40 protein-coding genes and 1 tRNA gene are annotated in these 48,444 nt (G+C 65.1%); 25 read left to right on the forward strand and 16 right to left on the reverse strand.

Features of this window, described 5'->3' with window-relative positions:
- Positions 1 to 259: 259 nt before the first annotated feature.
- Positions 260 to 1,675: a dihydrolipoyl dehydrogenase family protein gene (locus ACX80Z_RS14850; protein ID WP_459316404.1), complete on the forward strand. Its 1,416-nt coding sequence runs from the start codon at positions 260 to 262 to the stop codon at positions 1,673 to 1,675.
- Here the strand turns inward: ACX80Z_RS14850 and ACX80Z_RS14855 are convergent.
- The 5 genes from ACX80Z_RS14855 to upp all read right to left on the reverse strand — a co-directional run bounded on the left by ACX80Z_RS14855 (position 1,672) and on the right by upp (position 9,898).
- Positions 1,672 to 2,196 (reverse strand): SixA phosphatase family protein, encoded by a 525-nt coding sequence (locus ACX80Z_RS14855; protein ID WP_019482339.1) that lies wholly within the window; start codon positions 2,194 to 2,196, stop codon positions 1,672 to 1,674. The two genes, ACX80Z_RS14850 and ACX80Z_RS14855, sit on opposite strands and share 4 nt — an antisense overlap.
- A 364-nt stretch (positions 2,197 to 2,560) precedes the next feature.
- A complete protein-coding gene (locus tag ACX80Z_RS14860; protein ID WP_459316405.1) occupies positions 2,561 to 5,176 on the reverse strand; it encodes a helix-turn-helix transcriptional regulator in 2,616 nt (871 codons plus the stop codon).
- On the reverse strand, positions 5,173 to 7,629 hold the full coding sequence (locus tag ACX80Z_RS14865; RefSeq protein WP_459316406.1) for a helix-turn-helix transcriptional regulator: 2,457 nt from the start codon (positions 7,627 to 7,629) through the stop codon (positions 5,173 to 5,175). Before ACX80Z_RS14865 ends, ACX80Z_RS14860 begins: the two co-directional genes overlap by 4 nt.
- 275 nt (positions 7,630 to 7,904) lie before the next feature.
- Positions 7,905 to 8,744 carry a winged helix-turn-helix domain-containing protein gene (locus ACX80Z_RS14870; RefSeq protein WP_019482336.1) on the reverse strand — a complete coding sequence of 280 codons (840 nt, stop codon included), beginning with the start codon at positions 8,742 to 8,744 and terminating at the stop codon, positions 7,905 to 7,907.
- A 518-nt stretch (positions 8,745 to 9,262) separates the two neighbouring features.
- The gene (gene upp, locus ACX80Z_RS14875; protein WP_459316407.1) at positions 9,263 to 9,898 is read right to left on the reverse strand and encodes a uracil phosphoribosyltransferase; all 636 of its coding nucleotides are present in this window, start codon (positions 9,896 to 9,898) and stop codon (positions 9,263 to 9,265) included.
- A 23-nt stretch (positions 9,899 to 9,921) separates the two neighbouring features.
- Here upp and tadA point away from each other — a divergent pair, with 23 nt between their 5' ends.
- The 3 genes from tadA to ACX80Z_RS14890 all read left to right on the forward strand — a co-directional run bounded on the left by tadA (position 9,922) and on the right by ACX80Z_RS14890 (position 11,134).
- Entirely contained in the window at positions 9,922 to 10,407 is a 486-nt protein-coding gene (tadA, locus tag ACX80Z_RS14880) for a tRNA adenosine(34) deaminase TadA (RefSeq protein ID WP_019482334.1), read from the forward strand.
- Between the two features lie 113 nt (positions 10,408 to 10,520).
- Positions 10,521 to 11,006, forward strand: a complete 486-nt coding sequence (locus tag ACX80Z_RS14885) for a pyridoxamine 5'-phosphate oxidase family protein (protein WP_459316408.1) — start codon at positions 10,521 to 10,523, stop codon at positions 11,004 to 11,006.
- A gap of 43 nt (positions 11,007 to 11,049) precedes the next feature.
- Positions 11,050 to 11,134 (forward strand) — tRNA-Ser (locus ACX80Z_RS14890).
- A gap of 92 nt (positions 11,135 to 11,226) precedes the next feature.
- Here the strand turns inward: ACX80Z_RS14890 and ACX80Z_RS14895 are convergent.
- Positions 11,227 to 11,667, reverse strand: coding sequence for an arsenate-mycothiol transferase ArsC (locus ACX80Z_RS14895; protein ID WP_459316409.1), 441 nt, complete (start codon positions 11,665 to 11,667; stop codon positions 11,227 to 11,229).
- A 58-nt stretch (positions 11,668 to 11,725) separates the two neighbouring features.
- On the reverse strand, positions 11,726 to 12,163 hold the full coding sequence (locus ACX80Z_RS14900) for a DUF3253 domain-containing protein (RefSeq protein ID WP_459316410.1): 438 nt from the start codon (positions 12,161 to 12,163) through the stop codon (positions 11,726 to 11,728).
- Positions 12,164 to 12,217: 54 nt separating this feature from the next.
- Here ACX80Z_RS14900 and rlmH point away from each other — a divergent pair, with 54 nt between their 5' ends.
- From rlmH to ACX80Z_RS14920, 4 genes are all read left to right on the forward strand, one after another.
- Positions 12,218 to 12,670, forward strand: a complete 453-nt coding sequence (gene rlmH, locus ACX80Z_RS14905) for a 23S rRNA (pseudouridine(1915)-N(3))-methyltransferase RlmH (RefSeq protein ID WP_019482330.1) — start codon at positions 12,218 to 12,220, stop codon at positions 12,668 to 12,670.
- A gap of 108 nt (positions 12,671 to 12,778) precedes the next feature.
- The gene (locus ACX80Z_RS14910) at positions 12,779 to 13,393 is read left to right on the forward strand and encodes a hypothetical protein (protein ID WP_459316411.1); all 615 of its coding nucleotides are present in this window, start codon (positions 12,779 to 12,781) and stop codon (positions 13,391 to 13,393) included.
- A gap of 98 nt (positions 13,394 to 13,491) precedes the next feature.
- Complete coding sequence (locus ACX80Z_RS14915; RefSeq protein WP_459316412.1) at positions 13,492 to 14,229, forward strand: YcnI family copper-binding membrane protein; 738 nt, start codon at positions 13,492 to 13,494, stop codon at positions 14,227 to 14,229.
- Positions 14,230 to 14,314: 85 nt separating this feature from the next.
- Positions 14,315 to 14,989 (forward strand): DUF4232 domain-containing protein, encoded by a 675-nt coding sequence (locus ACX80Z_RS14920; RefSeq protein WP_459316413.1) that lies wholly within the window; start codon positions 14,315 to 14,317, stop codon positions 14,987 to 14,989.
- Between the two features lie 24 nt (positions 14,990 to 15,013).
- Here ACX80Z_RS14920 and ACX80Z_RS14925 read toward each other — a convergent pair whose 3' ends face one another.
- Positions 15,014 to 15,508 carry a hypothetical protein gene (locus ACX80Z_RS14925; protein WP_459316414.1) on the reverse strand — a complete coding sequence of 165 codons (495 nt, stop codon included), beginning with the start codon at positions 15,506 to 15,508 and terminating at the stop codon, positions 15,014 to 15,016.
- Between the two features lie 148 nt (positions 15,509 to 15,656).
- Here ACX80Z_RS14925 and ACX80Z_RS14930 point away from each other — a divergent pair, with 148 nt between their 5' ends.
- The 6 genes from ACX80Z_RS14930 to ACX80Z_RS14955 are packed head-to-tail and all read left to right on the forward strand — an operon-like array spanning position 15,657 to position 26,032.
- Positions 15,657 to 20,492 carry an ATP-dependent helicase gene (locus ACX80Z_RS14930; protein WP_459316430.1) on the forward strand — a complete coding sequence of 1,612 codons (4,836 nt, stop codon included), beginning with the start codon at positions 15,657 to 15,659 and terminating at the stop codon, positions 20,490 to 20,492.
- On the forward strand, positions 20,485 to 21,291 hold the full coding sequence (locus ACX80Z_RS14935; protein ID WP_459316415.1) for an Fpg/Nei family DNA glycosylase: 807 nt from the start codon (positions 20,485 to 20,487) through the stop codon (positions 21,289 to 21,291). Before ACX80Z_RS14930 ends, ACX80Z_RS14935 begins: the two co-directional genes overlap by 8 nt.
- Before the next feature lie 28 nt (positions 21,292 to 21,319).
- Complete coding sequence (locus ACX80Z_RS14940; RefSeq protein ID WP_459316416.1) at positions 21,320 to 23,263, forward strand: DUF6541 family protein; 1,944 nt, start codon at positions 21,320 to 21,322, stop codon at positions 23,261 to 23,263.
- Between the two features lie 19 nt (positions 23,264 to 23,282).
- Positions 23,283 to 24,191, forward strand: coding sequence for an RluA family pseudouridine synthase (locus ACX80Z_RS14945; protein ID WP_019482322.1), 909 nt, complete (start codon positions 23,283 to 23,285; stop codon positions 24,189 to 24,191).
- A gap of 52 nt (positions 24,192 to 24,243) precedes the next feature.
- Positions 24,244 to 24,891, forward strand: coding sequence for a DedA family protein (locus tag ACX80Z_RS14950; protein WP_019482321.1), 648 nt, complete (start codon positions 24,244 to 24,246; stop codon positions 24,889 to 24,891).
- Positions 24,842 to 26,032, forward strand: a complete 1,191-nt coding sequence (locus ACX80Z_RS14955) for a hypothetical protein (protein ID WP_459316417.1) — start codon at positions 24,842 to 24,844, stop codon at positions 26,030 to 26,032. The genes ACX80Z_RS14950 and ACX80Z_RS14955 overlap by 50 nt, the downstream gene beginning before the upstream one ends.
- Here the strand turns inward: ACX80Z_RS14955 and ACX80Z_RS14960 are convergent.
- The 3 genes from ACX80Z_RS14960 to ACX80Z_RS14970 all read right to left on the reverse strand — a co-directional run bounded on the left by ACX80Z_RS14960 (position 25,974) and on the right by ACX80Z_RS14970 (position 28,587).
- Positions 25,974 to 26,279, reverse strand: a complete 306-nt coding sequence (locus ACX80Z_RS14960) for a hypothetical protein (RefSeq protein WP_083850855.1) — start codon at positions 26,277 to 26,279, stop codon at positions 25,974 to 25,976. The genes ACX80Z_RS14955 and ACX80Z_RS14960 overlap by 59 nt on opposite strands.
- 335 nt (positions 26,280 to 26,614) lie before the next feature.
- Positions 26,615 to 27,778 (reverse strand): acyl-CoA dehydrogenase family protein, encoded by a 1,164-nt coding sequence (locus ACX80Z_RS14965; protein WP_459316418.1) that lies wholly within the window; start codon positions 27,776 to 27,778, stop codon positions 26,615 to 26,617.
- A gap of 32 nt (positions 27,779 to 27,810) precedes the next feature.
- Entirely contained in the window at positions 27,811 to 28,587 is a 777-nt protein-coding gene (locus tag ACX80Z_RS14970) for a 3-hydroxyacyl-CoA dehydrogenase (protein ID WP_019482317.1), read from the reverse strand.
- Positions 28,588 to 28,756: 169 nt separating this feature from the next.
- Here ACX80Z_RS14970 and ACX80Z_RS14975 point away from each other — a divergent pair, with 169 nt between their 5' ends.
- Positions 28,757 to 29,902, forward strand: coding sequence for a glycoside hydrolase family 76 protein (locus ACX80Z_RS14975; protein WP_459316419.1), 1,146 nt, complete (start codon positions 28,757 to 28,759; stop codon positions 29,900 to 29,902).
- Here the strand turns inward: ACX80Z_RS14975 and ACX80Z_RS14980 are convergent.
- From ACX80Z_RS14980 to ACX80Z_RS14995, 4 genes are all read right to left on the reverse strand, one after another.
- Positions 29,854 to 30,921: an ABC transporter ATP-binding protein gene (locus tag ACX80Z_RS14980; protein WP_019482315.1), complete on the reverse strand. Its 1,068-nt coding sequence runs from the start codon at positions 30,919 to 30,921 to the stop codon at positions 29,854 to 29,856. The two genes, ACX80Z_RS14975 and ACX80Z_RS14980, sit on opposite strands and share 49 nt — an antisense overlap.
- Positions 30,918 to 32,510: an ABC transporter permease gene (locus ACX80Z_RS14985; RefSeq protein ID WP_459316420.1), complete on the reverse strand. Its 1,593-nt coding sequence runs from the start codon at positions 32,508 to 32,510 to the stop codon at positions 30,918 to 30,920. The genes ACX80Z_RS14980 and ACX80Z_RS14985 overlap by 4 nt, the downstream gene beginning before the upstream one ends.
- A gap of 26 nt (positions 32,511 to 32,536) precedes the next feature.
- Positions 32,537 to 33,592 carry an iron ABC transporter substrate-binding protein gene (locus ACX80Z_RS14990; protein WP_024475952.1) on the reverse strand — a complete coding sequence of 352 codons (1,056 nt, stop codon included), beginning with the start codon at positions 33,590 to 33,592 and terminating at the stop codon, positions 32,537 to 32,539.
- A 112-nt stretch (positions 33,593 to 33,704) separates the two neighbouring features.
- Positions 33,705 to 34,295, reverse strand: coding sequence for a YdeI/OmpD-associated family protein (locus tag ACX80Z_RS14995; RefSeq protein WP_024475951.1), 591 nt, complete (start codon positions 34,293 to 34,295; stop codon positions 33,705 to 33,707).
- Positions 34,296 to 34,360: 65 nt separating this feature from the next.
- Here ACX80Z_RS14995 and ACX80Z_RS15000 point away from each other — a divergent pair, with 65 nt between their 5' ends.
- From ACX80Z_RS15000 to ACX80Z_RS15025, 6 genes are all read left to right on the forward strand, one after another.
- A complete protein-coding gene (locus tag ACX80Z_RS15000) occupies positions 34,361 to 35,017 on the forward strand; it encodes a VOC family protein (protein ID WP_459316421.1) in 657 nt (218 codons plus the stop codon).
- A gap of 127 nt (positions 35,018 to 35,144) precedes the next feature.
- A complete protein-coding gene (locus tag ACX80Z_RS15005; RefSeq protein WP_019482310.1) occupies positions 35,145 to 35,684 on the forward strand; it encodes an NUDIX hydrolase family protein in 540 nt (179 codons plus the stop codon).
- A gap of 3 nt (positions 35,685 to 35,687) precedes the next feature.
- Entirely contained in the window at positions 35,688 to 36,539 is an 852-nt protein-coding gene (locus tag ACX80Z_RS15010) for a DUF6707 family protein (protein WP_459316422.1), read from the forward strand.
- A 40-nt stretch (positions 36,540 to 36,579) separates the two neighbouring features.
- On the forward strand, positions 36,580 to 37,395 hold the full coding sequence (locus tag ACX80Z_RS15015) for an SRPBCC family protein (protein WP_459316423.1): 816 nt from the start codon (positions 36,580 to 36,582) through the stop codon (positions 37,393 to 37,395).
- A 19-nt stretch (positions 37,396 to 37,414) separates the two neighbouring features.
- Complete coding sequence (tgt, locus tag ACX80Z_RS15020; RefSeq protein ID WP_459316424.1) at positions 37,415 to 38,659, forward strand: tRNA guanosine(34) transglycosylase Tgt; 1,245 nt, start codon at positions 37,415 to 37,417, stop codon at positions 38,657 to 38,659.
- A gap of 274 nt (positions 38,660 to 38,933) precedes the next feature.
- The gene (locus tag ACX80Z_RS15025; protein WP_459316425.1) at positions 38,934 to 39,890 is read left to right on the forward strand and encodes a type IV toxin-antitoxin system AbiEi family antitoxin domain-containing protein; all 957 of its coding nucleotides are present in this window, start codon (positions 38,934 to 38,936) and stop codon (positions 39,888 to 39,890) included.
- A 75-nt stretch (positions 39,891 to 39,965) separates the two neighbouring features.
- Here the strand turns inward: ACX80Z_RS15025 and ACX80Z_RS15030 are convergent, their stop codons facing one another.
- On the reverse strand, positions 39,966 to 40,679 hold the full coding sequence (locus ACX80Z_RS15030; protein WP_024475947.1) for a queuosine precursor transporter: 714 nt from the start codon (positions 40,677 to 40,679) through the stop codon (positions 39,966 to 39,968).
- 144 nt (positions 40,680 to 40,823) lie between these two features.
- On the opposite strand from ACX80Z_RS15030, the gene thiD reads away from it, so the two are divergent.
- The 4 genes from thiD to ACX80Z_RS15050 all read left to right on the forward strand — a co-directional run bounded on the left by thiD (position 40,824) and on the right by ACX80Z_RS15050 (position 48,317).
- On the forward strand, positions 40,824 to 41,648 hold the full coding sequence (thiD, locus tag ACX80Z_RS15035) for a bifunctional hydroxymethylpyrimidine kinase/phosphomethylpyrimidine kinase (protein WP_459316426.1): 825 nt from the start codon (positions 40,824 to 40,826) through the stop codon (positions 41,646 to 41,648).
- Positions 41,645 to 43,126: a polysaccharide pyruvyl transferase family protein gene (locus ACX80Z_RS15040; protein ID WP_459316427.1), complete on the forward strand. Its 1,482-nt coding sequence runs from the start codon at positions 41,645 to 41,647 to the stop codon at positions 43,124 to 43,126. Before thiD ends, ACX80Z_RS15040 begins: the two co-directional genes overlap by 4 nt.
- A gap of 9 nt (positions 43,127 to 43,135) precedes the next feature.
- The gene (locus ACX80Z_RS15045) at positions 43,136 to 44,125 is read left to right on the forward strand and encodes a glycosyltransferase family 2 protein (protein ID WP_459316428.1); all 990 of its coding nucleotides are present in this window, start codon (positions 43,136 to 43,138) and stop codon (positions 44,123 to 44,125) included.
- A gap of 298 nt (positions 44,126 to 44,423) precedes the next feature.
- Positions 44,424 to 48,317 carry a S8 family serine peptidase gene (locus ACX80Z_RS15050; protein WP_459316429.1) on the forward strand — a complete coding sequence of 1,298 codons (3,894 nt, stop codon included), beginning with the start codon at positions 44,424 to 44,426 and terminating at the stop codon, positions 48,315 to 48,317.
- Positions 48,318 to 48,444 lie beyond the last annotated feature (127 nt).

Genomic DNA, 48,444 nt, shown 5'->3' on the forward strand with positions numbered 1-48,444 from the left:
GGGCTCATACTCAGGCCCCTAAAGTGTCGCCGATGTCCCGACTCACCGGCGGGTATCAACTGTCGCCCATGTCGCGACTCATGTGTCGCCTATGTCCTGAACCTAGACACCTTCGCGCGCACAGTGTTACCAGCAAGAAAGAAAACACCCCCGGCTTAGGCCGGGGGTGTTTTCTTTTGCCCAGGCTTTTGTGTGCCGGCTTATGGATAACTGCCAGGCAAAGGTTGCCCCGGCGCATCGGCAGTGAAAAGCTCAAGGCATGAACGACTCCAGGGATTTTGACGTAATTGTGATCGGTGCTGGCGCTGTCGGCGAGAATGTGGCTGATCGCGTGGTGCGGGCGGGACTCTCAGCGGCGCTGGTCGAGGCTGAGTTGGTCGGCGGCGAATGCTCCTACTGGGCCTGCATGCCGTCCAAGGCCTTACTGCGCCCCGGCACGGCCCTAAAGGCCGCCTCGGCGGTGGCCGGCTCCCGGGAAGCAGTCACCGGCTCCCTCGACACAGGGCAGGTGCTGGATCGTCGCACCAAATTCACATCCAACTGGGACGATTCGTCGCAGGCCGACTGGGTGAAGGACAGCGGAATCACCCTGGTCCGCGGCACAGCACGCCTCACGGGTGAGCGTTCGGTCGAGGTGCATCACGACGACGACGTCACCCCCCTGACCGCCCGGGTTGCAGTGGTACTGGCAACCGGCTCCACGCCCACCATCCCACCGGTCGACGGTCTGGACACGGTCGAGTTCTGGGGAACCCGCGAAGCCACCTCGACCCCCCAGATCCCCACGTCCCTCGCCGTCCTTGGTGGCGGTGTCGCTGGCACCGAACTGGCACAAGCCTTCGCCCGGCTCGGCTCGGCGGTGACGATCATTGCCCGCAGCGGCCTCCTCGCCAATTACCCCGCCCCGGCCAGCAAACTGGTGCGTCTGGGGCTCGAGAGTGACGGCATCGACATCAGGACTGACACTGCAACCGAATCGGTGAGGCAGCAGGACAACGGCTCGGTGACCGTACACCTTGAAGGTGGCGAGACAGTGACCGCCGAGAAGCTACTGGTATCCACCGGTCGGTCCCCTGCCCTGGCCGGTCTCGGTCTGGAGGATTTCGGTCTTGACCCGAAGAAGCTCGTCATCGACCCGTCGGGCCGGGTACAGGGGGTCGACTGGCTGTATGCCGTCGGCGACGCCGCGGGCAAGGTCCTGCTGACCCACCAGGGTAAATACGAGGCAAGGATCACCGGTTCGGCGATCGCCGCCCGTGCGGCTGGCACCCTCAAGGACGCCGTCGAGGACTGGAGCGCCTACGCCGCCTCCGCTGATCAGTACGCTGTCCCGCAGGTGGTCTTCACGGACCCCGAAATCGCGATGGCGGGGCGAACCCTGGAGCAGGCGCAGGACGCGGGCCTCAACGTCAGCGAGACATCGCTGGAGATTGCGGTGGCCGGGTCCGCGCTCCACGCCGACAACTATCAGGGGTGGGCGCAGATGGTGGTGGACGAGGATCGTAAAGTCCTGGTCGGGATGACCTTCGCTGGCCCGGACGTCGCTGAATTACTGCATGCCGCGACCATTGCGATCGCTGGGGAAGTCCCACTGGACCGGTTGTGGCACGCTGTGCCGGCCTACCCGACCATCAGCGAAGTCTGGCTACGCCTTCTTGAGAAGTACGGCCTCTAGGCCCGCTGCACCACGAAGTTGGTCATCACGGCGTCCCGGCCATCCAGCTCCGCCCAGCGTCGGTCGTGCTGCAGGACTGACAGGCCCGACGTCGGGTAGTGGGTCGCCATGTCCATCACCGCTTCCTCGTCCGAATCCACCGAGGCCAGCCGCATGGCGAGTTCCTGGACTCCGGGCAGATGGCTGATCACCAGGAGGCTGGTGACCGTCTCGGGAACGTGGTTGATCAACGCCAGGATCGCTGCCGCAGACGCCGAGTACAGCCGGTCCTCGAGTTTGGGGGTCGGCGCCTTATCACCGAGCTCCTTACAGACCCAGGTGCAGGTCTGCCGCGTGCGCAGGGCGGACGAGCACAGAATAAGGTCCGGGACGGAGTCGTTTTCCACCATCCAGAGCCCGGGTAGCGGTGCATCACGGTGCCCGCGGGTGCTGAGCGGACGCTCAAAGTCTTCGACGTTGCGGGGCCAATCCGATTTGGCGTGCCGCAGCAGCATGAGCCGTTTGAGGTGGTGAGATGCCATGGCCTGAAGTCTATGGTGTTTCCCCGCCAGGGTGACGCACCTCGGATCGCCACTTCCAGGGATCCAACAGAAAGAGCGGCTTCCCGGCTCTCGCCCCGGGAAGCCGCTCCGATCTGTGGGTCAGCGGTCGGTGTTCCGCTTCGGTCGATGCTACCCTCCACACTGGCGGAGGCAGAGGCGGCGAGGTTCGTTGGGGAGTCCCTCCGCCGCCTCCGGCTCTAAGCTTCAGTGCTGGTGTTTGCACCGACCTGGGAATTTCTTCCCTGTAATCAACATAGGCTGCGAACCGCTCACCATCACTACGCAGGTACTACCCGACTTTGTGAAGACGCTACGTAGTTTTCTACTTTTTCTGGATTCGCCGCTACGGTGAACGCTTTCCGATGTCCTTCCGGGAGGACAATCCCAGCTTCGTGAGGACGCTTTCCACGTGCCCGTCGACCGTCCTGATCGACACTCCGTATTGCTTGGCGATCTGCTTGGCGGTCTTCCCGGCAGCGACGTCAGCGGCGATGGTTGCCTCACGCGGGGTGAGGCGGGTGGCGTGACGCAGCGACGCCAGCTGGGGGTGTAGCCGCTGAAGTTCGGGGTCGAGCCGGGCGAGCAGCTTCGAGGCACTACGCACCACCTTGCTGTTCGATCCCGGTGACTGGGTCAACAGGACCCCCAGACAGACCGGAACCAACAGGTCCTGCCCCCGGTCGAGGCAAAACTCTGCTGCGTCAACCAGCTCGCTCACGCTTCCGGAGGCGAGCGCGGTCAGCACTGTGTGAAGGCTTTGGGCGCGCGGATCAGAAAGTCCAGCGGTACGTTCGATGCCGACGTCGACGGCGTCATCGGCGCCGGTCTGCACCCGCAGGACACTCAGCTCGGCGCGAATCTGCGGATTTGCTGCCTCAACCGGGATCAGTCCGCGCTGACGCGTTGAGGCGCTGGCCGGAGGCTCACCCACCACGGCCATGTAGGCTTCGGCGAGCATCCGGCGTTCGGGCGGTCCGAGGTGAGTAAGCCTCCGGTACTCCCCCACGAAATCGTTCAGACTCGGATCGCCGATAAGCCACGCCGTATAGGTAGCAAGAGCGGCGGCGAGGGGCCTGAACTGCTTGATGTCGCGTGCCCGGAGAACCACAACAGCTGTCCTGAAGTGCGCGAGCGCGGTCAGGGGCCGTCCCCTCCGGAGCGCTGTCAGCCCCTCAACCAGCTCCCAAAACCCGGTGAACCGCTTGATCCAGGGAGCCCGGCGGGCCGTCACCTTGGTTTGGAGTGCCGCCAGCTCATTCCAGAAGCCGCCTCCGGCCAGCAGGAACATCAGCCGGGTCACGATGTATCCGCCATGGTTGCGCAGGTGCTCATGATCGAACACCAGGTCCAGCGCGAGGTCCAGTTCTGCTGCTGCGCCCAGGAGGTCGCCGCGCCGGTAGAGCAGCTCACCCGAGACGAGATGCCAGCAAAGCGCTTCCCGGGGATCCTGCGGCACCCCGGTTGCTTCGACCACCGGGTTCTTGGGGATGATTCCGGCGGTGAGCTGCTGCAGCTCGCGGCCCAGCCGCACGATCAGGGTGCTTTCGTAGGCCTTGCCCGCCGGGCCAGTCGCTGTGTGACGCCGGATCGCCTCGGAGAGTGCTGATGCTCCCAACCCCGTGGCGAGATTAATTTGAAAGATGAAGTGGATCACCGAGGTCAGGACGTCGGATCCGGGATCACTGAGAACGAGCCGTCGGAGGCGGGCCAGGGCGAGGTCGGTTCGGCCGTTATAGAACTCCGTGCGTGCACGCTGCACCTCTGCAGCTGCAAAGACACCGGAGTGGTCCGCTGCAACATCGGACGGTAGCCGGCGGAGCAGGAGTTCCGCCGTGTCTGGCTGGTCGAGGCGGTTCGCCATCGTGGCAGCGGTCAGCACCTCATGGTCGTCGACGGTGACCCCGACTGACAGTTTCCACAGCACCCGGTGGATGATGCCCGGGGTGTTCGTGAGGTCGGTGAGGTGCTCGTGGACGTTCTCCCAGAGCCGTCGGGACCGGAAAGGTTCAACCTGGTGCCGGATAGCTGCGCCGAGGATGGGCGGCGCCGCGCGCAGCCAGATCGTCCCGGCATCCTCTTCCCTGGAGAGCGCACCCTCCAGCAACAAGGCGTTGACCGGGTCCACCCCCCAAAAGTGGACCGCCACCTCGACCGGTATCTGGTGGGCGAGCGCAACAGTCAGGAGAACGTCGGTTTCCTCCGGAGCATAATCGGCGATCAGACTGAAAATGCGCTCGGCCATCCGGTCGGTCAGGCTGAGTTCACGCGGCAGGATCCAGACGCCGTCGCGCAATTGGATCAGGTCCTTCAGTTCGCCGTCCCGGGTCACCATTTCCAGCAGGACCGGACTCCCACCGATGACATCGCAGACCAGGGTGCTGGACAACATCGGGAGGGTGGCTCCCAGGATGGAATCGAAGTACTCCCTGACGTCGGCGGCGGTCAGCACCGGGATGTGAACCTCCTCGATAAAACCGTCAGCAAGGACGAGTTCCAGGTCCAGGGGTACCTTGCTGCGGGGGCCGCTCCGGATAAGCAAGCCGACCGAGGGCGACTCGGCGAGCCTGGTCAACAGGGCGATACTCGCCGAATCGAGGTGCTCCGGTCCACGCACCACCACAACACAGCTCCGCCCCCCAGTCAGTCGCTGGATCCGATCGCGAACCGCGGAGAGGACGTCCAGCTCCGACTCGAAGTCGATGTCCGGAGAATCCTGGAGCAAGGGTGCCAGCGGAGCGTACGGAACATCCGAAAACGACTCCGTTCCCTGCACGCTGACCGTATAGAAGGGATCGGCGGACGCAAGAATGCGCGTGAGGAGAAAGTCCCCGCCGAAAACTGTCGACGTCGTGAGGAGCAGCCCCCCAGAGCGGGCGGTGACGAGTTCCCGTCCCGCGGCGTGGAGTACCTCGTCGAGGATGCTCCGTGTCAGCTTGCCGGCGGGGGACACCCTCTTCACGCACCGCCCGATTCGGCGGCGCCATCCGGTAACTGAAGCACGAGCCGCAACTGCTCGCGGGTGGAGACACCCAGTTTGCGGTAGGCGTTTTGAAGGTGGCGTTCGGCTGTGCGCGGTGAAATGCCAAGGACTGCGGCGATCTCCGAGTTCTTGCTGCGGGACATCGCGAGATCAACCACCTGACGCTCTCGGCGGGTCAGCATCGAGGTGTCCTCAGGCATGGTGGGGCGGGAATCCGAACCAGGCACCAGTACCTGCGCAGCCCGCTGGACCTCGGGTTGTTTGATCCTGCCAGCAGCCCGGGAGGCGAGAGTGGCGGCCACGGCCGACAGTCCGAGGTTTCCGTGGCGGGCGGCGGCCTGCGCTGCCCGGACGAGGGTAGCTGGATCACCGGCCAGCAGGCCTTCGGCGAGGAGCCCCAACTGCCGAGCCAGTGGGCCCGACGTGTTTCGGGCGCACCGTTCGAGGCGCTTGAGGTCCAGTTCGTTGAAATGGTCAGCGAGGGCAGCCTCCGTGTCGCCTTCCCCCTGCAAGAGCACCAGGGAACCCAGCGCGAACAGCTGCAGCCCAAACAGGCCGGTGAGCTTCCTGTCCCCCGCCAATTCCTGCAACCCGGTGGCCGGTGAACGGCCTGAGCCTTGCAGGGCGAACAGGTCCGCCGACCGTTGGATAAACCAGGCGAACAGGTCAGCGGGACGCGCCGCACTACGATCTCCGGCGATGACGCCGTCCCGCGACTCTCGGGAGATCAGGCGTGGGAGCGACAAGGTCGACTGTTCGCCAAACAACAAGCGGCCTGGCCGTCGCAGTACGTGCTGGGAGAGCATGTCAGTGAGCACCCGCCACTCGCCGTTGAGGAACAGCACCCGGTAGTGGGCGGTTTCACCAAGTTCACGCACGACGGCGGACCGGACGCTCCCAGCAACGAGCCCGCATTCGATGGTCATGAGTCGTGCCCGCGCCGAGTCTCCGCACGCGGCATAGGCCTCCGCGGCCAGCATTGTGACCAGGTAGCGGGCGTCCGAACCCGAAGGAAAACTGTTCGCGCGGAAGACGTATAACAGGGCGGGGTAGTTGCCGGTCCGCCGGTGAATCAGCAGCTGCCGCAGCGGGTCCTCGGTCAGCTGCTCCGGGTCCTCATCCCAGGCCACATCATCGGCTGCGAAGACAGACCGGACCAGCTGGCTGATTGCCGCGTCATCGACGGCTGGTGCGGTCGACGCCTCCGGCGCGTCGGCCTGACCATCCAGGGCACGCCGGCCCTCCTCCACCTGCCCGAGGAACCAGTGGGCTTCCGCTTGCACCCGGGCCGAGAGTTCAGTCTTCCGTTTCACGGCGGAAACCAGATCGAGGGCGATGCGGGGAGAATAGGCGCGCATCGCGTCGTCGGCGGCGTTCAGGAGGGCCGTGTCATTGACCTCGATTCCGCGTTGGAGCGCCCACACAATGTTCGCGCCCGGTGGGCGCACCCCTCGGAGGGCCATCCCGGGCTCCACGATTTCGGTCCAGATCTGACGGCTTCTGGTGTCCCCCAGAGTCTGCCGCAGAATGTGGGCCAGCCCTTTGCTATGCAGCCAGTAGGTGTTTCCGCCGTCCCGGGCGTCCACCATGCCTTCGCGCTGCAGGTGTTCGAGTGCCCGCATATCGCAGTGGCGTGCCAGCACATCAATGTGGACTGATCCGGCCGCAGCAAGTACTTCCAATGCGGCGCGTTCATCGGCGTTGAGCCGCGATTGCAGCACCGCCAGGCCGCTGCGCAATGAGCTACTGGTGAAGGGCTCGGCGTAGTGGGCGGTGGTGCGCCAGAGTCCGTCGATGTGTGCAATGTTGCCGTTCTCGCGACCATGCGCGGCGAGCATGGTCAGAATCCTTGCATTGCCTCTGGAATGGGCGTGCAGCGAGTTAACAACCGACGTCGAGACCTCGCCCCCGAGGAAGCGCTCGATAACCTCCCTACCCTCGGCAACCGATAGCGAGGAAAGGGTGAGGGCTGCCATGGTGCGGCTGTTGACGGCCGCGCGAAGTTCGGGGGTGTCCTCGACCCGGTTGCAGGACACCAGGAGGGTTACCGAGGGCATTTCCAGCAGCATGGTGCACATGGCCCTGCTCTGCGGGTCGAGGAAATCGAAATTGTCGATCATGAGGATCACCGGGCGTTCAACGGCCAGCTTCCTCAGCCGCTGGGCGAGCTGGGCGAACATCACGGCCGGATGTGGGACCGTGCCTGGACGGACCCTGACCAGGTCTGCGAGCGCCAGGTATGCGGTCTTGGTGCCTCGGGGGGTTCCGCGGAGGCGCACAATGGTTCGGTCGGACTCAAGCGACCGGGCAGCGATCTTCAGGGACTCCGTTTTTCCGGAACCGAATTGGCCTTCGACGACCACCGACACTCCGCGACGAAGCAGCACCTCCAGTTGCGAAAGCAACTGGCCGCGGGTTCTGTCCCCAGTCATACCTATCCCCAATGTGGCGAGTGTGGAAATGGGAACTGGCAACTACTACCGCCTCGTCACACACCATCCCGAACACCCGCCAGGGCGCAGGGAATCGTATAGTCTTCCGCTTCTGCAGCCACTGGTTACCCGGCCCATCTCATCTTGAGGGCGACTGACTCCCAACAGTCACCCCGATGACGAGATTGCCACAGGTTAGCACTTGCCGCCGCGGTTTGGTACCCCTGGTGGCGGTTTTGCTACCGACTGGCGGCGGCGATTAGGCGCTAACCCGACTAGATGGAGTATTCGGGGGCGGCCCAGACGATGACTTCAGGGTGCTCGTAGAACCGGTAGCCCTGCCCCCTGACCGTTCGGACGGTGTTCGCGAGCCGCCCCAGCTTGGAGCGAAGACGGCGAATGTGGACGTCGATGGTGCGCTCGTTGGGCACCTCTTCGGCATTGCGCCACAACCCACTGAGAAGTTCTTCGCGGCCAACTGTCCGGGTCGCGTTTTCGACCAGGTAGTTGAGGAGTTCGAACTCCTTGAAAGTGAGGTTGAGCGTGTCGCCGTCGAGGTGAACCTCTCGCCGGGACAGGTCGATAAGGACGCCCGTGGGTCGCGGTGCGGCAGGCTGGGCCGCCTGAGCGGGGACGCGCCGGGTAACTGTGGGGTCGCCGAGAGCCTGCCGGACGACGTCGATATCGCTTCCCACGGCGTCGGCGGGTGCCAGCGCCACAGCAGCGTGGCTTTGGGCCTCTGGGACGACGGACCGAACGTAGGCCCTGACGTCCTGGGCCAGCTTGGTCAACGTGGTGCCGCAGGTGGCAGCGATTCCCTCATCCAGTGCGACATATAGCACGAAGCCGCGCGCGGTGGTATCACCGGTCACGGACTGGGGGCCGGGCACTCCGTTCGGGGTGACCACCGGGGTGGGCGCCGTATCGGGGTGGGCGCTGTCCAGTGGGCCAGCCACGGCCTGGAGGGGGCGGTACCCGGACGCGGCCTGGTCCTGCGCCGGAACCTCGCCGTAGGGGACGAAGGAGGGGCGCGACTGGTAGGAGCGGCCCTGAAGGTTGGCGCGGCTCTGTGCGTTGCGGAGAGAGATGTGGACGTATCCGGATGCTACTGACATATATCGCTTGCCTCTACGTGAATGGCCGTCATCACGGCACGAATGCGGGGGTATGCCCGAGTCGAGATGGCTTCAATGGAGCCCGCCGTTGGGCTAGGAGTGCGTAAGGGGTGTGGGTAAGCCGTTACGCGTGCATTCGACACCAGCGCGTGGCACTCGCAGGCTGTGCGCCTGCGATTGATGCTGCAGCTGGAGATGCCGATGAGTGGGTAAACACGTTACAAATTATTGCACGTCACATTCCTTTACGCGCAAGTAACAATGGTTTGGGGTGCGGCCAGTCGCCCTTTTCCCGCTGCGATTCCGCCGGTGCGGACCAGATTCCCCGCTCTGGGTGAGCAACCTGGAAATCGGTGGGCGACATTCCGCCCACCCAGGCTCTGGTTGACCGCCTGGGTCCAGCTTGCCCTCCGGAGCAGGGCGCAACGCCGTCGCACACAGGCTCACCGAACGCGAAATCGGTCAACGACGACGTCGACGGCGGCGCCCCCACGCAGCTGCCGCGATCGAGGCCGCGACTAGCCGACGACGCCGTACAGGCGGTCTCCCGCGTCACCCAGTCCGGGCACAATGTAGGCGTTTTCGTTAAGCCTCTCGTCAATGGAGGCCAGCACGATGGTCACGTTGGCGTCCTCGAGCTCGGCCTGCAGTGCGGCAAGGCCCTCGGGTGCGGCGAGGAGGCAGATGCAGGTGACATCGGCGGCGCCGCGTTTGAACAGGAACTTGATCGCTTCGCGCAGGGTGCCGCCGGTGGCGAGCATTGGGTCGAGGACGAAAATCTGGCGGCCGGTGAGGTCGTCGGGCAGCCGTTCCGCGTAGGTGATGGCCTCGAGGGTCTCCTCGTTGCGGGCCATGCCCAGGAAACCCACCTCGGCGGTGGGAACCAACCGGGTCATGCCTTCCAGCATGCCCAGGCCAGCACGAAGAATGGGGACGACGAGGGGGGTGGGCTTCACCAATCCCGTCCCGATCGCGGTAGTCACCGGCGTTTCGATCTCGACGGGCTCCACCCGGACATTGCGGGTTGCCTCGTAGGCGAGCAGCGTCACCAGTTCCTCGGTCAACTGCCGGAACACGGGCGATGCCGTGTCCTTGTCCCGGAGGACGGTGAGTTTGTGGGCTACAAGGGGATGATCTACAACCAGTACGCGCATAGCTCAAAAGTATCATTGGGGGCATGCCGCCAAACCCCCTCGGAACCGACCCGCTCCTTTCCCAGTGGATGGGCCTTGCACTGGATGCTGCACACCGCGCCCTGGAGACGGCGGATGTGCCGATTGGCGCCGTCGTCGTCGCCGCAGATGGCACGGTACTGGGGACCGGCTGGAATGAGCGTGAAGCGACCGGGGATCCGACAGCCCACGCCGAGGTGCTGGCCTTGCGTCGTGCCGCGGCGACCACCGGCAACTGGCGGCTGGACGGGTGCACCCTGGTGGTCACCCTCGAGCCGTGCGCCATGTGCGCCGGCGCCTCGGTGCTGGCACGCGTCCCCCGCGTCGCGTTCGGGGCCTGGGACCTCAAGGCGGGCGCGGCAGGGTCGGTTTTTGATGTGCTGCGGGAACGACGGCTCAACCATTGGACCGAGGTTGTGCCCGGGATCCGCGAAGACGAGTGTGCCGAGTTGCTGAAGGACTTTTTCACCGCCCAGCGCAACGAACGGTGACACCGTCGGGCAGTGCCAGCGGATTTCGCTGGAGGCTAAGCCGGTATCGCTGACCTTAGGTACTGCGTAGGCTGACTAAATCCGGTAAGCCGCATAGTTAAAAGGAGCACTTGATGACCTCGCAGCAGGATGGCATGAAGGAACTACACAAGGTTTTGAAGGATGCAGACATCGCAATCCTGACCACCATCAACGGTGAAGGCCAGCTGGTCAGCCGCCCGCTCGCCGTGCAGAAGGCCGAGTTCGACGGCGATCTGTGGTTCTTCACGGAGGACCCCTCGCCGAAGGCCGCGGAAATCCGCACCAATCCGCAGGTGAACGTGTCGATCAGCAGCGGCAAGGGCTACGTATCGATCACGGGCACCGCGTCGCTGACCAAGGACCGCGCCAAGATCGACGAGCTGTGGAGTGCTTCGGTGGAGCCGTGGTTCGAGAACGGCAAGGACGACACCTCGGTGGCCCTGATCAAGGTCGACGCCGATACCGCCGAATACTGGACCCTGGATTCCCCGAAGATCGTCTCGGCTTTCAAGATCGCCAAGGGTTTGGTGACCGGTGAGCGTGCCGATCCAGGCAAGAACGACGTCGTCGATCTCTAGCGTTTTGGGGCTTGGGCCCGCCAACCGGTAAAGTGACTGCGTTGGTGACGTGTCCGAGCGGCCGAAGGTGCAACACTCGAAATGTTGTTTGGTGAAAGCCAACGTGGGTTCAAATCCCACCGTCACCGCGAGTGAGTAAGGCCCCGGTTCCCTTGTAAACAAAGGGGACCGGGGCCTTACCTGTTTCCGGTGGGCGTACGCTGCCCTCGAAACGGGTTCGTCAGCTCGGGGAAAGCAGCCGTTCCCTCAGGCCCTTCACCCGGACGTGGATGTCGTCGCGGACCAGTACCATCCGGTCACGCCCTTCGATACCGCGCAGGGAAGGTTCATCGGTTTCCCAGATTTCCACCTCAACGCCTTGAACTGCAGGGACCTTTGCTTCCCCGCCGAGAACCACGACGAGCCCGGCGGCACGCATGCCCTCCTCGGTCAACAGGGTGGGCTGCTCCGCTGAAATGTCAACACCGAGGTCTGCAAGAACCTCAGCCGAGAGTGCGTTGATGGCGGTTCCGGGTTTGGTGCCAGCAGAACTGACTGAGATCCCATCACCTGCTTCCAACCTCATGAGGCCTGCGGCCAGCTGGGATTTGCCGCCGTTCTTGACACATACGAACAGCACTGATGGCTTGGGTACCGGTGTTTTTCCGTCGGGATCGGTCATCGCGCCTCACTCTTGGTGTTTGCACCCTGAGAGGGCGGCTTCATTCGATGGCGCAAGACTACGTGATGGCATCGACAGTTGTCGATGTCTGGTGCGGGGGTCGACCCGTCGACCGCGCCCGCCGGATGCGGAATGGCCCTTTGGCCGTCGAGGGATCGACCACTGAGCCTGCCTGGGTGATCTGAATCTGGCCGGCAGCAACCAGCCTCCGGGCCGCCCGTCGCGCGGGCTCCTCCAGGCGAGACCAGTCATCGCCGCCCACCGCACGCGCTGCATCGGAAGGGTAGATGGTCGGCGCCGCAGCCAGCAGGCTAAGGATTTTGGCTTCCAGTTCCTGATCGGTGGGGGTGACCCCCCGGCGTCGACAGGCGGCCGAGCAGTAGCGCACCTCAGCCCAATTCGCCGCCCATTTGGCCCGCCACTCCATCCGTCGCCCGCAGGACACGCAGGTCTTGTCGTCGGGTTCCTGCGTGGTTCCGCGCTGTCGGTGGGCCATAACTTCATTGTCCCCGAGACGCAGGGGCACCCTTGTAGGGTGTCACCTGTGGCTATGCGGATTCTGGCGGTAGGTAAGAAGCACGAGGCGTGGGTCAGTGACGGCATCGCGCGTTACGAGAAGCGCCTCAAGAAACCCTTCGACCTGAGCTGGCAGCTCATTCCCCACTCGGCCCGGGAGAACGACGCCGCCCGCCGCGAAGAATCCGAACGGCTCCTCGCGAAACTCACGGCCAACGACTTCGTCATCCTGCTCGACGAACGCGGCAAAGCCCTCGATTCCCCCGGCCTGGCCCGGACCCTCCAACAGCCCATCGACAACGCCCGGACTGTGATTTTGATCATCGGCGGCGCATACGGGGTTGACCCGTCAGTCCACAGTCGCGCCAACCTGGTGTGGTCGCTTTCCCCCCTGGTCTTTCCGCACCAGCTGGTCCGGCTGATCCTCGCCGAACAGTTGTACCGCGCGCAGGAGATCGCAGCCGGGCGCCCCTATCACCACGAGTAGCACCCTCACCAAGCCGTCCCCCACACGGCGTCGAATACCCTTGGGTAGGGCGGGTAGCCCTTCAGCCGTAGTACGAGTGCGGACAACCACTGGACCTGAGGGAGGATCATGAGCGGCGCACCGGCTTCGCATCGCCTGGCCCGCTCCTCGGTGACTTCAGCAGTTGTCCTCGCCCTTGCTGCCGGGGCGCACGTTATTGGTGGGGGAAACCTCCCAGCCCCGTTGATCGTTGCCGTGCTGGGGTCGGCAACGCTCCTGGCAGTGACAGTCATCTCCAAAAGAGCATTATCGCTACCCGCCCTCCTTCTCGTTCTCGCTCTGGGGCAATGGCTCCTGCACCACGCGTTCAGTCTGACGTCGACGACGGCGGCCTGCGTCACCGCACCCGCCACCCACTACGCCGTCCAGGCGGTCAACTGCATGCCGAATGGTGCGCACGCGCACCCCGCCGCCGCGCACACCGACCTCTGGATGCTCACACTCCACGGCGTCGCCGTCGCCGCCACCGGGTTCATGCTCCACCGGGGCGAATCCGCCCTGCACCTGGCAGCCGCCTGGCTCGTACCACTACTCCGACTGCCCGACGTCGTCATCGGCGTCCCAGTCCCACGAATGCCCCTGTTCCCGCCGGCACCGGCGCTACGTTCGGTACGCGCCCTGCGCGACACTCCCGCGCTTCGGGGGCCACCGCACCTGCCCGTCCCCGTCTTGCTGCCTGCCTGAACCTTGTTGCCACGGGGGCAGCCGCCTCATCACAACACCCACTTTTCGCTGACCCTGCGAGCGCTGTGCGCCCGGGCAGCATCCTGAAAGGCATTTCCATGAACGCTTCATCACGCCGGACCGTCACCACCTCGGCACTCGCCGTTACCACCGCGGGCCTCATGGCCCTCGGTCTGGGTACGGCCTCAGCCCACGTCAATGTGAGCCCAGCCAGCACCACTGCGGGCGGCTACACACAACTCAACTTCTCGGTACCCAGCGAATCGGACACGGCCCTGACCGAGAAAGTTGAGGTCCAGCTGCCCACCGATAGCCCCTTCACCTCGGTGCGTGCCAAACCGGTAGAGGGCTGGACCGCCGAGGTCGTCCGCGGCGAGCTTCCCGAGCCCGTCGAGGTCGATGGCGCTACCATCACCGAGGGCGCCCTGTCAGTGGTGTGGACCGCGGACAGCGAAGGGGACTCGCTGTCCGCCGACGAGTACCAGGTCTTCTCGCTGTCAGTGGGGCGGCTACCCGAGGCCGGAACCACTGTCACGCTGCCTGCCATCCAGACGTACTCCGATGGCAGTGTGTCCAGCTGGGATGAGGTAGCCGAGGAAGGTGCCGAGGAACCCGAAAGCCCGGCACCCTCCTTCGTCACCACCGCCGAGACCGAGGAAGGCGGGCACGGCCACGACGCGTCAGCCACCGACGACGCCGACGCCGACGATACTGAGCAGGCTTCCGCCACCGAATCTACGGCAACCCAGCCCGTGATTTGGGTGGCACTGGCCGCCGGCCTGCTCGGTCTGGCAGCGGGCGTCTTGGCCCTGGTCCGGACCCGCGGCGCCAAATAGCAGTCGGTAACGATCCCTGCGTCAATCGGTCGTCTCATTAGGGCGGCCGATTGACGCAGGGGCAATCACCGGCGAAGGTGAGTCCATGGGTATCCACACACGCACTTCGTCCAAAGCCGCTGCCGTCCTCGCGGCCATCAGTTCCATCGCGTTGGTTGCGGGATGTGGTGCCTCCAGTTCCACCGAGCAGGAATCGACGCCCGCTCCGGAAGCCAGCACCTCCGCCGCGCCGACCACGGAACCGACCGAGGAAGCCAGCGAATCCCCCTCCCCGGAGGCTTCAGCCACCCCGACCGAAGAAGCGTCGGAAGAGCCCACCGCAGCCGAGCCCGAGGACGACGGGAGCTGCACCGCTGCCGATTTGGCCGCCACAGTGGAAACACCGATGGGTGCCGGCAGCGCGGGTACCGCCGCACGCAACCTGATCCTCTCGAATATGTCGGACGAGGAATGCTCCATGACCGGCTACCCGGGAGTGTCCTACGTCGATGCATCAGAGGCGCAGGTCGGCGCCCCCGCCGACCGGGAACCCGGAGTGGAGTCCCCCACCGTGGTGTTGGCGCCGGGCCAGTCCGCCATCGCCACCCTGCAACAGACCAATGCCCAGAATTACGGTGACGGCTGCAGCATCACCGAAACCACCGGTGTCAGGGTCTACCCACCGGGTGCCACCGACTCGCTGATCGCGGTCCAGGAATCGGTTGGCTGCGCGGCCGAGGACATCATCCTCATGACCGTTGGCCCTGTCACCGCCATGTAGCCCAGATACTGCCGGGAGCCAGTCTTAGCGGAAGACTGGCGATCGTGAGCCAGTGGTGCCGTCCGATGCCCGACGCTCGCTGAATAACAGGTGCCTCAACCGTCCAGCGGCGAGGGCGAAAATCGTTGCGGTGAGGAGCTGGAGCGTCAAGGTCAACCAGGTCTGCTGGCCAACGACGGCGGCGACGCCGGCCAGCGCCGCGAAGGCTCCGGCGGTCACCATTACCCGACCCCGTTCCAGCAGTCCGTAGGTGACCAGACCCGCGCCCAGAACGATCCAGCCGCCAAGCCCCCGGAGCGCTTCGATTGATCCGCCGAGCAGCGCCGCAAGTTCCAGAACCACCGCCAGAATCAGGTAGGTGCCCGAGTTGGCGTTGATCGCTGGCGGGTTGCGCACCAGCCAGGGCGCCGCCAACAGGATGAGGATCAGGGTCGCCACCACAAAGTAGGCTGCCACGGCGCCAGTGTTTTCACCGGCGATCAGGCTGGCCACCGCACCGCCCAGAAAAAGAGCAGACACACCCGCCATCGGAACCCAGTTGTTTCCTACCTGGCCTCTCATGGGTGAGCCTTTCCTGCTGCAGTTGGGGCGTTCTACCTTGAAAGCTACCCTCCATTTGGCCGCGGGGCGGGAGCCTCGGTCCGCTGCGTCGCAAAATGTCAGTCGCCTGAGAGATGATGAATCGGTGACATCGGTGTTGGATAAGTTCACTCCCGCAACCCATCAGTGGTTTGCCGGAGCCTTTGCCGCGCCCACCTCCGCGCAGGAGGGGGCCTGGAACGCCATTTCGGCGGGCTCGAACGCCCTGGTCATTGCGCCGACGGGTTCCGGGAAAACCCTGGCAGCGTTCCTGTGGGCGCTGGACAAGTTCATCGCCGCTGGCGCGGCCGAGGAGGCACCGGCCACCAAGGGAGTACCCGCGAAGAAGCGCGGCACCAGGGTCTTGTACATCTCGCCGTTGAAGGCGCTCGGCGTCGACGTCGAACGTAACCTGCGTGCCCCCATGATCGGTATCACCCAGACTGCCAAACGGCTGGGCCTTCCAGCGCCGTCAATCACTGTGGGGGTGCGGTCCGGTGACACCTCCCAGGCGGATCGCCGCGCCCTGCTGACCCGGCCACCCGACATCCTCATCACCACCCCCGAATCCTTGTTCCTCATGCTGACGTCCAAGGCGCGCGAGACCCTCACCGACGTCGATACGGTCATCGTCGACGAGGTCCACGCGGTGGCCGGTTCCAAGCGGGGAGCGCACCTCGCGGTGTCCCTCGCCCGGCTGGATGCCCTGCTGGAGAAACCCGTGCAGCGGATCGGGCTCTCAGCAACAGTAGAACCGCAGGAGACCGTCGCCCGGTTCCTGGGCGGCAACGCTCCAGTTGAGATCGTCGCGCCGCCGTCGAAAAAACAGTGGGACCTGACCGTGACCGTGCCGGTGGAGGATATGACCGAGCTCGGCGGGCCGCCGACGCGGAACGACGACGACGCGTACGGCGCCGAAGCTGTCCCGCAGGGCAGCATCTGGCCGCACGTCGAGGAGAAGATCGTTGACCTGATCCAGGCCAACCGCTCCACGATCGTGTTTGCCAACTCCCGCAGGCTCGCCGAACGCCTCACCGCCCGCCTCAACGAGATCCACGCCGAACGGCTGGAAGCGGCGGCACTGCGGGCAGCACCGGCTGAGGACTCAGCGCCGAAGGCAGGCACCGGGACCGGCCAGCGCGCCGAGAAGGCTCCGGCGGACCAGGCAACCCAGTCACCACCGGCCCAGCTGATGGGCCAGGCCGGCCAGACTGACGGCTCAGAGCCCCTCCTGGCCCGCGCACACCACGGGTCGGTATCGAAAGACCAGCGGGCGCTGATCGAGGATGACCTTAAATCCGGGCGGCTGCGTTGCGTGGTGGCGACGTCCTCGCTTGAACTGGGAATCGATATGGGTGCAGTGGATCTGGTGGTCCAGGTGGAGTCACCCTTCTCGGTGGCGAGCGGACTGCAGCGGGTGGGCCGTGCCGGGCACCAGGTGGGCGAAGTCTCGCAGGGTGTGCTCTTCCCCAAACACCGGGGAGACCTGGTAAACACCGCCGTTACCGTAGAGCGGATGCTCGCCGGGAAAATCGAGCCGCTGTACATCCCCGCCAACCCGCTGGACATCCTCGCGCAGCAAACGGTGGCAGCGGCAGCCCTGGGCACCATCGATGTGGAGGAGTGGTTCGACGTCGTCCGCCGCTCCGCCCCCTTCGCCACCCTCCCCCGATCTGCGTTTGATGCCACCCTCGACCTGTTGGCGGGGCGCTACCCCTCCGACGAGTTCGCTGAGCTGCGGCCCCGGATCATCTGGGACCGGGTGGAAGGCACCATCACCGGGAGGCCCGGCGCCCAGCGGCTAGCGGTCACGTCTGGTGGCACCATCCCCGACCGGGGGCTGTTCGGCGTTTTCCTGGTCGGTTCAGCCGAACCCGGCACCGGGGGGAAACAGGGCGGGCGTCGGGTCGGGGAGCTCGACGAGGAAATGGTCTACGAGTCGCGGGTGGGTGACGTGTTTGCGCTCGGCGCCACCAGCTGGCGGATCGAGGACATCACCCACGACCGGGTGCTGGTCTCCCCCGCGTTCGGGCAGCCGGGACGGTTGCCGTTCTGGAAGGGCGATTCCCTGGGCCGACCGGTGGAACTTGGCCGCGCGATCGGCGGATTTGTCCGCGAAACCTCTGTTGCCTCCCCCGAGGACGCGCAGGCTCGGTGCAAGGCGATCGGTCTCGATGACTGGGCGTCGGGAAACCTCCTGACCTACCTCGCCGAACAGCGTGCGGCCACCGAGATTGTCCCGAACGACCGCACCCTGGTGGTTGAACGGTTCCACGACGAACTCGGCGATTGGCGGGTGATCCTGCATAGCCCCTTCGGCATGCCGGTGCACGCCCCCTGGGCGCTCGCCGTCGGGGCGCGCCTCGAGCAGCGTTACGGCATGGACGGCTCGGCGATGGCCTCCGATGACGGGATCGTGCTGCGGGTGCCCTTGATGGATGATGAGCCGCCGGGTGCTGAGTTGTTTCTCTTCGACGCGGAGGAACTCGATGGCATCGTCACCACCGAGGTGGGCGGTTCGGCACTGTTCGCCTCACGGTTCCGCGAGTGTGCTGCCCGCGCCCTCCTGCTGCCCCGGCAAAACCCCGGGAAACGCTCCCCACTCTGGCAGCAGCGGCAACGTTCGGCGCAGCTGCTCGACGTTGCGCGGAAGTACCCCACGTTCCCGATCGTCCTGGAGACGGTCCGCGAGTGCCTGCAGGACGTCTATGACCTGCCCGCGCTGAAGGACATCGCTGCCAGCATCGAGCGCCGGGAACTGCGCATAGTCGAAACGACCACCTCCCAGCCGTCTCCGTTCGCCCGATCCATGCTGTTTGGTTACGTAGCGTCCTTCCTCTACGAGGGCGATTCCCCGCTCGCCGAGCGCCGCGCTGCCGCCCTCTCATTGGATCCCACTCTCCTCAACGAGCTGCTCGGTCGCGCGGAACTGCGTGAACTGCTGGACCCGCAGGTCATTGCCACCACTGAAAGTGAACTGCAGCGCCTCGCACCGGACCGGACCGTGCGTGGTCTCGAGGGCGTCGCCGACCTCCTGCGGCTCCTTGGTCCGCTCACCACGCAGGAGGTAGCTGACCGGTTCCAGACTGCTGAGGAGTCCGCCGCTACCCCGGCTGTCGAACAGGTGGGCTCGCTGCTCCTGCAACTCGGTCAGGCCAACCGGGCGCTGCAGGTGTTCATCGCCGGCGAGGAACGCTGGTCGGCTGTCGAGGATGCTGCCCGCCTGCGCGACGCGCTGGGGGTCCCACTGCCGATGGGCATCCCGCTGGCCTTCATCGAACCGGTGGCGGATCCGCTGGGAGACCTGGTGGGGCGCTACGCCCGCACCCATGGACCGTTCACCGCCGCCGAAACGGCGCAGCGCCTCGGCCTGGGGGTCGCCGTGGTGTTGACTGCCCTGCAGCGCCTCGCCGCAGACGGCCGGGTGGTCGAAGGTGAGTTCCGTCCGGTTGCCTCACTCCCCGAGAACACCCCCGCGTCCTCCCACACTGCGGCTCCCAGCGAATGGTGCGACGTCGAGGTGCTGCGTCGGCTCCGCCGTCGGTCCCTGGCCGCGCTGCGGCAGGAAGTGGAACCGGTGGACCCCGCAGCCTACGGCAGGTTCCTTCCCGCCTGGCAGCACGTCGGTTCCTCCCTCCGCGGGTTGGACGGGGTGGCCACCGTGGTCGACCAACTCTCGGGGGTTCCCATTCCGGCGTCGGCGTGGGAGCCGCTCATCCTCGCCTCACGGGTCGCCAACTACACGCCGGCGATGCTCGACGAGCTGACCGCCACCGGGGAGGTGGTCTGGTCCGGGGCCGGGTCGCTGCCCGGCAACGACGGGTGGATTGCCCTGCACCTGGCCGAGAACGCACCACTCACCCTCAGACCCGACCCGGTGTTCGAACCATCCGCCCTGCAACTGAATCTCCTGGAGCTCCTGGACCGGGGTGGCGCCTACTTCTTCAGGCAGTTGGTCGAGTCGCTCGACTCCGAGGCGCCACGGAACGATTCCGAGGTGGTCACCGCACTCTGGGAGCTGGTGTGGGGCGGCCGGATCAGTAACGATACCTTCACCCCCGTGCGGAGTCTGCTGGCCGGCGGCAAAACCGCCCACAAGCAGCGCGCCGCCCCGCCGCGCGCCCGGTCATCGCGGGTCGGACGGCTCGGCCGGGCGCCCGGTGCGTCCCTGACCGGGTCGTCAATGCGGGTCAAGGGTAGCGACGACGGCGTCCGCGGCTACCAGCGCAGCACCCCTCCCATGGCGGCCGGCCGCTGGACGGTGCTGCCGCAGGTCGAGACCGAAACCACTGTCCACGCCCATGCCACAGCCGAACTGCTGCTCGACCGGTACGGGGTGGTCACCCGCGGGTCGGTGGGCAGCGAAGGTACCCCCGGCGGGTTCGGACTGCAGTATAAAGTCCTGGCCCGGCTTGAGGAAATGGGCAGGTGCCGGCGCGGATACTTCATCGAACACCTCGGCGCCGCCCAGTTCGCCGTCCCCGCGACAGTGGACCGGTTGCGCTCGTTCGGAGCCGACGCCCAGCAGGAACGCCGCCCGGGTGAGGACCCCACCGTCGTGCGGTCCTCGATTGCCCTCGCCGCGACCGACCCGGCGAACCCCTATGGTGCGGCGCTGGCGTGGCCCGCCTCCGACGGCGGGCACCGCCCTGGCCGGAAGGCCGGAGCGCTGGTGATCCTGCAGGACGGGCGGCTCGCCCTCTATGTGGAGCGGGGCGGCAAGACTGTCCTGGCGTTCACCGACGATTCGGCGGCCCTGCACGCCGCCGCGGCCGCGTTGGTAGCGATCATCCGGCGTGGGGCGGCCGAGAAAATGGCAATCGAAAAGGTCAACGGCGAGCCGGTCCTGGACTCGGAGGTGGGCCGCGCCCTGACCGCTGCAGGGTTCTACTCCACCCCGAGAGGGCTGAGGATCCGTGCCTGAGGGGGATACCGTCTGGCGCGCCGCCCGGGAACTGAACGCGGCCCTGGCCGGCCGCACGCTGACGCGCTGCGACATCCGGGTCCCCCGCTTCGCGACTGTCGACTTCACGGGCGAGACGGTGCAGAACGTGGTGGCGCGTGGAAAGCACCTGCTGATCCGGGTGGGGGGCGACGACGGCTGGACCATCCACTCGCACCTGAAGATGGAAGGCCTGTGGCATATCTACCCGAAGGGCGCCAAGTGGCGCCGTCCGGCATTCAAGGCACGCTGCATTCTCGAAACGCCCGAGTCCGCCGCCGTCGGATTCGAACTGGGGTTCCTGAAGGTCCTCCCCCGGTCCGGTGAGGATGAAGCTGTGGGCTATCTGGGCCCTGACCTGCTGGGGCCGGGCTGGGACCCCGACGAGGTGCTGCGTCGTTTGCTGTCGCAGCCCGACCGGCCGATTGGGCTGGCCCTGCTGGATCAACGGAACCTTGCGGGCATCGGAAACGTGTATCGATGTGAGCTGTGTTTCCTCGCCGGGGTGCACCCTCTGACCCCGGTCGCTGGGGTCAGGGACCTGCCGCGGATGGTGGCACTGGCGAAGAAGCTGCTGGAAGCCAACAAGGCACGGTCCACTCGAGCCACCACCGGCAATCTGAGGGGCGACACGCTGTGGGTCTATGGCCGGGAGCACCGCGGCTGCCTGCGGTGCGGCACCAGGGTGACCCTGGAACAGCTCGGGGACAACGCCCTGGAATTGCGGGATTTGTACTACTGTCCGTATTGTCAGCCAGCCAGTCCGACCGCCGCCCAATGACGTCATCCACCACAACCCGAGGGGACCTATGAGTTGGGCGGAAACCCTGCCGGCGTTTGCGGTCGCCATCCTCGTGGTCTTCGGGCCCGGGCTGGCCTGGGGTGCGGCGCTGGGGTTGCGCCGGTTGACTCTGCTGGCCCTGGCCGGACCGTTCAGTATCACGGCGGTGGTGGTGTCCGCCGAGGTCGCCGCCTTCGCTGGTGTTGATTGGTCGCTGGCACCGGTGCTGGCCGTCACCGTCACGGTTGGCGCCGCGTTGTGGCTGCTGCGCCGCAGCTTCGGGCAACTGATCCACGGCGACGTCGCGAATGCTGAACCGCTGGCCCGTTGGGCGCCGGTCCTCATCGCGTGGGCGGTCGCTGCGGTGCCGGTGGCGGCGTGGATGTTCTGGATGTTCGGCGTGCCGGAGAACATCGCCCAATCCCACGACAACATTTTCCATCTCAACGCCCTGCGCTACATCTCCGAAACCGGCAACTCGTCATCGCTGACCCTGGGCTATCTGGGAAGCAGGGAAGGCACGTTCTATCCGGCCGGCTGGCATGCGATGGTGTCGCTGGTCATGGCGACCGCTGGCATTCCACTGACCGCTGCCATCAACGTGGCCAACCTGGTGCTGATCACCGGGATCTGGAGTCTGGGCTGCCTTTTCCTTGTCAGCCGCCTCACCGGGGAGCGAACCATGCCCCTGCTGGTCGCCGCCGTGCTGTCCACCGCCTACAGTTCCTTCCCCTATCTGCTGCTGGAGTTCGGGGTGGTCTACCCCTTCATGTTGTCCATCGCGATTCTCCCGGCAGCACTGGGGGTAGTGATCCAGCTCGTGGGGGCGGGCACCGAGGTGCCCCTCAGGTGGTTCGGGAGCCTCCTGCTGTTGCTGGGCCTGCTACCCGGCCTGATCCTGGCCCACCCCTCGTCCCTTCTGAGCCTCCTGGCGCTGGCCGCGCCAGCCATCCTCGCGGTGGCGTACGCCCGGTTCCGGTCCGAACGCGGCCGACGACGACTGGCGGTGGCCGCGGGCACGGTCACGTTCGTGGTGCTCTCTGCGGTCCTGTGGATGACGGTGCGCCCCGCCCGGTCCACCAACTGGGACCAGATGGGCGATGCCGGTGGAGCCATTTCGGAAGTGGTGTTCCACGGACCGCTTGGCCGACCGATAGCTCTCCTGGCCGCGATCCTCACCGCCGTGGGAGCCGCCGTCGTGCTGTATCTGCGCAGCCATCGGTGGGTGATCGTCATGTATCTGGTGGCCGGCACGCTATTCGTCGTCGGCAGCTGGCAGGAAGCACCCACCCTCCGGTGGATCGTCGCGGGGGTCTGGTACAACGACTACTTCCGGATCAGTGCGATGCTCGCCCCGGCGGGGATGCTGGTGGCCAGCATCGGAGGCGTCGCGCTGGCCGGTTCCCTGATCCAGACGGCGCGGCGGGTCCGCTCGACCCGCAGTGCCCCGGAGCCCGTCTGGTTTGTGCCGTTGGTGACCGCCGTGCTGGTGGTCATTGGGTTGGCGGTGGCGCCGCTGTTTGCGGTGCAGCGGGCCGTCAGCGAGGCCGCCTACCACTACCGGTATACCGAAGAGTCCCGGTTGCTGACCTCGGACGAGCTGGCGTTGCTGCAGCGCCTACCCGAGCACGTCCCCGCCGACGCGGTGATTGCGGGCCAGCCGCTGACCGGGGCTGCTCTCAACTATGCGTTCGCTGGCCGGAGATCCCTCCTGCCCTTCGGGACCAGCCCGGCTACAGCCGAGGCCAGGCTCATCTTTGACGAGCTGGACACCATGCGGGAAAACCCTGAGGTCTGCGCGGCTGTACGCAGCACCAACACAACCTTTGTCCTGGACTTCGGAACCGACTCGGTCCATGGCGGGGACGCACCGGTGTTCTCCGGCCTCAGGGACCTCTCCCCCAGCGCCGGCTTCGAGCTGGTAGACCGGGAAGGTGATGCAGCCCTGTACAAGATAGTGGGCTGCCCCTAGCGCGTACCCTTGATAGGTGATGCAATCCCCGCTTCCTGTCCGCAACGGTGTCAACGCCACCCGGTTGCGCCTGCCCGCTGAGGGCCCGTGGGGTACCGCACTCGACTACATTCTGGACCGGTGGGACCATGTGGATCCCGAGGGTATCGCCGCCCGCTTCGACCGCGGTGAGGTGGTCGCACTGAACGGGGAGCGGCTGACCCGGACCACCCCGCTCGCCGAGCACACCTTCGTCTGGTACTACCGCGAGTTGCCGGTTGAGGAACGCCTGCCCGTGGAGGTGAACATCCTGCACCAGGACGACAACCTGCTGGTGGTGGACAAACCCCATTTCCTTCCCACCACTCCGGGCGGCCGGTACGTGGCCGAGTCGGCGCTGGTGCGGTTGCGCGTTCAGCTGGACCTCCCCGATCTGATCCCCATGCACCGTTTGGACCGGCTGACGGCGGGAATTCTGTTGTTTTCCACCAATCCGGCGACTCGGGGGAACTACCAGCTGCTGTTCGAGAACCGGCTGATCTCCAAGGAGTACGAGGCCGCCGCGCCGGTGGACCCGGCCCTGGACCTGATGGACCATCCGCGGGTGGTGCGCAGCCGGATCGTCAAGAGCCGCACCTATTTGCTGGCGCAGGAGGTGGCCGGTGAACCCAACACTGAAACCCTGGTCAGCCTGGTCGAAGAACGGGACGGGTGCGGACGTTACCGGCTCACCCCGCATACCGGCAAAACCCACCAGCTTAGACTGCACATGGCGGGGCTGGGGCTCGGGATCATCAACGACCCGTTCTACCCGGTACTGCACCCTCAGGCACCCGACGATTACACCAGGCCGCTCCAGTTGCTAGCCAAGAGTATCGAGTTCAATGACCCGCTCAGCGGCACCCCCCGGCGGTTCGACAGCGAGCTACAGCTCCAGAACTTCGCCTAACCCGGTTCCCTGCTCTAGACCGCACCCCGCAGGACCCCTGTAGATTGGGACGGTGGACCTCACCGATCTCGGAGCATGGTCACCGCTGTTCCATCCTCTGACCTTCGTCATCGTGGTGATCGACGTGTTCATTCCAGCTGTGCCCTCCGAATTTTTGGTAATCGCGTCGGGCACCATGGCGTCCGAAGGTGCCCTGCTGCTGCCCGTCGCCCTGTTGACGGCCACCCTGGGAAGCTGGCTGGGCGATATCATCCTGTACCTGCTGTTCCGCAACCGCCTGACCTCGTGGTTAGACAAGTTCAAGTGGGGGCGCAGCATCCATCGGAGCATCCGGGGCGCCGTGGAAAAGGCCGGGAAGTCACCGACTTACGCCGGGCTCATTGCCCTCCGGTTCCTTCCTGCTGGCCGTTCTGCGGGCGTCGCGGCGGCAGGCATCGCTAATCTTCCGATCCGCCCCTTCCTCGTGTGCGCCGCCGTCGGGGGCATCCTTTGGGCCTCCTGGCTGGTGATGCTCGGGTATATCACGGACGTCACCACAGGCTTCCCGTTGTGGGTCAGTGCCCTCCTGGGAATGGGTGTAGGTACGCTGGTGGGACTTGTCATTGCCGCATTCCTCGCGCTCAAGCAACGCCGGAAGGTTAAAACCACTAATGAGCACCCCGACCCCGCCCGTTCCCCGACTGCCGAACAAACCGACTAGTTCGCCAGCCGCGGCGCAGGATTCCCGGGAGCCGCACTCCTCCTCGGACGAAACCGGACACGGTCAGGTGTCTCCCGCGTTGGAGCGCCTGCGGGCTGGCCGCCCCAAAATCGGATTAGCCAGCGGGCCGACGGCGGAGCACGCCCCGGGCTCGATCGCTGCCCCTGCACCCGATGCTGGCCCCCGGCCGCCCGCGGGGGAACGACGGAGCGCGTCCCGTGCTGCTGCTCGCCGAGCAGCGCGGGGCAGCAGCACCGTCATTCAGAGTGTCAGGTCGTGGGACCCGGACCTGGTCAGGCGGATCGCAGTCACAATCGTGGTGATTGGATCGACTCTGGGCACCGCCAATGCCGCAGGGGCCTTCGGCGGACCGGATATCCGGGAGGCTTCATTGGGTACATTCGATCCCGCGGCGACGCTGGTCTCACCCGCCTTCCCTGCACCCTATTTGTGGCTGGTGATCGGGGCCGGGTTGCTCGGCTACACCGCGCACCAGTGGCTGCCGTCCCAACGGCGTAGTCCCCGGCACCGGGTGCTTGGCTGGCTGGTCGTGGCTTCGCTGCTCGTCACACTTGCGTGGGCGCTCACCCTCCAGCAGGCCAACGCGACGGCGAGCCTGGTGCTGATCTGGCTGCTGGTGGTTCTTCTGCTGGGTGCCCTGCGGTGGCTCAACCGCTACCCGGCGCAGACCAGGACTGAGGCTGCCCTCGTGGACGTCCCGCTCGGGCTGTTCCTCGGCTGGGCTGGGGTCACCGCAGTGGTCCACACCGGAGCGGTGCTGACGGTCCTGGAAGTCGACTGGCTTGGGTGGGGTGCCCAGCGTTGGGCCCTGATCGGAGTCATCCTGCTCATTCTGGCGGCGATGGCCGTATGCATGACGGATCGTGGCCGGATCGCCGTCGCTATGGCTGTGGTCTGGGGAGTGACGCTGATAGTGCCCGAGCGGTTGTTCGGCGACCTGCAATCAACCCCCGTGGCCTTCGCTGCCGGGCTGGGTGTCTTCTTCCTGATCATCTCTGCCGGATCGCGGCGGCACCGGGTGGACCACGCCTACCGTCGCGAGTTGCGCGCACGACAGATGGCTACAGTCGCTCCCATCGATTTCTACGACGACGGAGAACCCGCAGGATCCCCACTGTAGCCACCCGCTCCACTGCGTGGCGCATGTTCACTGCAGCGCTGATTGCCTGCCGGGCCCCGGTCTCGTAGTCGGTTTCCTCGACCAGGAACCGGAGTGTGATCCGAGGTACTCCCGCCACCACGTCCAGCTGCTTTGCTTCCACCAGGTGGGCCGCCCCCAGAGCGGCCGTAGCGGAATCCATCACCGCCTCCGGTGGATGGCCGGGGAGCAATCCCATGATGTCGAGTTGGGCACGGAACGAGGGCATCCCCCCAGTCTGCCACCGCTGGCCCTCTAGTCGCGGTCCTCACGTGGGGCGGTCACCAGGTCTTCGGCGGAGCCGATCCCCGACGCGTCGGGAACAAGCGCTGCTTTCCCAGCCGGCGGCGCGTTCGGCGATAGTGACAAGCTTCTGATGATCGACGGCGAACTGCACCCCTGCTTTGGGCACGAGGACGACTTCCGGATCAAGTCCCTAGTTCGAGCCTCGGATCGGGTGGCTCAGGGATTTCATTGTGTCGTTGACGATCCACCTAAGCAGGGTGGCGACCCACAGTGACTGCCCGATGTGATTCAGGTACCAGATGGGACAAGTTCAGTCTTTTAGTTGATCGCCGAAAGCCCTGTGATCGCCCGACCGACAATGAGGGTGTTGATTTCATAGGAACCCTCATAGGTGTAGATTGCCTCGGCGTCGGCGAAGATTTTGCCCATCCGGAAGTCGGTGGTGATGCCGTTGCCGCCGAGGATCCCGCGTCCCAGTGCGACGGTTTCCCGCATTCGTGCGGTGGTGTAGGCCTTGGCCAGCGCTGCCTGCGGCATGTCCCCTCCGCCGTCCTCCTGCAGCTGGGCCACCCTCGCCATCATCCCCAGGCTGGCCGTGGTGTTGCCGAGCATCCGCACCAGTTGGTCCTGCACCAATTGGAAACCGCCGATGGGGCGACCGAACTGGTGGCGCTCCACCGCGTATTGGCGGGCGACGTCGAAAGCGGCCAGCTGCTGGCCCACCGCCTGCCAGCCGACGAGGATCCGGGAGCCGAGCAGCAGCCGACGGGTATCGGCGAAGGTACTGATACCGGCGAACCGGTCCGCTTCGGGGACCCGCACATTGTCGAGCACGATGTCGGCGTTTTGGACGGTGCGCAATGCGATCTTGTTCTCGATCCGGGTGCGGGTTATCCCCGGCAGTGTTGCGTCCAGAATGAAGCCCCTGATGCTTCCGTCGGCGGTGTCTTTGGCCCAGAGCAGCATGTAGTCGCAGAAGGTCCCGTTCCCGATCCAGCGTTTGGCTCCGTTGAGGACCCAGGTGTCGCCGTCGCGCGTGGCCGTCGTGGACAGGCCTCCCGCCACGTCCGACCCGTGCAGCGGCTCGGTGAGCGCAAACGCGCCGGTAATCTTCAGGTCCATCGCGTCCTGGAGGAGACGGGCCTTCTGATCTTCGGACCCGAACTCGTGCAATGCTTCGACAAACAGGTCGTGGTGCACCATGAAGAACGTGGCCAGGGACGTGTCTGCGCGGGTCATTTCAGCGATGACCATGCCGCCGAAGAGGTAGCTGTACCCCTGTTGGACGGGCGTGCTCAGGTTCAATGCGGCGAGTTTGGGCAGCACCTCGATGGGAAACTCGGCCCGGTTCCACCACTCCTCCGCCGACGGAGCGACCTCCTTGGCGAGGAAGTCACGGACGTCGTCGAGTTTGGCGCTTTCGGTGGGACTGAGGAGGGATTCGAAGCCCATAAAATCGGCGGTGGGGAGGGTGCTCTCCATTGAGCTGTTCCTTTCTGGGCTGCGCTGGGCAGCTATTTCGGCGCCATCCGGATGGCACCGTCGAGGCGAATCGTTTCGCCGTTGAGCATCTGGTTCTGCACGATGTGGGAGACGAGGGCTGCGTACTCGGCGGGCTTGCCGAGCCGGGACGGGTGAGGGACCTGGGCGCCGAGGGAATCCTGCGCCTCCTGGGGCAGCCCCGACATCATTGGGGTCTCGAAAATCCCTGGCGCGATGGTGACCACCCGGATCAGCGACCGGGCCAGTTCACGCGCGATGGGCAGGGTCATCGCGGCGACGGCACCCTTGGAGGCGGCATAGGCTGGCTGGCCGATCTGACCGTCGAACGCTGCGACTGACGCGGTGTTCACAATGACCCCGCGTTCAGCCGAGCCGTCCTCCGGTGTCACGGGATCGGTTGCTGCCATAGCCTCCGCGGACAACCGGATCACGTTGAAGGTGCCGATCAGGTTGATGTTGATGACCTTGGTGAACTGCTCCAGGGGAAGTACCCCGTCACGTCCGAGGACCTTCCCGGGGGTGGCGATCCCCGCGCAGTTGACCACTGTGCGAAGCGGGCCGAGGGCAACAGCAGTATCGACCGCAGCCTGGACCTGTGCTGGATCGGTGACGTCTGCCGGGGCAAACACGGCCCGGTCGCCCAGCGCGGCAGCGAACTCGGCGCCGGCCGACTGGGGCAGGTCCACCAGCACCACGGTGGCGCCTTCGCCGTGCAGTTGCCTGGCAGTGGCCTGTCCCAGGCCGGAGGCTCCTCCGGTGATCAGGGCCACAGTGTGGTTGATGTCCATGAAGTCTCCTCGAGTTGGTGCCATTGGGCGATTTGCCGCCATTTGGTGCTGGGATGGAACCTGATGCCCACTAAACATTACTGTGACGTAGCCCATACTGCATCCGGGGTGGCCGGGAATTGGCAGATTGCTCAATACGGGTACCGCGCTGTCCGGCTAGGGTGGTTTTATGCTCAATTCGCGGGAGGAACACCCGGTCCGTACAGCCGGGTTGCGGGCTCGGGCCGCAGCTGAATCCGTGGGGTTCAGATTCGGTCATCGGCTGTGGGGTCTGCCGGGCACCCACCTCGGCGCCGTGCGTTTTCCTCCCGGGCGCGGCCTGTCCCCCTGGCACTATTGGTGGCAGGCTCATTACCTTGACGCACTGGTGGATGCGGCCCTGCGCGAATCCGATGAGCGTGCCGCCGAAAAGCAGGCTGTCACGGCACACCGGCTGCTCCGGAGCATCTACTTACGCAACGGACTGCGCTGGACCAACTCTTATTACGACGATATGGCGTGGCTTGCGCTCGCCGCCGATCGGTTCCGTCAGCTGGGGCGCGGCGGTGGACATCCCGGCTCGCCTCTGGTGCGGGCGCTTCGGTCTGCGCACACCCCCGAGCTCGGCGGCGGGCTGTACTGGAACACCGACCGTGACTTCAAGAACACCCCGGCCACGGGACCCGCCGCCCTGTTGTTCGCCCGGCGAGGCGATACGGTCCGGGCCCAGGAGCTGGTCGACTGGCTGCAGGGTCGCCTGCAGGATCCCCGCACCGGGTTGTTCCAGGACGGTATCCGGATCGCTGGCGGACGCGAGAGGCTGATACCAACCATCTACACCTATAACCAGGGGCCCGTGCTTGGTGCCCTCCTGGAACTCGGTGGGCCGGATAACCTGTCCAGTGCTGAAGACCTGATCCTCGCCGTCGACAAGCAGCTGACGCACGACTGCGTGCTGCGGACGCATGGTGGGGGCGACGGCGGATTGTTCACCGGAATTCTGGCCCGCTACCTGGCTGTCGCTGCTGCGACCCCCGCCCTGCCGTCCGCGACACGGCGCACCGCCGGAGCACTGGTGACGACGACGGCCGAGACGCTGTGGACCGGACGGACTGTACCTGACGGGACGCCAGCGCCGAAGGGGAAGACGGCCCGCGGCGGCGCCAGCCGCCGTCGTTCTCCTGCGGCGGGTGTGCTGGAATTCCCGGCAGGAACCGGGGCCGACGCTGGCACCCGGGGCTCCGAGCTGTCGACGCAGCTGCAGGCGTGGATGATTCTGGAAGCCGCCTACCGGGTGACCGCGGGCGTCGGCACTGAGGCCGAAACCACCGGATAGGCCAGCGCCCGGTGCCTGATGCCCACCGTCACCCGGTCCCCGCGGCGCGGCAGATCGGGGGCGGCGACCCGTGCGCGCACGGTGAAGCCGGACGGCAACTCGAGACCGACCAGGGCATCGTGGCCCGCGTAGGACACTGCGGTGACTGTCGCATCCGTCCCGCCAGCCGTCACATCCAACCATTCCGGGCGGAGCATGACGCACACCGGTGAACCGTCCACCGGTTCGCTGCCGTCGGCCATCTCGGCCTCCACCAGCCCCAGAGCACACTGCACCCGGCCGCCGGCCCACAAACCATCCATTTCCACGGTGTCCCCGACGAAGGCTGCCACCCAGCGGCTGATCGGGCGCTCATACACTTCGTGGGGCGTGCCCCACTGGAGGATCCGGCCCTCCCGCATCACCGCAACATAGTCGGCCAGGGACAACGCCTCCTCCTGGTCGTGGGTGACGAGCAGGCTGGTGTTGCTTTGGCCTCGCAACAGGTCCGCGACCTCCCGGCGAAGGGTTGACCGGAGTTGGGGGTCCAGGGCAGCGAACGGCTCATCGAGGAGCACCAGATCGGGCCGTGGTGCGAGGGACCGGGCTAGTGCCACCCGTTGCGCCTGGCCGCCGGAAAGCTGGGAAGGTGCCCGGTCGATCAGTTCGCCGAGGCCCACCATCGCGGCGAGGTCCGCGATCCGCCCGGACCTGCCAGCGCTCCGCTTCAGCCCGAAACCGATGTTCTCGCCGACCGTCAGGTGAGGGAAGAGTGAGGCGTCCTGCGGCACCCAGCCGACGCCCCGCTTCTCGGGCGCCCGTTGGACCGTAGGAGAAGAGAGGAGATTCTCGCCCACCCGGATGGTTCCACCCGCCGCCGGGAGCAATCCGGCGATGGCTCGCAGCAGGGTGGTTTTGCCACAACCGCTCGGGCCCAGGACAGCGGTGAGCGATCCCCTCGGGATCTCCAGGTGCACGCCGTCGAGCACCGTCGTGCCCCCGTAGGCAACGCTCAGCCCATCAATGACTACCCAGCTCACAAGTCCTCCTTCGCTACGCCCCGGAATCCAGAAAGCACCACCGCCGGGACGGCGGCGAGCAGCACCAGGGTGGCCGCGTAGGGTGCGGCAGCCCCATACTCGAACACTGTGGTCCTGGACCACAGTTCTGTCGCGAGGGTGGCGGTGCCGGTGGGGCGCAACAGCAGCGTCGCAGGCAATTCTTTCATGACCGAGATGGCTACCAGCAGCGCGCTAACTCCGATACCGGGCAGCGCCAGCCGCGCGGTCACCCGCCACCAGGTCTGCAGCGGGGACAACCCCAGCATTCGGGACACGTCAACCAGGTTTTCCGGCACCGCGGCTATCCCGTTGCGCATGGTGCCGATAGCCTTCGGCATGAACAGGACGGCGTACCCGAAGATCAGCACCACTACGGTTTGGTACAGGATTGGGACCGCCCCAAGCGCGAAAAACACCAGCGACAGACCCACCACAATACCGGGGAGCGCGTGCCCCAGGAACCCGACCGCCTCGACTGCCGCGATCAGGCGCCCACGATAGCGTGCGGCCAGGACGGCGATGGGGAGGGCCAACACCACTGCTGCGACGGCCCCGGCTGCGGCGAGTCCCAGCGTGGCCCCAATCGCCTCAATCAGGCGGCTGACGTCCATCTCGCGCAACGTGGCCGCGTCCAGCAGGCGGCTGGTGAGTCCTCCGACGGGCACGACGACGGCAACCACTGGGGCCGCCAGCACCAGGGCCAGCGCCCCGGCGAGCCAGCGCCGGGGCGCGACCAGCGGCACCCTGCCGCGGCCTGCCCCCTGGCTGACCCGGCCACGGAACCGTTTCTCCCCCGCCACCACCGTCAGCGCCAGGACAACGAGCATGAGCGCAAGCAGCGCCGCCTGGTTGCGGTCGAAGCTTGCACCGTAGGCCGAATTGATGCCCCAGGTGAGGGTCTGGTATCGCAACATGGACACCAGCCCGAAGTCCGAGAGTGTGTACAGGGCAACGAGGAGGGCGCCCGCGGCGGCCGCAGGCCTGACCCTCGGCCAGGTCGCGGCTTTGAACGCTCCCCAGGGACCGCGGCCCAGCGTGCGGGCCACCGCCTCGAGATCGCCCGAGGCGCCTCGGAGCGCTGCGGCAACCGGCAAGGTGACATAGGGCGTGCAGACGGCCGTCATGATCAGCCAACTCGCAAAGAATCCGTCGAGGGTCGGCAACCAGACCAGCCAGCCGTAGGCAGCGAGGTAGGAGGGGACGGCGAGCGGCAAAGCTGAGATCAGGAGCATGGCGCGGGGTGCGGGGATTCTGACCCGGGTCAACACCCACGCCGATGCGGTACCCAGCACCAGGCATGCGATGGTCACCGATGCCGCCAGCAGGACCGAGTTCAGCGCAAGCTGCAGGACCCTGGCCCGCAGGAGCGTGTCGACGAGTTCGGTGAACCCGGCGTCGGTGGTGCGTGCGACGAGGTAGACCAACGGGATCGCTGCCGTGGTGGCAGCCAGCATGGCCAGAAGCAGCAGCCAGGCGGGAGGCTTGACCCAGGGGGCACGGCCGGTGCCGGGCGCACGAACTGAACGCGCCGGCGTGCTGCTGGCGCGTCCAGTTCGGACGAGGGTCATTCGAGGGTCACCGGCTCCTACCTAGATCAGATCAGCCCATGCTTGCTGAGCAGTTCCTGGGTCTGTTCCAGGGATTCCAGATCCGAGAGGTCCAGGTCCGGGTTGACCAGCGAATCCAACGCTGGCAATCCCTCGGGTGCGTCAATACCGTCCGCGAGCGGGTACTCGAACGTTTCATCGACGAAGTACTGCTGCGCTTCAGCCGAGACCAGGAATTCGACGAACTTGAGGGCGTCGGCGTCCTGCGCGGCGTTGGACAGGATGCCCGCACCGGTGACGTTCACGATGGAGCCTGGGTCTCCGGCTTCGGGGTAGGACAGCTGGGCGCGCATGTTTTCCTCGCCGGCCTCGGCTGCCTGGCGGAACCAGTAGTAGTGGTTGATCAAACCGGTTTCAACAACTCCCTCGTTCACAGCGGTCAGGACAGCCCCGTTGTTCTCGAAGATCTGTGGGTCGTTGGCCGCGAGCGCCGATACCCATTCATCGGCTGCCTCTTCACCGTTCAGCACCCGGTAGGCCGTGACGAAGGCCTGGAAGCTGGCGTTCGATGGGGCTACCCCCACCCGACCGGACCATTCGGGTTCGGTCAGGTCATCCACGGAGACTGGGACCTCCTCAGCCGTCAGCTCCTCGCCGTCGTACACGATGACGCGGGCCCGGCCCGTGACACCCACCCAGCTGTCATCCGTGGAGGTGAATCCGTCGGGAACGGTGGCCGCGAGGTCCTCCGGGAGGGTACTGAACAACCCGGCGCTGCTGAGAGCGCCGAGGGCCCCCGCGTCCTGGGAAAGGAAGACCTGGGCCGGCGTCTGCTCGCCTTCTTCCAGGAGGAGTGCACCGAGTTCGGCGGTGTTCCCGTAACGCACGTCCACCTCAACGCCCGTGGATTCTTCGAACATGTCGATCAGTGGCTGGACCAGTGCTTCGTCGCGGCCGGAGTAGAGGGTGAACGCATTGTCGCTCTCCAACTCGGCGGCTGGTGCTGGATCCGTTTGATCGGAGCCTGATTCGGTCGTCGCCCCACAGCCCACGAGGGCGAGGATGGTGGCGCCAGCGGCTAGGGCAGCAAATCTGTTGGTCATGAGTGTGATGTCTCCGAAGATATTCCAGTATTGGAGTGTTGGTAAGGATTACCTTACACGGGAATTTTTCGAATTAGTCACAGAAGTGTGCCCTAATTGGTTTTGTGACGGCTCAGGGTAGCTTCCGCTGTGGATACAAAGTCTCGTGTCGAGCGAGCATTGCCACGAACTTGGCGATGTTCCGTTCCCTGGCGGCTTCGGTTTTCAGCTGGGTCAGACGGAAGATCAGGGCGTACCTGTTTTGTGAGGTCAGAACATCGAACATGGCCTGTGCTTCCGGTTCGGCGGCAATGGCCGCGGCTAGGTCGTCCGGAACCTCAGCAGTGGCCGGCCCAGCGTAGGCCCGCTCCCATCGACCATCGGCTTTCGCGGCGTCGACGGCGGCCTGCCCTGCCGGCATCATCCGGCCTTCAGCCGTGAGGCGTTCAATGAAGCCAATGTTGCGTACCGACCAGATGCTGCGCGGGCCGCGCGGGGTAAACCGCTGGAAGCTACTCCCCTCGTCCCGCCGTCGGGCCTGGCCATCGATCCAGCCCACGCACAGTGCCTCATCCAACGCCGCGGCGTAGGTCAGCCCGGTGACGGAGCCGCCCTTCTTGTGCAGGATCAGCCAGACTCCCGGGGAGACGGAGTGATTGGCGCCAAGCCATTCCTTCCACGCCGACGCATCGGGAACCAACAGTTCGGGCAGTTCAGCCTTCATGGGGTTACTGTAAACCTTCATGCTCGGCCGAGCTTCCCGACCCCCAGAATCCGTTGAGGCCTCACATGCTGCGCGTTCGCCCCACCCTGATCACCACCGACCCCCAGCTGCTGGGAGACCTGCTTCCGGCCCTGGGAATGGTCCAGCAGCAGGGGACTGCTTTCTTCGACGCGGGCGGTGGCCGGATCGCGCTCCAGCCGGGCACCGCCGAACTGACGCTGTTGGGCTTCGAGGCGGGAGTTCTCGAAGAGTTTGCCCGCCGCACCGCAGAGAGCGGAACAGCAGCGGAAGTGATCAGGGATGCGGCTGGCATGACGGCTGTCCGGGTCGAGGCGCCGGGACAAACCATCCCCGTCGATCAGGGCGAACGGCTCCTGGACCCCAACGTGGATCACGCCTTGACCGTTGTCTGCATCTGGTCGACCCCCGACCCGCTGAGGGCAGCCAGGATGCTCAGAGACATTGGGGCACGCCCCCACGGCCCGGCGGCCGAAGCAACGGATTTCACCGCCAAGAACGGCGGCCGGGTGGTCGTACGGACCGGCGGACACCAGTACTTCCAGATGGGTTTTGACTATGCGGGCGACGTCGCGGACCTCCGGCTCCGGGTGCAGCACGCCGGCTTCTCCGCCGAAATGTCAGGGACGGGCAGGAACCGCATCCTGACCGTGCCTGTCTCAGCGCACCGGTCATTCACCATCAGTGAGCGGCCGGAAGGCTGAGCTGACGGCGGGCGGCCACCCCCGGCGATCACTGCATCAGGGGTGTGCTGCGGTCTGGCAATTCAGCCAATGGCCGAAGTGCAGCGCGCCGCCCGCCGTCGACGGCTTGTCTGCGATAAAACAAGGTATGAACGTTCGCACCCCAGACCCCAATCCCGGGTGGCTTTCAGAGGATGACCTCTACGAAGCCCGCCGCCGCCTCCCCATGGTCTATGTGGAGGCCATCCCGGTGCGGTGCGACTCGCTCGGTTATGTCACTGAGGTGGGTTTGCTGTTGCAGGCCAACGATCAGGGTGAAATGGTCAGGACGTTCGTCTCTGGTCGGGTGATGTATCGGGAAACTATCCGCGCCGCGCTGGTGCGGCATCTGGAGAAGGATCTGGGGCCGTTCGCCCTGCCGCAGTTGCCGCCCTGCCCGACGCCCTTCACCGTCGCGGAGTATTTCCCTTCACCGTCGGAAACCGGCATGACCGATGACCGCCAGCACGCCGTCGCCCTCGCCTACCTGATTCCTGTCACCGGTGAATGCCAGCCGCGCCAGGATGCGCTGGAGCTTTCCTGGATGACCCCCGATGAGGCGTTAAGCGATGGTGTTCAGGCAGAGTTCTCCGGCGGGCGCGGCGGACTGCTCCGTCAGGCGTTGGCCTACGCGGGCTGGGGACGCTAACCAGTGACCGGCAACCGTAAACCCACGCGTATCCGACGGGTTGGCGCCGAGGCCGTCACCGCCGGTCACCACATCATTGGACCGGCGGGCGCGGACCCCGCAGAGGTGGTGGAAACCGACATTGAGACGGACGATTTCGGGACTCCCGCCGTCGTCGTCGCGACCCTGGAGTCCGGCGACACCCTGCGGATCGCGGCCGGGTCGCAGGTCCAGATCACCGTCGACGACGGCGCGCCGGTGGTAGGTGCCATCCCCGCCCAGGATGGGACCCCCGAGGCTGTCATCGCCCACGCCGTGTCGGTGCATCCCGAAAGCGCCCAGTTGCAGGGTCTTGCTGACCGGCTCACCAAGGGCGTGAACTTCAAGTCGGGAAGCAACCTGCAGGATGTGCACGATCTCGCGGTGAGCCTTCTGGTTGACTTCGCCGACGCCGCAAACGCGCTCCGGGTCTGCGACCTGTTGACCCCGCTCCCCTTCGACGGCAATTTCGGGCGGTGGAAGTGGATTGAGGGAGCGTTGGCGCTGGCCTCCTACCTCGCCTACGACGACGGCGACGTCGCCCGCTCGGAGGCCTATTCGGCGTCTCTCCGTACCGCCGACGACGCCGAGACGGACCCTTTGAAAGCCAAGCTCGCTGCTGCGGTCCGGCAGCGCCAACTGAACGCTCCCAACCTTTACGACCCGGAGATCAGCCGCGCAGCAGCCGCGGGGGATGCCGCCGTCGAAAGGGCTTGGCGCGTGGTGCGGCTGTCGTCTCTGTTGTACCTGCGATCCCACGGCGGATCCGAGACGCTGACCGCTGATGAACTGACCCGGCGGATCCACAACGAATTGGTGGCGATCCGCGCCCTGTAGGGCTCTGGAGTGAAACCTGCTGCGGGAGTAGAGTGTCGCCATGAATCACTCATCGGCCCCCTCCGGCACCAGCAGCGCTGTCGGGAAAGATGGGGTAAATCCTCTCAGCGTCCACATTAACGCCGACGCCCGCCAGGTCTGGGTGATGCTCCGCGAGCCAGCCAAGGTCGCCCAGTGGCACGGCTGGGACTACGACGGGCTGGCTGAGGAGATCCGCCTCATCTTCTTCTCGCCGGGGGTAACTGAAGGCCAGGATCACCGTTCCCTGACCCTCGAGGACGGAGACACGTTCCTGTTGGAGCCGGGCCCGGATGGAACGGTCGTCACGGTGGAACGTGGGTTGCCCGAACCGGAGTCGGAGATGGCCGACTGGTATGCGGACATCACCGAGGGATGGATCTCGTTTCTCCAGCAACTGCGGTTCGCGCTGGAGCGGCATCCCAACACCGACCGGCACACAGCGTTTTTCGCGGGCACCCCCTCCGACGGACAAGCCATCGCTGACCGGCTGGGAGCCGGATCGGTGGGCGAACCCGGTGACCCCTATTCCCTCACCCTGCCGGGTGGGCAGGAGATCACCGGCCGGGTGTGGTTCCGCACCGAACACCAGCTGGGGCTGACTGTGGCCCAGTACGCCGAGCACGGCGACGGACTGCTCATCCTCGCCGAACAGCCTGTGACTGAAGGGGTCCGCGACGAGCCGTCGTCGCTGGTCATCGCCTCGACCTACGCGCTGGGCGCCAAGGCGCTGCATAGCGTATGGGACGGGTGGGAAGCGGTGCGCCGCGACCACTACCCCGATGCTGACCCGCTTGTCACTTCAGCCCTGGGGCGGGCCGGAAAGCCGTCCACGTAATTGCTGGCAAAATGGGTTGGTGCCAACCGATACCCAGCAATCCACTTTCACCTTCACCGTCAACGAGCGGTTGAGCGACCCGACAGGTAAACCGTTGCACGGGCGCACCGGGACCATCAGCACCCCTCACGGCGAAATCCGCACCCCGGCCTTCATCGCCGTCGGCACCAAAGCCTCGGTCAAGGCAGTGCTTCCCGAGTCGATGCAGGAGTTGGGGGCGCAGGCACTCCTCGCGAACGCCTACCACCTGTATTTGCAGCCCGGTCCTGAGATCCTCGACGCGGCTGGCGGGCTGGGCCGCTTCATGAACTGGGATGGGCCAACCTTCACCGATTCGGGCGGCTTCCAGGTGATGAGCCTGGGATCCGGATTCAAGAAGGTCATCACCATGAACGTCGCCGACGCCGAGGGGGGCGGCTCCGACCACCGGGTGGCCGCCGGCAAGGAGCGGCTCGCCCACATTGACGACGACGGCGTGTGGTTCAAATCGCACCTCAACGGAGACCGGCACCGTTTCACCCCGGAGATTTCGATGCAGGTCCAGCATCAGCTCGGCGCCGACATCATGTTCGCGTTCGACGAACTCACCACGCTGATGAACTCCCGCACGTATCAGGAAGAGTCGCTGGAGCGCACCCGGTTATGGGCGGAGCGCTGCATCGCCGAACATGACCGGCTGACCGAGGAACGGGTGGGAAAGCCGTACCAGGCGCTGTTCGGCGTCATTCAGGGCGCCCAGTACGAGGATCTTCGACGCAAGGCTTCCCGGGACCTTGGCGGCATGGGCTTCGACGGGTTCGGGATCGGCGGGGCGCTGGAAAAAGAGAACCTTGGGACCATTCTGGGCTGGTGCGCTGATGAGCTGCCGGAGAACAAGCCCCGGCACTTGTTGGGGATCTCGGAACCAGACGATCTGTTCACCGGCATCGAGAACGGCGCCGACACCTTCGACTGCGTCTCCCCCACCCGGGTAGCCCGCAACTCAGCCTTCTACACCCCCGATGGGCGGTGGAATCTGTCCAACGCCCGGTTCAGGAAGGACTTCACACCGCTGGTGGACGGCTGCGACTGCTACACCTGCACCAACTACACCCGGGCCTACATCCACCACCTGTACAAGGCGAAGGAAATGGTCTCGGCCACCCTCATCTCCATCCACAATGAGCGGTTCATTGTGAAACTGGTTGACGACGCCCGCGACGCAATCGGCAACGGCACCTTCTTCGACTTCAAGGCTGAGGTGCTTGGCCGCTACTACGCCTAGCCCCTCCCCGGCCCCGCCCGCGCATCCTCCCGCGCACCTTCCCGCGCAAAAGAGTGGCTGCCCCGAGCCCGCGGCCCACAAAAGTGGCTGACCCGCACGTTAGTGGTTGCCCAGCAGCGACCCTGCACGTGCGCCACTTTTCCGGGTGCGGCAGGGCGTCACGTCGGCGTCCCCCGCGGCCCGACTCCTCCTCCACAGCCATCAACCGCGCCGAGTTGTCCACATAACGGCGTCGACCCACCCCATCGAGTTTGGATCGGCGCATGCTGGCTGCATGAACATCGAGTGCCCGCCCTGGCTAAAGGCCTCCACGAGTCCGTGGACCACTGAGGAACTCGCCGAGCGAAACGTCAGCGATCGGCAGATTGCCCGGTTCGTCCAGGGCGGAGATCTGGTCCGGTTGCGACGCGGCTGTTACCTTTCCGGCCAGCTCTGGCAGCAACAGTCGCCTGAGACCCGGGCCCTGCAACGCATCTACGCTCATCATCACGCGCTGCTGCCCACAACACGGAGGGGGATGGTGTACAGCCATACCTCGGCTGCCCGCATCCATGGCCTACACCTATGGAAGGTTGATGACCTCGTCCACCTCACCCAGGGGTTTCCGACCAGCCCACACGGGCATGGTCCGGACGTCCGGGCCCATTACTCGTCACTGTCACCCCAGGACGTTTCCTCCGGGAAGGGCCTGCGAATCACAGCCCTGGAGCGCACCGTGGTGGACTGTGCCCGAATACTTTCCTACCGCCAGTCGCTCATCATCGCCGATCACGCGCTGCAACTCGGCGGAAACCAGTCCCTGATGCAGGACATCGCCTTGCAGCTCTCCGGCCACAAGGGCATTGCCAACGCTCGGGCGATCACCGCCAGAGCCAGCACTTTGGCAGAGTCCCCGGGCGAGACCTTGACCAGACATTTTCTCCACCGGATGGGGCTGCCGATGCCGGAGGAACAGGTCTCTGTCCGGACCAGGCACGGCGATCACCGGCTCGACTTTGCCTGGCGGGAGCTTCTGTTGGCCCTTGAGTTCGACGGCAGGATCAAGTATTTCGACTACTCCCCGACGCAGGAGGTGTTGTTCGAGGAGCGCCGCCGGGAAAAGGCCTTGATGGAGGACGGCTGGCAGTTCATCCGCATCGAATGGGCGGACCTCTTCCGTGAGGCAGAGCTTAAGGCACGCATCCTGGTGGCTCTGCACCGCGCGCGCTCATTGCACCGGAAAAGTGCGTGACCTGCAGACGAGTGGCCGCCCCACCACTCGTCTGCGGCTCCGGCACTTTTCCGGGTGAGCGTGAGACCGGGACCGTTAGGACGCGGCGTAACTCGGTTCGCGCTTTTTGATGGCCTTGATGACCAGCGTCGTGACCGGCACGAACAGCACCTCGATGAGGGTTTTATACAGAAAGCCGAAGAGCAGGTAATTGAGGAACCCGCTGAAGGTGGTGATACCGATAACCGACGCAGCAATGGCACAAAAAATCAGGGTGTCAGCGAACTCGCCGACCACTGTCGAGCCGAGCAGCCGGCCCACTAGACCGCGCTCGCCGAAGCGCCCCTTCATTTTGACCAGGACCCAAGCGTTGAGGGTCTGACCGACGGCGAAGGCCAGGAGGGAGGCAAGCACAATCAAGGGAACCGGCCCGAGCGCTCCTTCAAGGGCAGCCTGCTTCGAGGTGCCGAAGTCGTCGTCGAACCCGGGCAGGGCGATGATGACCAGGTAGCAGAGCGAGGCGAACGCCGACAATACAAAGGTCACGATGATCGCCAGCCGGGCGGCTTTGAAACCGTACACCTCGCTGATGACGTCGCCGAGGATGTAGGCCAGCGGGAAGAGGAAGAATCCGCCGTCGGTGATGATGCTGAAGTCACCAATAATCGGACCGATCAGCACACCTTTGGAGGCCCCAATATTGGACAGCAGCACGACGACGGCGAGGGTCGCCAGCATGATCGCGAAGTAGGTACTGCCCGAGGAGGCAAATTTGGCGCGGGTTTTTTCCTGCAGTTGAGTCAACGTCATCTCATTCATCGAAGTGGTTCGCGGACACGATTGGGTCCGCTGTATTAGCACTGATGCCCGGCTGCCCCCGGGCAGTCCAATTCTGCCACGCCCGCGGTGCGCCCTGAACTGGCCGCCCCGCCCGAAAGTAGGCAGACTGTACAAATGCCCCTAACTCATTCCGCCCCCGCAGTGACTCTCACCATCGCCGGATCCGAGGCGACCGGTGGGGCTGGCGCCCAGGCGGACCTCAGGACCTTCCAGGAACTCGGCGTTTTCGGCATCGCGACGCTGACCTGCATCGTGTCGTTCAATCCGAAGGACAACTGGACCCATCGTTTCGTGGCGGTCGAGCCGCAGGTCATCGCCGACCAGTTGGAGGCAGTCCTGACCTGTTACCCCGTGGAAACCGTCAAGATCGGCATGTTGGGCACTCCGGCAACCATTGACACTGTTGCGACGGCGTTGAAGAGCCAGCAGTGGCGCAACATCGTGCTGGACCCGGTGCTGATCTGCAAGGGCCAGGAGCCCGGCGCCGCGCTCGACACGGATCAGGCACTGAAGGCCAACATTCTCCCGCTCGCAACTGTTGTCACTCCCAACCACTTCGAGGCGGAGTCGTTGTCGGGCATGACCATCAACAGCATCGAGGATCTGCAGGAGGCCGCCAAACGGATCCATGAGATCAGCGGCGCCGTCGTCGTCGCCAAGGGCGGCATCCGCCTGGAAGGTGAAAACGCCGTCGACGTCTACTTCGATGGCACTACCCTGGAGCTGCTGTCAGCCCCGAAGGTCGGCGAAGTAGCTGTCAGCGGCGCGGGCTGCACCCTCGCCGCCGCCATTGCTGCGGAACTGTCCAAGGGCGCCAGTCCTCTTGATGCGGCTCGAACAGCCAAGAGTTTCGTGACCGAGGCGATTCGTCACAGGTTGTCCTCGCAGGCACCATTCGATGCAGTCTGGCAGGGCGGCGCCGCCGGGATCCCCGCATGAGGGTAGCGATTCTGGGCGATATCGGACAGCGCATCTACCACGTCGGCGACGATGCAATGACTCATGCCGCGGTGGATGAACTCGCCGCCCGCGGCATCAAGGACGTTGTCCTGCTCAGCCGGAACGCAGCTGACACGACCGGTCGGTTCGGCACCGAGGCAGCGCCGACCATCGAATTTCCGTGGCCGTACGCCGACTACCAGCATTACCTCAGCGAGATACTCTCACTCCTCAACGGCGAGCCTCATAGCCTTGCCGACAACGACCAGGTGCACGGGCTCATCGAGACCATCCGCGGCTGCGACTCAGTGCTGATCGCAGGGGGCGGCAACATGAACTCGGTGTACGGCTGGCTGCTCTACGAACGCGCAGCGGTCACCGCGATTGCGCGGCACCTCGGCAAGGCAGTGGTGATTGCTGGCCAGACCATCGGGCCTATGCTGTACGGCGCTGACCGTGAAGTGGCAGTACAGATGCTCTCCCGCGCCGCTCTGGTAGGTGCACGTGAGGACAGTTCGCTCAGCCTCGGACGGGAGTTGGCAGGATCCAGCGTGGTGCGGTGCCTTGACGATGCTTCCTTCCTCGCGTCCAACACCGCCGCCCGGCAGCAGCCCGACGACGGCGGTCACCCGCAGGGAAGCACCCCACCTGCGGCCTCCTATATCGTTGGCACCTTCGCCGGCAACACTGGCGCCTGTCCCCGCGACCAGTTCGTAACGGCCGTCGCGAAAGCCCTGGACGACGCGGCCGACCTCACCGGCCTGCCGGTCCTACTCCTGCCCCACATGGCTGTTGAGGGTGAGGGCGGCATCGATGAGGCAATACACGCGGAGATTGCAGCAGCGATGACTTCCTCCGTCCAGTCACAACCCATCGCCTCGGCGCGCGACACCGCAGTCCTCACCTCCCGGGCAGCCCTGGTGGTCACGTCGCGGTATCACCCGGTGGTTTTCGCCCTCGACGGCGGCGTCCCCACGGTTGCCTTGTCCCTCGATGAATACAGCGACGTGCGGTTGCGTGGGGCCCTCGCCAACTGGGGCCTGGCCGACTTCGCTCTGCCCCTGCCATCGCTGCTCGACGGCACGATCGGGCAGGCCCTCCGTGAGGCCTGGCAACGCCGCACAGACATAGCGGAACAGGTGCAGTCCCTCCGACCCCAGAAGCTCACCGAATCCTCCGCCTGGTGGGACTCAGTGGTTGGGACCCTGCAAGGCAAGTCAGCCAAGGTTCAGTCGCCGTTGCCGCACCGCCAATGGGTCCCACGGGGAACTTGGTCCGCAGCCGCCGACACGGCGCGGGTAGTGTTCCTCCCGATGGCGGCAGAACTGGCTGACCTCCGCAAAGCCCGCGAGCACCTTGAGGGGGAAGCCGCCGCCGCCCGGGACGAGCTGCAAGGCTGGTTCAATTCCTCCAGTTTCAGGCTGGTCCGCAAACTAGCCTCCCTACGTACGCGGTTCCGACCGCGCAAAGCCGTCTAAGGACTTTCAGTGACACTCCCTCCTTCTCCCTCAGTCGCCGTTATCATGCGGTCCCGGAACCGGTCGGTGCTGCTGGACCGCGCACTGCGCGATCTCCTCGGCCAGTCCATGACCCAGTGGACCCTCGTCGTCGTGAACGACGGCGGCGACCGCGCCGAAGTGGACCCCGTGGTGGACCGCTACCGCTTGCAGCTCGGCGATCGGGTCCAGGTCATCCACCATGACGTGGCGCGCGGCATGGAGGCAGCCTCCAACGCCGGCATCAAAGCGTCGGACTCCGAGTTCATCGCCATCCACGATGACGACGACGAATGGCACCCTGAGTTCCTCGAACGGACCCTGGCTTATCTGGCGCACCACGACGACGCCGGCGTGGCTGTCCGCACCGAACTGGTCTACGAGCGGATCACCGACGGGACAATCGAAGAAATTAGCCGGGAGATTTTCCAGCCGCAGCTGCAGTCAATCACCTTGTTTGATACTCTCCGGCACAACCGGTGCGTCCCCATTTCGCTGCTTTATCGCCGTTCAGTTCATGACCGGATCGGCTATTACAATGAATCCCTCTCGGTAGTGGGCGACTGGGAATTTCAGCTCCGCCTGCTCCAGCAGCACACGCTGGGTTTCCTCGATGAGGAGCCGTTGGCGTTCTGGAACCAGCGAAAAGACGCGACCGGAGACCTCGGGAACAGCGTGATCGTTGGTGACGCCGAGCACAGGCGGCTGGATCAGTTGGTGCGCGAGATCCACCTCAAAGAGCACGTCAGCCAGTCAGGGCTGGGCTCACTGCTCTACCAGACGTCCTATCAGCAGCGCGAGTTCGACCACCTGCATCACCGGCAGAACTATTCGGAAGACCTCCTGCGCCAGATTCTCGAATCCAACAACCGGCTGGCCGAACGGGTGCAGCGGCTTGAGGAAGCAGTCAGCGACGCTAGCCTCGTCTCGCTGGTGAGGCGTCGCTATCGCGAGCTGAAAAACAGAATACTCGGGCGCTAGAAGCCCTGAATAGTCATCGATTTCACACCGCGTGGGCCTGCTCAGGGAATTACCAGGAAATTGCCTAACTTAACTAAGTTTTTTGTGTGGTAGCCGTTGACTTGTGACTGATCACACAGAAAGGTAGTACCGGTGGAGGGGGTCGGGCAACCGGCATCCACTGTTCAATAACTGCTGACGCAACTTGTTCATTCAGGGAACGTCACTCACATCTGTCATGGCCGTGTCAGCAGTACTTGCGGGGAGCTAATCACAGGTCTCAGCGGGTGGTCATGACTGAGCCTCACTAAGGAGAAGTATGAGCAAGTCATACCACCGGAATTCGGGGAAGGCTGTGTTGGCATCGCTAACTGGCCTTGTTCTGGCTTCCAGCATGTGGGCGCCTGCTTCGGCTCTGGAATCACCGTCATCGGGTGAACCCACAGCTGAGGGAATTGAGCTCCAGGCAGTACCCGATCTTAAGGTCAGCAGGGATCTGGCGGATCGGACAGGCCCCACAGCGGCCTATATCCAGTTCGCAGGAAAAGGCGCCTTCGAACAAACGCAGCCGGTAGCGGTTCGCAATGGAATTCAGTCCCCCGTCGATCGGACCAACGATGTTCTGAACATCAGGGCCGGAATTCAGGCCCAGGCCGATGAGGTAGCGGCCGAGGCGTCAGCCTCGCAGCTCTACACCACCACCAACACCATCCCTGGTGTTGCCATTCAAGGTGACGCCGAGGCAATCAAGGCACTTGCTGCCCGCCCCGACGTCGTGAAGATCACCGGTATTGTGCCGAAGACCGTGACCAACAAGGGCGCGGACATCGACACCCGCGCGCTTGATGCCTGGACCGCACGCGATCAGACCGGCGACGGCATCACCGTTGCCGTGCTGGACACCGGACTTGATTACACCCACTCCGGATTCGGCGGCCCGGGCACCATCGAGGCCTTCGAGCAGGCGCAGGCAGACCTGGTCCCAGACCCAGCTCTCTTCGACGCCGCTAAGTTTGTGGGCGGCTACGACCTGGTGGGCGACGACTATGACGCCGGTGACCCCGACAATGACATTCCTCAACCAGACCTCAACCCCCTCGACTGCCAGAGCCACGGTTCGCACGTCGCCGGTACCTCTTCGGGCTACGGCGTCAACGACGACGGCTCCACTTTTGACGGCGATTACGCCACCCTCGACGCCGACGGCGTCAACGCCATGCGGATCGGTCCCGGCTCGGCTCCCGAATCCCAGCTGGTCGCCCTCCGGGTCTTCGGCTGCACAGGTTCCAGCGCAGTTGTCGGTTCAGCACTCGACTTCGTGCTGGACCCGAACGGTGACGGCAACTTCGACGACCGCGCTCAGGTTGTCAACATGTCACTCGGCGCGGCATTCCCCGCCTATGACGATCCTGAAAACGACATCGTTAACGCTCTGACGGCTCAGGGCGTCCTTTCCGTTGTCTCCTCAGGCAACAGCGGCGACGTCTACGACATCGGCGGCTCCCCCGGCAGCTCAGAGTCCGCCCTGACCGTCGCCGCAAGCGTCGGTTCGCAGATCACCCTCGACCGGGTTGACGTGCTCGCACCTGACGACGTCGTCGGGCAGGCTGCTGGCCAGTACAGCGTCAACTACGACTACTCCACGGCCACTGAGGCAGAGCTCACGGGCACGGTCGTCAAGGCTGATCCCGCCAACGCGTTCGGTTGCCAGCCCTTCGCGCCGGGCACCTTCGACGGTGAATGGGTCTGGCTGCAGTGGGAAGAGGATGGAACATTCCCTTGCGGATCCGGTGTGCGTTTCAACAACGTTGAAGCCGCAGGCGGAGCAGGTGTGGTTCTCGACTCGCCCCGCTCAGTCTTCGAGTCCGGCATCGGCGGCAACGCCACCATTCCCGGCGTTCAGTTCAACGCCGAGTTCTCCGAGCAGCTGGAACCAGCAGCAGAAGCTGGCACCCTTGAGATTCGTCTCGATTCCGGTTACCAGGCAACTGCCGGCGGCAGCTCCGACGCACTCGACACGCTCGCAGCTTTCTCCTCCCGCGGCCTGCATGGCTCCAACGGAGTTGTGAAGCCCGACGTAGCAGCCCCCGGCGTCTCAACTGGTTCGGTCCAGGTTGGCACGGGAACCGGCGCATCGGTCAAGAGCGGCACCTCAATGGCAGCCCCACACGTGGCTGGCATCGCCGCCCTGCTGTATGCAGAGACCAACTTCAACCCGTATGAGATCAAGTCCATGATCATGAATACGGCCATCGCCGATCTGGTGACAGCCGACGGCGTCGAGTACGCCCCGAACCGCGTAGGTTCCGGACGCGTCGACGCCGTATTGGCACTGGACACCCCGGTCCTGGCCTACTCGACAGAACAGCCATCGCTCACCTCGGTGAACTTCGGGGTTCTGGAGCTCGGCAGCGAAGCGATGACCATGACCAAGCAGATCACCGTGGAAAACAAGTCGGACGACGTGATTCGCTACAGCGCCTCCTACCTTGAGGCGTCAACGATGCCAGGCGCCGAGATCAGTGTGACGCCGCAGGTGCTTGCGCCTGCAACGCTCACCAACGCCTTCGATGTTCCAGCCAACGGCACGGCAACTGTCGACGTCACGCTGACCATTGATGATCCAGCCGCCCTGGCGAAGACGATCGACCCGGCTGCTGAGGAAACTCAGTTCGGCGTTGCCCGTCAGTACCTTGCCGATGTGTCGGGCCGCGTGCAGTTCGCGAGTGAAGTGAACACGCTGCGTGTTCCCGTCTACTCAGCACCGAAGCCCACATCGGAAATCTCGGCTGGCGCCCAGATCATGTTCGAGAACGCCTCAACCCTTGAGAGCTCAGTAGTACTTGAGGGCCGTGGCCTGCTGCAGGGTGGATCGGATTCGCGCTATGCATCACTCGTGACCCCGCTGGTTCTTGGCGCTGAAAGCCCCCGGGCCGACGAGCGTCCGTTGGAGTCCCTGTATTCCCTGGACCTGCGCTCGGTTGGTGCCGCATCAACGGTTCCGGCAGTTGTCGCAGCCGGCGGCGAAGCAGAAGAAGGTTACCTGAACCTCGGTATCAGCACCTGGCAGAACTGGGCTCAGCTGGGTGGCAATAGCCAGGTTGCAGTTGAACTGGATCTTGACGGTGACACCGAAGCCGACATGGTGGTCATCACCCTGCGCCTCGACGACCTGGACATGATCCTGTTCGAGGTGGCACCGGTGCTTGACGATGGCTCGCTGGGCCAGGGCGACAGCCTGTACTTCGCCAACGGCGTCGACGGCAGCCTGGACACGAACACCTTCGACACCAACGTCGTCACTCTTCCTGTCCCGGTTGCTGACCTGGGCCTGGACCTGAGTGCTTCGGCTCCGATCCAGTACCGCGTCTCCACCGCCAGCCCGTTTAATGTGGACGAGGATGGCAACACCGCGGGATCGGTCGACGAGACCGAATGGATTGACTTCAACGTCACCGAGCCTGAGCTGTGGTTTGAAGGCGTCACCCCCGACACGGTATTCATTGCCGCCGAGGGTACAACGATTGGCGTCAACCGTCAGGAAGGCGTCACCGACGCCCGCGCGTTGTTCCTGCACCACCACAACGCAACGGGCCTGAAGGATGAAATCCTCGACATGCAGGTTGACCAGCTCCGGTTCCCGGATGTTGCGGGCAACGAGCATGAGGAAGCCATCAACTGGCTTGCTGACCAGGGCCTGACCAACGGCTACAGCGATGGCACCTACCGTCCGCTCGCTTCGATCAACCGCGACGCCATGGCGGCGTTCCTCTACCGCCTGGCCGGTGAGCCTGCTTTCGCAGAGCCCACCACCTCTCCTTTCGCTGACATCACCCCGGCGACCCAGTTCTACAAGGAGATGGCGTGGATGGCCGAAACCGGCCTGTCGACCGGCTACAGCGATGGCACCTTCCGTCCGCTCGCGCCCGTCAACCGTGACGCAATGGCGGCCTTCATGAACCGCTTCGCTGGCGAGTACTGCATCATCGCCGACGCAGCGGATTACGTTGCACCGCAGGTTGCACCGTTCCCGGACGTTCCGGTGAACGATCAGTTCCACCGGGAGATCTCCTGGATGGCTGAGAACAACATCACCCAGGGCTTCGACGACGGCGAGTACAAGCGCCTTCAGCCGGTCGCCCGCGACGCGATGGCAGCCTTCATCCAGCGTCTCGATGGTTACACCGAGGACAACGGCGGCTGCAACCCGTAACCACGGATAGCAAACGCTAGACAACAAAAAAGTGGTGGGGGGCCGGGAAAAGGGGGGCAACCACTTTTTTTTCCGAAAAGAGCCGGTCCAGAGGGTCGACCGTCTGGGGGATGACCTTTCTGGTGCC

It is taken from the genome of Arthrobacter sp. TMT4-20 (assembly GCF_054510775.1).

Bases quoted from the DNA above. Each gene is read 5' to 3' on its own strand.
- ACX80Z_RS14850 (WP_459316404.1), top strand. From the start codon at position 260: ATGAACGACTCCAGGGATTTTGACGTAATTGTGATCGGTGCTGGCGCT.
- ACX80Z_RS14855 (WP_019482339.1), bottom strand. From the start codon at position 2,196: ATGGCATCTCACCACCTCAAACGGCTCATGCTGCTGCGGCACGCCAAA.
- ACX80Z_RS14865 (WP_459316406.1), bottom strand. From the start codon at position 7,629: ATGACTGGGGACAGAACCCGCGGCCAGTTGCTTTCGCAACTGGAGGTG.
- ACX80Z_RS14870 (WP_019482336.1), bottom strand. From the start codon at position 8,744: ATGTCAGTAGCATCCGGATACGTCCACATCTCTCTCCGCAACGCACAG.
- upp (WP_459316407.1), bottom strand. From the start codon at position 9,898: ATGCGCGTACTGGTTGTAGATCATCCCCTTGTAGCCCACAAACTCACC.
- tadA (WP_019482334.1), top strand. From the start codon at position 9,922: ATGCCGCCAAACCCCCTCGGAACCGACCCGCTCCTTTCCCAGTGGATG.
- ACX80Z_RS14885 (WP_459316408.1), top strand. From the start codon at position 10,521: ATGACCTCGCAGCAGGATGGCATGAAGGAACTACACAAGGTTTTGAAG.
- ACX80Z_RS14895 (WP_459316409.1), bottom strand. From the start codon at position 11,667: ATGACCGATCCCGACGGAAAAACACCGGTACCCAAGCCATCAGTGCTG.
- ACX80Z_RS14900 (WP_459316410.1), bottom strand. From the start codon at position 12,163: ATGGCCCACCGACAGCGCGGAACCACGCAGGAACCCGACGACAAGACC.
- rlmH (WP_019482330.1), top strand. From the start codon at position 12,218: ATGCGGATTCTGGCGGTAGGTAAGAAGCACGAGGCGTGGGTCAGTGAC.
- ACX80Z_RS14910 (WP_459316411.1), top strand. From the start codon at position 12,779: ATGAGCGGCGCACCGGCTTCGCATCGCCTGGCCCGCTCCTCGGTGACT.
- ACX80Z_RS14915 (WP_459316412.1), top strand. From the start codon at position 13,492: ATGAACGCTTCATCACGCCGGACCGTCACCACCTCGGCACTCGCCGTT.
- ACX80Z_RS14920 (WP_459316413.1), top strand. From the start codon at position 14,315: ATGGGTATCCACACACGCACTTCGTCCAAAGCCGCTGCCGTCCTCGCG.
- ACX80Z_RS14940 (WP_459316416.1), top strand. From the start codon at position 21,320: ATGAGTTGGGCGGAAACCCTGCCGGCGTTTGCGGTCGCCATCCTCGTG.
- ACX80Z_RS14945 (WP_019482322.1), top strand. From the start codon at position 23,283: ATGCAATCCCCGCTTCCTGTCCGCAACGGTGTCAACGCCACCCGGTTG.
- ACX80Z_RS14955 (WP_459316417.1), top strand. From the start codon at position 24,842: ATGAGCACCCCGACCCCGCCCGTTCCCCGACTGCCGAACAAACCGACT.
- ACX80Z_RS14960 (WP_083850855.1), bottom strand. From the start codon at position 26,279: ATGCCCTCGTTCCGTGCCCAACTCGACATCATGGGATTGCTCCCCGGC.
- ACX80Z_RS14965 (WP_459316418.1), bottom strand. From the start codon at position 27,778: ATGGAGAGCACCCTCCCCACCGCCGATTTTATGGGCTTCGAATCCCTC.
- ACX80Z_RS14970 (WP_019482317.1), bottom strand. From the start codon at position 28,587: ATGGACATCAACCACACTGTGGCCCTGATCACCGGAGGAGCCTCCGGC.
- ACX80Z_RS14975 (WP_459316419.1), top strand. From the start codon at position 28,757: ATGCTCAATTCGCGGGAGGAACACCCGGTCCGTACAGCCGGGTTGCGG.
- ACX80Z_RS14985 (WP_459316420.1), bottom strand. From the start codon at position 32,510: ATGACCCTCGTCCGAACTGGACGCGCCAGCAGCACGCCGGCGCGTTCA.
- ACX80Z_RS14990 (WP_024475952.1), bottom strand. From the start codon at position 33,592: ATGACCAACAGATTTGCTGCCCTAGCCGCTGGCGCCACCATCCTCGCC.
- ACX80Z_RS14995 (WP_024475951.1), bottom strand. From the start codon at position 34,295: ATGAAGGCTGAACTGCCCGAACTGTTGGTTCCCGATGCGTCGGCGTGG.
- ACX80Z_RS15000 (WP_459316421.1), top strand. From the start codon at position 34,361: ATGCTGCGCGTTCGCCCCACCCTGATCACCACCGACCCCCAGCTGCTG.
- ACX80Z_RS15005 (WP_019482310.1), top strand. From the start codon at position 35,145: ATGAACGTTCGCACCCCAGACCCCAATCCCGGGTGGCTTTCAGAGGAT.
- ACX80Z_RS15015 (WP_459316423.1), top strand. From the start codon at position 36,580: ATGAATCACTCATCGGCCCCCTCCGGCACCAGCAGCGCTGTCGGGAAA.
- ACX80Z_RS15025 (WP_459316425.1), top strand. From the start codon at position 38,934: ATGAACATCGAGTGCCCGCCCTGGCTAAAGGCCTCCACGAGTCCGTGG.
- ACX80Z_RS15030 (WP_024475947.1), bottom strand. From the start codon at position 40,679: ATGACGTTGACTCAACTGCAGGAAAAAACCCGCGCCAAATTTGCCTCC.
- thiD (WP_459316426.1), top strand. From the start codon at position 40,824: ATGCCCCTAACTCATTCCGCCCCCGCAGTGACTCTCACCATCGCCGGA.
- ACX80Z_RS15040 (WP_459316427.1), top strand. From the start codon at position 41,645: ATGAGGGTAGCGATTCTGGGCGATATCGGACAGCGCATCTACCACGTC.
- ACX80Z_RS15050 (WP_459316429.1), top strand. From the start codon at position 44,424: ATGAGCAAGTCATACCACCGGAATTCGGGGAAGGCTGTGTTGGCATCG.